Source organism: Reella acinonychis, assembly GCF_052384575.1.
Lineage (GTDB): Bacteria > Pseudomonadota > Gammaproteobacteria > Enterobacterales > Pasteurellaceae > JBQSUQ01.
Genome location: NZ_JBQSUQ010000002.1, coordinates 1 through 54,379, shown reverse-complemented (window position 1 = coordinate 54,379; position 54,379 = coordinate 1). Strand labels below are relative to the sequence as shown.

52 protein-coding genes are annotated in these 54,379 nt (G+C 38.8%); 22 read left to right on the top strand and 30 right to left on the bottom strand.

The features are described 5' to 3' along the window. The 3 genes from ACT2CV_RS00840 to miaB form a co-directional block, all read right to left on the bottom strand. Positions 1-4,064 (bottom strand): beta strand repeat-containing protein (locus tag ACT2CV_RS00840; RefSeq protein ID WP_464974039.1); only part of this gene is annotated, 4,064 nt, incomplete at its 3' end. Continuing rightward, entirely contained in the window at positions 4,046-4,582 is a 537-nt protein-coding gene (locus tag ACT2CV_RS00835; RefSeq protein WP_464973726.1) for an ESPR domain-containing protein, read from the bottom strand. The genes ACT2CV_RS00840 and ACT2CV_RS00835, both read right to left, overlap by 19 nt. 293 nt (positions 4,583-4,875) lie before the next feature. Further along, positions 4,876-6,300 carry a tRNA (N6-isopentenyl adenosine(37)-C2)-methylthiotransferase MiaB gene (gene miaB, locus ACT2CV_RS00830; RefSeq protein ID WP_464973725.1) on the bottom strand — a complete coding sequence of 475 codons (1,425 nt, stop codon included), beginning with the start codon at positions 6,298-6,300 and terminating at the stop codon, positions 4,876-4,878. A 233-nt stretch (positions 6,301-6,533) separates the two neighbouring features. Here miaB and infA point away from each other — a divergent pair, with 233 nt between their 5' ends. From infA to lnt, 3 genes are all read left to right on the top strand, one after another. Then, complete coding sequence (gene infA, locus ACT2CV_RS00825; RefSeq protein ID WP_464973724.1) at positions 6,534-6,752, top strand: translation initiation factor IF-1; 219 nt, start codon at positions 6,534-6,536, stop codon at positions 6,750-6,752. Positions 6,753-6,906: 154 nt separating this feature from the next. Then, entirely contained in the window at positions 6,907-7,815 is a 909-nt protein-coding gene (corC, locus tag ACT2CV_RS00820) for a CNNM family magnesium/cobalt transport protein CorC (protein WP_464973723.1), read from the top strand. 34 nt (positions 7,816-7,849) lie between these two features. Continuing rightward, positions 7,850-9,373, top strand: coding sequence for an apolipoprotein N-acyltransferase (lnt, locus tag ACT2CV_RS00815; RefSeq protein WP_464973722.1), 1,524 nt, complete (start codon positions 7,850-7,852; stop codon positions 9,371-9,373). A gap of 91 nt (positions 9,374-9,464) precedes the next feature. Here the strand turns inward: lnt and ACT2CV_RS00810 are convergent, their stop codons facing one another. Then, a complete protein-coding gene (locus ACT2CV_RS00810; protein ID WP_464973721.1) occupies positions 9,465-10,283 on the bottom strand; it encodes an outer membrane protein assembly factor BamD in 819 nt (272 codons plus the stop codon). 100 nt (positions 10,284-10,383) lie between these two features. Between ACT2CV_RS00810 and rluD the strand changes: the two genes are divergently transcribed. The 4 genes from rluD to dusC all read left to right on the top strand — a co-directional run bounded on the left by rluD (position 10,384) and on the right by dusC (position 13,983). After that, the gene (gene rluD / locus ACT2CV_RS00805) at positions 10,384-11,358 is read left to right on the top strand and encodes a 23S rRNA pseudouridine(1911/1915/1917) synthase RluD (protein WP_464973720.1); all 975 of its coding nucleotides are present in this window, start codon (positions 10,384-10,386) and stop codon (positions 11,356-11,358) included. A 13-nt stretch (positions 11,359-11,371) separates the two neighbouring features. Then, positions 11,372-12,106: a peptidoglycan editing factor PgeF gene (gene pgeF / locus ACT2CV_RS00800; protein ID WP_464973719.1), complete on the top strand. Its 735-nt coding sequence runs from the start codon at positions 11,372-11,374 to the stop codon at positions 12,104-12,106. Between the two features lie 80 nt (positions 12,107-12,186). Beyond that, the gene (gene djlA / locus ACT2CV_RS00795; protein ID WP_464973718.1) at positions 12,187-13,056 is read left to right on the top strand and encodes a co-chaperone DjlA; all 870 of its coding nucleotides are present in this window, start codon (positions 12,187-12,189) and stop codon (positions 13,054-13,056) included. Beyond that, entirely contained in the window at positions 13,057-13,983 is a 927-nt protein-coding gene (dusC, locus tag ACT2CV_RS00790; protein WP_464973717.1) for a tRNA dihydrouridine(16) synthase DusC, read from the top strand. On the opposite strand, the gene ACT2CV_RS00785 is transcribed toward dusC, so the two are convergent. The 4 genes from ACT2CV_RS00785 to ACT2CV_RS00770 all read right to left on the bottom strand — a co-directional run bounded on the left by ACT2CV_RS00785 (position 13,980) and on the right by ACT2CV_RS00770 (position 16,407). Beyond that, positions 13,980-14,768, bottom strand: coding sequence for a TatD family hydrolase (locus ACT2CV_RS00785; RefSeq protein ID WP_464973716.1), 789 nt, complete (start codon positions 14,766-14,768; stop codon positions 13,980-13,982). The genes dusC and ACT2CV_RS00785 overlap by 4 nt on opposite strands. Then, on the bottom strand, positions 14,768-15,325 hold the full coding sequence (locus ACT2CV_RS00780; RefSeq protein WP_464973715.1) for a peptidylprolyl isomerase: 558 nt from the start codon (positions 15,323-15,325) through the stop codon (positions 14,768-14,770). The genes ACT2CV_RS00785 and ACT2CV_RS00780 overlap by 1 nt, the downstream gene beginning before the upstream one ends. A gap of 106 nt (positions 15,326-15,431) precedes the next feature. Beyond that, on the bottom strand, positions 15,432-15,764 hold the full coding sequence (locus tag ACT2CV_RS00775; protein ID WP_464973714.1) for a hypothetical protein: 333 nt from the start codon (positions 15,762-15,764) through the stop codon (positions 15,432-15,434). 133 nt (positions 15,765-15,897) lie between these two features. Then, positions 15,898-16,407: a peptidylprolyl isomerase gene (locus ACT2CV_RS00770; protein ID WP_464973713.1), complete on the bottom strand. Its 510-nt coding sequence runs from the start codon at positions 16,405-16,407 to the stop codon at positions 15,898-15,900. 158 nt (positions 16,408-16,565) lie between these two features. Here ACT2CV_RS00770 and cysS point away from each other — a divergent pair, with 158 nt between their 5' ends. The 4 genes from cysS to ACT2CV_RS00750 all read left to right on the top strand — a co-directional run bounded on the left by cysS (position 16,566) and on the right by ACT2CV_RS00750 (position 21,890). Beyond that, positions 16,566-17,945, top strand: a complete 1,380-nt coding sequence (gene cysS / locus ACT2CV_RS00765) for a cysteine--tRNA ligase (protein ID WP_464973712.1) — start codon at positions 16,566-16,568, stop codon at positions 17,943-17,945. Between the two features lie 168 nt (positions 17,946-18,113). Continuing rightward, on the top strand, positions 18,114-19,292 hold the full coding sequence (gene nhaA, locus ACT2CV_RS00760; RefSeq protein ID WP_464973711.1) for a Na+/H+ antiporter NhaA: 1,179 nt from the start codon (positions 18,114-18,116) through the stop codon (positions 19,290-19,292). Positions 19,293-19,407: 115 nt separating this feature from the next. Continuing rightward, positions 19,408-21,063: a phospho-sugar mutase gene (locus ACT2CV_RS00755; protein WP_464973710.1), complete on the top strand. Its 1,656-nt coding sequence runs from the start codon at positions 19,408-19,410 to the stop codon at positions 21,061-21,063. Positions 21,064-21,128: 65 nt separating this feature from the next. Then, positions 21,129-21,890 carry a phosphodiester glycosidase family protein gene (locus tag ACT2CV_RS00750; RefSeq protein WP_464973709.1) on the top strand — a complete coding sequence of 254 codons (762 nt, stop codon included), beginning with the start codon at positions 21,129-21,131 and terminating at the stop codon, positions 21,888-21,890. A gap of 75 nt (positions 21,891-21,965) precedes the next feature. Here the strand turns inward: ACT2CV_RS00750 and galM are convergent, their stop codons facing one another. From galM to galT, 3 genes are read right to left on the bottom strand one after another with little or no spacing between them, the layout of a single operon-like run. Next, positions 21,966-23,045, bottom strand: a complete 1,080-nt coding sequence (gene galM, locus ACT2CV_RS00745; protein ID WP_464973708.1) for a galactose-1-epimerase — start codon at positions 23,043-23,045, stop codon at positions 21,966-21,968. Continuing rightward, on the bottom strand, positions 23,039-24,196 hold the full coding sequence (gene galK / locus ACT2CV_RS00740; protein WP_464973707.1) for a galactokinase: 1,158 nt from the start codon (positions 24,194-24,196) through the stop codon (positions 23,039-23,041). Before galK ends, galM begins: the two co-directional genes overlap by 7 nt. Before the next feature lie 26 nt (positions 24,197-24,222). Further along, positions 24,223-25,266, bottom strand: a complete 1,044-nt coding sequence (galT, locus tag ACT2CV_RS00735; RefSeq protein ID WP_464973706.1) for a galactose-1-phosphate uridylyltransferase — start codon at positions 25,264-25,266, stop codon at positions 24,223-24,225. Between the two features lie 218 nt (positions 25,267-25,484). Here galT and ACT2CV_RS00730 point away from each other — a divergent pair, with 218 nt between their 5' ends. The 4 genes from ACT2CV_RS00730 to mglC all read left to right on the top strand — a co-directional run bounded on the left by ACT2CV_RS00730 (position 25,485) and on the right by mglC (position 30,247). Then, positions 25,485-26,498 (top strand): substrate-binding domain-containing protein, encoded by a 1,014-nt coding sequence (locus ACT2CV_RS00730; RefSeq protein ID WP_464973705.1) that lies wholly within the window; start codon positions 25,485-25,487, stop codon positions 26,496-26,498. Between the two features lie 156 nt (positions 26,499-26,654). After that, entirely contained in the window at positions 26,655-27,647 is a 993-nt protein-coding gene (gene mglB / locus ACT2CV_RS00725; protein ID WP_464973704.1) for a galactose/glucose ABC transporter substrate-binding protein MglB, read from the top strand. A gap of 53 nt (positions 27,648-27,700) precedes the next feature. Next, complete coding sequence (mglA, locus tag ACT2CV_RS00720; protein WP_464973703.1) at positions 27,701-29,218, top strand: galactose/methyl galactoside ABC transporter ATP-binding protein MglA; 1,518 nt, start codon at positions 27,701-27,703, stop codon at positions 29,216-29,218. 18 nt (positions 29,219-29,236) lie between these two features. Continuing rightward, positions 29,237-30,247 carry a galactose/methyl galactoside ABC transporter permease MglC gene (gene mglC, locus ACT2CV_RS00715; RefSeq protein WP_464973702.1) on the top strand — a complete coding sequence of 337 codons (1,011 nt, stop codon included), beginning with the start codon at positions 29,237-29,239 and terminating at the stop codon, positions 30,245-30,247. A 249-nt stretch (positions 30,248-30,496) separates the two neighbouring features. Here the strand turns inward: mglC and ACT2CV_RS00710 are convergent, their stop codons facing one another. The 3 genes from ACT2CV_RS00710 to rsuA are packed head-to-tail and all read right to left on the bottom strand — an operon-like array spanning position 30,497 to position 32,615. After that, positions 30,497-30,733 (bottom strand): zinc ribbon domain-containing protein, encoded by a 237-nt coding sequence (locus ACT2CV_RS00710; RefSeq protein ID WP_464973701.1) that lies wholly within the window; start codon positions 30,731-30,733, stop codon positions 30,497-30,499. Continuing rightward, positions 30,733-31,923 carry a Bcr/CflA family multidrug efflux MFS transporter gene (locus ACT2CV_RS00705; RefSeq protein ID WP_464973700.1) on the bottom strand — a complete coding sequence of 397 codons (1,191 nt, stop codon included), beginning with the start codon at positions 31,921-31,923 and terminating at the stop codon, positions 30,733-30,735. Before ACT2CV_RS00705 ends, ACT2CV_RS00710 begins: the two co-directional genes overlap by 1 nt. Beyond that, positions 31,920-32,615, bottom strand: coding sequence for a 16S rRNA pseudouridine(516) synthase RsuA (gene rsuA / locus ACT2CV_RS00700; RefSeq protein WP_464973986.1), 696 nt, complete (start codon positions 32,613-32,615; stop codon positions 31,920-31,922). Before rsuA ends, ACT2CV_RS00705 begins: the two co-directional genes overlap by 4 nt. 261 nt (positions 32,616-32,876) lie before the next feature. Between rsuA and sodA the strand changes: the two genes are divergently transcribed. Beyond that, entirely contained in the window at positions 32,877-33,542 is a 666-nt protein-coding gene (sodA, locus tag ACT2CV_RS00695; RefSeq protein WP_464973699.1) for a superoxide dismutase [Mn], read from the top strand. 43 nt (positions 33,543-33,585) lie between these two features. Here sodA and ACT2CV_RS00690 read toward each other — a convergent pair whose 3' ends face one another. From ACT2CV_RS00690 to epmA, 6 genes are all read right to left on the bottom strand, one after another. Continuing rightward, a complete protein-coding gene (locus tag ACT2CV_RS00690; protein ID WP_464973698.1) occupies positions 33,586-35,028 on the bottom strand; it encodes an NAD-dependent succinate-semialdehyde dehydrogenase in 1,443 nt (480 codons plus the stop codon). A 54-nt stretch (positions 35,029-35,082) separates the two neighbouring features. After that, complete coding sequence (locus tag ACT2CV_RS00685; RefSeq protein ID WP_464973697.1) at positions 35,083-35,694, bottom strand: YfgM family protein; 612 nt, start codon at positions 35,692-35,694, stop codon at positions 35,083-35,085. Between the two features lie 12 nt (positions 35,695-35,706). Beyond that, positions 35,707-36,978, bottom strand: coding sequence for a histidine--tRNA ligase (hisS, locus tag ACT2CV_RS00680; RefSeq protein ID WP_464973696.1), 1,272 nt, complete (start codon positions 36,976-36,978; stop codon positions 35,707-35,709). Positions 36,979-37,003: 25 nt separating this feature from the next. Beyond that, positions 37,004-38,110 carry a flavodoxin-dependent (E)-4-hydroxy-3-methylbut-2-enyl-diphosphate synthase gene (gene ispG / locus ACT2CV_RS00675; protein ID WP_464973695.1) on the bottom strand — a complete coding sequence of 369 codons (1,107 nt, stop codon included), beginning with the start codon at positions 38,108-38,110 and terminating at the stop codon, positions 37,004-37,006. A 5-nt stretch (positions 38,111-38,115) separates the two neighbouring features. After that, the gene (locus tag ACT2CV_RS00670; RefSeq protein ID WP_464973694.1) at positions 38,116-39,084 is read right to left on the bottom strand and encodes a RodZ domain-containing protein; all 969 of its coding nucleotides are present in this window, start codon (positions 39,082-39,084) and stop codon (positions 38,116-38,118) included. A 113-nt stretch (positions 39,085-39,197) separates the two neighbouring features. Further along, entirely contained in the window at positions 39,198-40,169 is a 972-nt protein-coding gene (gene epmA, locus ACT2CV_RS00665) for an elongation factor P--(R)-beta-lysine ligase (RefSeq protein ID WP_464973693.1), read from the bottom strand. Between the two features lie 214 nt (positions 40,170-40,383). Here epmA and frdA point away from each other — a divergent pair, with 214 nt between their 5' ends. The 5 genes from frdA (at position 40,384) to manA (ending at position 45,015) form a co-directional block, all read left to right on the top strand. Beyond that, positions 40,384-42,180 carry a fumarate reductase (quinol) flavoprotein subunit gene (gene frdA, locus ACT2CV_RS00660; protein ID WP_464973692.1) on the top strand — a complete coding sequence of 599 codons (1,797 nt, stop codon included), beginning with the start codon at positions 40,384-40,386 and terminating at the stop codon, positions 42,178-42,180. After that, positions 42,173-42,943 (top strand): succinate dehydrogenase/fumarate reductase iron-sulfur subunit, encoded by a 771-nt coding sequence (locus ACT2CV_RS00655; protein ID WP_464973691.1) that lies wholly within the window; start codon positions 42,173-42,175, stop codon positions 42,941-42,943. The genes frdA and ACT2CV_RS00655 overlap by 8 nt, the downstream gene beginning before the upstream one ends. A gap of 10 nt (positions 42,944-42,953) precedes the next feature. Continuing rightward, on the top strand, positions 42,954-43,346 hold the full coding sequence (gene frdC, locus ACT2CV_RS00650) for a fumarate reductase subunit FrdC (protein WP_464973690.1): 393 nt from the start codon (positions 42,954-42,956) through the stop codon (positions 43,344-43,346). Between the two features lie 9 nt (positions 43,347-43,355). Then, positions 43,356-43,700: a fumarate reductase subunit FrdD gene (frdD, locus tag ACT2CV_RS00645; protein ID WP_464973689.1), complete on the top strand. Its 345-nt coding sequence runs from the start codon at positions 43,356-43,358 to the stop codon at positions 43,698-43,700. 121 nt (positions 43,701-43,821) lie between these two features. Further along, a complete protein-coding gene (gene manA, locus ACT2CV_RS00640) occupies positions 43,822-45,015 on the top strand; it encodes a mannose-6-phosphate isomerase, class I (protein ID WP_464973688.1) in 1,194 nt (397 codons plus the stop codon). Between the two features lie 62 nt (positions 45,016-45,077). On the opposite strand, the gene iscX is transcribed toward manA, so the two are convergent. The 9 genes from iscX to trmJ all read right to left on the bottom strand — a co-directional run bounded on the left by iscX (position 45,078) and on the right by trmJ (position 51,535). After that, positions 45,078-45,272, bottom strand: coding sequence for a Fe-S cluster assembly protein IscX (iscX, locus tag ACT2CV_RS00635; RefSeq protein WP_464973687.1), 195 nt, complete (start codon positions 45,270-45,272; stop codon positions 45,078-45,080). Further along, entirely contained in the window at positions 45,272-45,613 is a 342-nt protein-coding gene (fdx, locus tag ACT2CV_RS00630) for an ISC system 2Fe-2S type ferredoxin (protein ID WP_464973686.1), read from the bottom strand. Before fdx ends, iscX begins: the two co-directional genes overlap by 1 nt. A 17-nt stretch (positions 45,614-45,630) precedes the next feature. Beyond that, positions 45,631-47,478, bottom strand: a complete 1,848-nt coding sequence (gene hscA / locus ACT2CV_RS00625) for a Fe-S protein assembly chaperone HscA (protein ID WP_464973685.1) — start codon at positions 47,476-47,478, stop codon at positions 45,631-45,633. A gap of 20 nt (positions 47,479-47,498) precedes the next feature. Beyond that, positions 47,499-48,020, bottom strand: coding sequence for a Fe-S protein assembly co-chaperone HscB (gene hscB / locus ACT2CV_RS00620; RefSeq protein ID WP_464973684.1), 522 nt, complete (start codon positions 48,018-48,020; stop codon positions 47,499-47,501). Between the two features lie 3 nt (positions 48,021-48,023). Beyond that, entirely contained in the window at positions 48,024-48,347 is a 324-nt protein-coding gene (gene iscA, locus ACT2CV_RS00615) for an iron-sulfur cluster assembly protein IscA (protein ID WP_464973683.1), read from the bottom strand. Positions 48,348-48,520: 173 nt separating this feature from the next. Then, positions 48,521-48,904, bottom strand: coding sequence for a Fe-S cluster assembly scaffold IscU (gene iscU, locus ACT2CV_RS00610; RefSeq protein ID WP_464973682.1), 384 nt, complete (start codon positions 48,902-48,904; stop codon positions 48,521-48,523). Between the two features lie 120 nt (positions 48,905-49,024). Continuing rightward, on the bottom strand, positions 49,025-50,239 hold the full coding sequence (locus ACT2CV_RS00605) for an IscS subfamily cysteine desulfurase (RefSeq protein ID WP_464973681.1): 1,215 nt from the start codon (positions 50,237-50,239) through the stop codon (positions 49,025-49,027). A gap of 41 nt (positions 50,240-50,280) precedes the next feature. Continuing rightward, positions 50,281-50,739, bottom strand: a complete 459-nt coding sequence (iscR, locus tag ACT2CV_RS00600; RefSeq protein WP_464973680.1) for a Fe-S cluster assembly transcriptional regulator IscR — start codon at positions 50,737-50,739, stop codon at positions 50,281-50,283. Positions 50,740-50,812: 73 nt separating this feature from the next. Beyond that, positions 50,813-51,535 carry a tRNA (cytosine(32)/uridine(32)-2'-O)-methyltransferase TrmJ gene (gene trmJ / locus ACT2CV_RS00595; RefSeq protein WP_464973679.1) on the bottom strand — a complete coding sequence of 241 codons (723 nt, stop codon included), beginning with the start codon at positions 51,533-51,535 and terminating at the stop codon, positions 50,813-50,815. 180 nt (positions 51,536-51,715) lie between these two features. Between trmJ and suhB the strand changes: the two genes are divergently transcribed. Next, entirely contained in the window at positions 51,716-52,516 is an 801-nt protein-coding gene (gene suhB, locus ACT2CV_RS00590; protein WP_464973678.1) for an inositol-1-monophosphatase, read from the top strand. 26 nt (positions 52,517-52,542) lie between these two features. Here the strand turns inward: suhB and ACT2CV_RS00585 are convergent, their stop codons facing one another. After that, positions 52,543-54,324, bottom strand: coding sequence for an ATP-binding protein (locus tag ACT2CV_RS00585; protein WP_464973677.1), 1,782 nt, complete (start codon positions 54,322-54,324; stop codon positions 52,543-52,545). Between the last annotated feature and the right edge of the window lie 55 nt (positions 54,325-54,379).

The following is a 54,379-nucleotide window of genomic DNA, read 5'->3' as shown; positions in this document are numbered from 1 at the left end:
TTAGTTGTTCCATTAACCGTTAAATCTTTCTCAACGGTTTGATTTCCACCAATATAGCTATTGCCCACCACAGTTTGGTTACCTACGGTCGTACTGTCTCCCATAACTGTCTGATTGCCATCTACAGCCTGGTCACCGTTAATAATGCTGTTACCTGCAACTGTTTGGTTGCCACCGATGTGCGTATCACCATTTAAATTAGTTGTTCCATTAACCGTTAAATCTTTCTCAACTGTTTGATTTCCGCTAATGGTGCTATTACCTGCAACTGTTTGGTTACCACCAACAGTTACATTTCCTGTGGTAGTTAAATCTGTGAAAGTCGGTTTATCCGAAATTTCAATCGTAACCTTATCTGTTGTAGCATTAGTTCTGACATTCTTTGTACTGAATGGACCTGTTCCATTACCACCAACTATATTCAAAGTTGTGCCTAATTTCTGTTTGGTTGAGCCTGTATCACCGTTAAAGGTTAAGCCCCCATCCGTCAATTCTTTTGTTGCTGTAGAAATCCATTTTTCAACCTGTCCTTTATTGACTGCATCTGTGTCATTTTTAGCATCACCAATATTAGTGATAGTGTTTCCACCCATATTTACAGTCGTATTTCCAGCAATATTAAAAGTTTTACCTTCACCACCAATGGTTGTATTACCATTAAGGTTAGTGTCACCATTAACTGTTAAGTTCTTAGCAATTGTTTGATTTCCAGCAATAGTGCTATTACCCGCAACGGTTTGGTTGCCACCAATATGCGTGTCGCCATTTAAATTAGTTGTTCCATTAACAGTTAAATCTTTCTCAACAGTTTGGTTTCCTGCAATGGTGCTATTACCCGCAACTGTTTGGTTTCCACCAATATGCGTATCGCCATTTAAATTCGTTGTTCCATTAACAGTTAAATCTTTCTCAACTGTTTGATTTCCGCTAATGGTGCTATTACCCGCAACAGTTTGGTTGCCACCGATGTGCGTATCACCATTTAAATTAGTTGTTCCATTAACCGTTAAATCTTTCTCAACTGTTTGATTTCCGCTAATGGTGCTGTTACCAGCAACCGTTTGGTTACCATTAACAGTTACATTTCCTGTGGTAGTTAAATCAGTAAAGGTCGGTTTATCCGAAATTTCAATCGTAACCGTATTTTCTGTCGCTTTAGTTCTTACATTATTAGTACTGAATGAACCTGCTCCATTACCACCAACTATATTCAAAGTTGTGCCTAATTTTTGTGTGGTTGACCCTGTATTACCGTTAAAGGTTAAGCCCCCATCCGTCAATTCTTTTGTTGCTGTAGAAATCCACTTTTCAACCTGTCCTTTATTGACTGCATCTGTGTCATTTTTAGCATCACCAACATTAGTGATAGTGTTTCCACCCATATTTACAGTCGTATTTCCAGCAACATTAAAAGTTTTACCTTCACCACCAATGGTTGTATTACCATTAAGGTTAGTGTCGCCATTAACTGTTAAGTTCTTAGCAATTGTTTGATTTCCAGCAATGGTGCTATTACCTGCAACGGTTTGGTTTCCACCAATATGCGTGTCGCCATTTAAATTCGTTGTTCCATTAACAGTTAAATCTTTCTCAACAGTTTGGTTTCCGCTAATGGTGCTATTACCTGCAACACTTAAATTACCTGTTGTAGTTAAGTTAGCAAAAGTTGGGTTTTTATCTATACGAATCTCAATGCCACCATCTTGAGTTGCAACTGTTTTCACATTTGACGCATCATATTGTTCGTCTGCTTGTTTACCTGTACCCACGATTTGCATTGTTGAACCTAACGTACGATTAACTTCAACACCACTATTGCCAGAGAATTTCAAGCCTTTGTTTATTAACGTATCAGTTAAATCTGTTTTCGCATCATTAACGGCTTTATAAACTTCAGCACCATTTACTGCATTTGTACTTGTCGCATTCACACCACCATTAGAGACATTGGTGATTTGTTTGCTATTTGCGTCAATGCCATTTTTTGCGGTTAATTTACCTCCAACAGTGGCATCACCAGTAGTATTTAAAGTTGTAAATGTTGGATTTTGTGAAACAGCAACAGTGATGTTATTCGCTTCTTTAGTTACTACAACATTATCGCCTTGTTTAATTCGCACAATATTCGCTGTACTATTCACGTTAGTTGCTTCAGCATCGGTTTGATTATTGATACCCAATAACCAGTTACCTGAAGCGCTTTTCACTGCATCTTTCACTGCTTTATCAACAGCCGCATCTAATTGACCTTTGTTAACAGCGTCTGAATTGTCTGTTGCATCGCCTAACCCTGTAATTTTGTTGTTAGACATATTCACTATTGTACCACCAGCCACAGTGAAGTTTTTGCCATTACCGCCAATTGTGGTGTTCCCAGTTGCAGTTAAGTCACCCGTATTTACGCTTGTGAAAGTTGGAGTATCATTTACTGCGATACTGATTTTATTTTCAGATTGGGTAATATTCACATTTTTACCAGCGTCAATCGTAACAGTTTCACCCATATTGATTTTATCGGTACGAACTCCTGCCAAATTACCACCAGTTGATTTACTTGCTGTTAAACTCCAACCTTTGTTCACTTCGTTTTGTACAGCCTGCGCTTTATTATCTGCAGCAACAGCTTTTGCGTCTGCGTTTGCAGCAGCTGTTTTTGCTGCATCAGCTTTAGCGTCCGCAGCAACAGCTTTTGCATCTGCAGTTGCCGCTGCTTCTTTAACAGTGTTTAACTGAGCACCATTTACTGCATCTTTACTAGTTGCAGAAACATCACCTGCACCCACATTAGTAATTTTATTACCACCCGCGTCTAAGCCGCCTTGTGCAGTCACTTTACCTGCAAAGGTTGGAGCATCGACCGTTTTCACCGTAATGTTGTTGCCCGAACGGCTTACATCGATATTTGTGCCTTTAATCACACGCACAACATTGTTGGTTTTGTTTACAGTGGCTAAGTTAGTTTCTGAATTTGCTCCTAACTGCCAGCTGCCACCAGCATTTGCAACTGCGTCATCTAATTGTTTTCTGTTTACTGCGTCAGTAGGCTGTTCTCCTGCTTTAACCCCAGAGATTATGTTTCCCCCCATATTGATGGTTGTACCAGCACCTGCAGTAAAACCTCCATTGGCGTTAATCGCATTATTAAATGTTGCCGCCCCAGTAAATGTTGTTGCTCCGCCAAATGTTGCTGGACCACTCACGTTTAATTTTGTTGAGGTCACATTGGTGAATGTCACATCATCTTCTGTTTTAATGGTAATTTGGTTATTCTTTTTAGCCACAACAATGTTTTTGCCTTGGGCAATATCAACTGTTCCGTTGTTGGCAATAAATGAATCGCTCTCCCCATTGGCTGTCAAATGGAAACCTGAGTTGTTGATTGCTGTCACTACTTCGCTGGATTTGGCTAAACCAGTACCAGTCGCAATAGCTTCTCCTTGTTTTGTTGAAGTAATTGCTTTCGTTTTTACTTTGAAACGAACAATTGCATTGTCACCATCATCTTTTACATCGGATTGAATCAGCTCATCGTCACCTTCACTGTGCATAAATTTCACAATGCCGTTGTTATTGATACGAGACTTAGCTTTTCCATCATTTCCAGCTACGTTAAATCCAGTATTTTTTACTACATCATAAAGTTGGCTACCGTTTACCGCATCAGTTGACTCTGCAGTTACTCGGCCTTGTGCTACGTTCACAATTTGACGTTTGTGGCTTGCATTACCCACAGAAAGCACAGAACCTTGATTATTTTGATCTTTTGGATTAACCGTAGTGCCACTATCGTTTGCAAATGCATAGCTTAAATTTTTGCTCTTATCTTCTGTTGCAGAGCCAGCACCTAATGCAAGAGCATTTTCGTGAGTTGCACGTGCTTTTCGACCTAATGCAATACTGTCTGTAGCTGTTGCTTGGGTGTTTTCTCCATCGCCATAGTAATCTGAATTACCCGTTGTTTTGTCCGAACCAATCGCAATAGAACCAGTACCAGAACTTAATACAGATTTACCTATACCGATTGCTCGATCACCACTTACAGCGGCTACCGTACCAATAGCCATTGAGTAATCACCTTTTGCCCCTGCTTGACGCATAATCGCAAGAGAGTTCGCCCCATTGCAGATGCAGCTGCACCAACAGCAACAGCACCTGAAGACGCATCACCTGTATTAGCGTGCCCGCCAAGAGCGACGGACAAGGCTCCATGAGCTTTTGCATTATCACCATAAGCAACCCCACCATTCTTGGCATAAGAATTTGCACCTAACGCTCTAGGCAGATCAGCTCCACCACCATAGTTACCAACACCCGTAGCTCCAAACGGATGTTGATTCACAGGGTTATTATAGTTTTCTACCGCAGCACCGCCCGGATCCTTTGGATTTTGATATGTACCACCGTCAGGGACCGCAAATGCATTCACTGATAACAATGCTAATGAAAGAATAGTTAATTTAAAGAAAACACCTTTCTCACAATTTGACTGGCTAGATGCCTTAACACGACCTTTTGCTAACTCCGACACAGCAGTCCAAGTTTGTGTTGAATGATTCCAAATGATTCGGAAAATTTTGTTCATATAAATGACCTTTTTCTTGTAAATTTTAGAAAAAAACAGGGTATTTTGAGTTCACAAAAACACCCTGTTTTGATAATTAGTAAAAAACGAGGCTACAATACACCAAAATCGCTCAAAAAACTAGCGAAAAATGATGGAAAAATGTAAATATTTAGTAAATTAATTCGGTTAATCTGACTATTTATCACATTACATTTAAAACAAAGAACGCTACAATAGCCACTGATTAAAAATTAAAAAGAGATACATTGGTATCTCTTTTATATAAAGTGCGGTGTAAATTGAAGCTGTTTTTACCCAGTAAAACGCCCGACGCCTAATTCATCTTCTTTGCGGGTGCGATTGATGACCGATTGTGGCGATTGCACAACGCGTAGCCCCATTTGATCTTCAGTACGCACCACGTCACCACGCAATGAGTTAGTGAATACATCCGTAATTTTAATATCAACGAATTTACCAATCATATCTGGTGTCCCTTTGAAGTTCACAATACGATTGGTTTCCGTACGACCTGTTAACTCCATAATGTCTTTTTTAGAAGGGCCTTCCACCAACACGCGTTGTTCCGTCCCCAGCATTGCGCGGCTAAATTGTGCCGCTTGATTATTAATTCGTTGTTGCAACAAGTACAAGCGTTGTTTTTTCTCATCTTCTGTTACATCATCGGGCATATCCGCTGCTGGCGTGCCTGGGCGTGCAGAATAGATAAAACTAAAACTCATATCAAAATTGACTTGTGCGATTAAATTCATGGTGTCTTCAAAATCTTGATCAGTTTCCCCTGGGAAGCCCACGATAAAATCAGAACTGATTTGAATATTTGGACGCACTTTGCGTAATTTACGGATAATGGCTTTGTATTCTAGCGCGGTATGATTACGTTTCATCATAGTTAATACGCGATCTGAACCACTTTGTACCGGCAAATGCAAGAAACTCACTAATTCTGGCGTGTCGCTATACACATCAATAATGTCATCTGTAAATTCAATTGGATGGCTTGTGGTAAAACGTAAGCGGTCGATACCGTCAATTGCTGCCACTAAACGCAACAATTCCGCAAAAGTGCAAATATCGCCATCATGAGTTGCGCCACGATAAGCGTTCACATTTTGCCCTAATAAATTTACTTCACGTACGCCTTGCTCAGCTAACTGTGCAATTTCAAATAAAATATCGTCCACAGGTCTGCTGACTTCTTCACCTCGTGTATAAGGCACCACGCAGAATGAACAATATTTATTACAACCTTCCATAATGGAAACAAACGCCGTTGGACCTTCTGCTTTCGGCTCAGGCAAGCAGTCGAATTTCTCAATTTCAGGGAAACTCACATCGACGACGGAACTTTTACCACCACGAATTTGGTTAATCATTTCAGGCAAACGGTGCAAAGTTTGTGGTCCAAAAATAATATCCACAAAAGGCGCACGCTCACGAATATGGGCGCCTTCTTGTGACGCCACACAACCACCTACACCAATCACTAAATTCGGATTATGTTTTTTTAATTGTTTCCAACGTCCTAATTGATGAAACACTTTTTCTTGTGCTTTTTCACGAATAGAACAAGTATTGAGCAGCAACACATCCGCTTCTTCCGCTTCTTCTGTTAATTCCAAGCCATGTGTGCTTAAAAGCAAATCTGCCATTTTTGAGCTGTCGTACTCATTCATTTGACAGCCCCAAGTTTTAATATGTAATTTCTGTGCCATATTTATATGATGTATTTTAATGGTTTATAAAATTGGTTGGCTATTGTACAGTTTTGTGCTTTTGATGACTAGTAATAATTTTGGGTAAGCATGGCGCAAAGTGCGGTGAAATTTTGCTATGTTTTTGCTATTTCTCTTATTTGAACAAAATTAATACTTTCAGAATAAGCCACAAAAGAGTATAATTCGCCCGTTTTATTTTTACCTCATCATACTAAGGATTATTTTTATCTATGGCTAAAGAAGATAGCATTGAAATGCAAGGCACTATTTTGGAAACCCTGCCAAACACAATGTTCCGCGTGGAACTCGAAAATGGTCATGTGGTTATCGCTCATATTTCAGGCAAAATGCGTAAAAACTATATTCGCATTTTAACTGGCGACAAAGTAACTGTGGAAATGACCCCATACGATTTAAGCAAAGGTCGTATCGTTTTCAGAGCGAGATAATCATTGACAAGGCTCGATTTTTCGAGCTTTTCTTTTCTAAAACATCCCGTTTTTTCACCGCACTTTTCTAGCCCCAATAAAAAGGAATAGAAAACCCCGCTAAAATATGCTAATTTCACTCAAGTCAAATACTGACGAAACTATTAGCATAATTATGACTGACGAATTTTCAAACAATACCACTCATACTGACATTCTACAAAAGAAATCCTTTTTCCAGTCTTTATTTGGTCGTTTTTTCCAAGGCGAGCTTAAAAATCGTGATGAATTAGTCGAAGTGATTCGAGATTCTGAGCAAAATGAATTAATCGATCAAGACACTCGCGAAATGATCGAAGGTGTGATGGAAATTGCAGAATTGCGTGTGCGTGACATTATGATTCCACGCGCACAAATCGTATTTATTGAAAACACACAAGATTTAGAAAGTTGCTTAGACACCATTATTGATACCGCGCACTCTCGTTTTCCTGTGATTACAGACGAACGCGACAATGTGCAAGGCATTTTGCATGCGAAAGATTTACTCAAGTTTTTACGCGAGCAACCCGAAGAATTTAATATGCAAAGCCTGTTACGCCCTGCAGTGATAGTGCCAGAAAGCAAGCGCGTGGATCGAATGTTAAAAGAATTCCGTTCACAACGTTTTCATATGGCGATTGTGGTGGATGAATTCGGTGCAATTTCAGGCTTGGTAACCATTGAAGATATTTTGGAACAAATAGTGGGTGATATTGAAGATGAATTTGATGAAGAAGAAACCATCGCGAATATCCGTCAACTTTCGCGCCATACTTATGCAGTGCGTGCATTAACAGATATTGACGATTTCAATCAACAATTCAATACCCATTTTGAAGATGAAGAAGTGGATACCATTGGCGGTGTGGTGATGCAAGCCTTTGGTTATTTACCAAATCGAGGCGAAGAAATTACCCTTGAAAATATCCATTTCAAAGTGACTTCAGCAGATAGTCGTCGATTAATTCAACTTCGCGTGACTGTCAGCGATGAGCATTTAGCTGAAATGGTCGCCTCAACTAACGAACAAACAGAAGAATAATTTAATGGAGGAATTTTTCTTCCTTTTTTAACCTATGAAAACATATTTCCCTTATCTTATCGCCCTCATTTCAGGCTCCATTGGTATTTTCGCATTTTCGCCTTACGATTATTGGTGGGTCGCTTATATTTCCGCTTTGGGCTTAATTTATATTGCCAAAACACCTTCAAAAAAGACCGCACTTTTCGCTACATTTTTATGGGGTATTTGCTTTTTTAGCATTGGTACCAGCTGGCTTCATGTTAGTATTCACCAATTCGGTGGTGCGCCCATTTGGCTAAGCTATATGCTGGTGGTGCTGCTAGCTGCCTATTTGTCCCTTTATCCTGTATTGTTCACATATCTCGTGCAAAAATTCCAAGTCAAAAGTGCGGTGATTTTTGCGGCAATTTGGACAATCACCGAGTTTCTACGTGGATGGGTATTTACTGGTTTCCCTTGGTTACAATTTGGTTATAGTCAAATTGATACTGTGTTCTCTGGTATCGCTCCTATCTTCGGTGTAACTGGATTAACCTTCTTTGTGATTTGGTTAAGTGCGGTCATTTTTAGTACGATTTCGGCGCTTTTTCAAGGTAAAAACGCCTATGCGATTGTTATTGCCAATGTCATTTTGGCGGGACTAGTCATCGCTGCCACCACTTTTGCACCTAAGAACTATGCAAAACCCGTTGAGAGCAAAGCGATGACGATTACCTTAGCCCAAGGCAATATTGAACAATCATTAAAATGGGACCCAGAATATTTATCATCCACTCTGCAAATTTACAGTGAGTTGATCAAACAACATTTAGGCAAATCCGACTTAATTATTTTGCCTGAAAGTGCGTTACCCGTATTGGAAAATCATATCCCGACATTCTTTGAAGGATTAAAAGTCGCGGCAAAACATACCAATACAGATGTGATGATTGGCACCGTTTATCGAGATGAGCACATTGGTAAATTATTTAATTCCATTGTGTTAGTGAATGAAAATTATCAGCTTGATCAAGCGAGCAGATACAATAAACATCATTTGGTGCCTTTTGGTGAGTACGTTCCTTTAGAAAATCTTTTACGTCCTCTGGGCTCGGTGTTTAATCTGCCAATGTCTGCATTCCAAAGTGGAGCACCAATCCAAGCACCACTACTGAGCAAAAACCGAGCATTTACCGCTGCTATTTGCTATGAAATTATTGAAGGCGCACAGTTACAACGCAATTTACAAGAAAATACCGATTTTATTCTTACAGTTTCTAATGATGCTTGGTTTGGCGACAGTCAAGGTCCTTGGCAACATTTTCAAATGGCAAGAATGCGCGCGTTGGAATTGGGTAAACCTGTCATTAGAGCAACTAATACAGGTGTGAGTGCCTTTATCAATGCACAGGGTGAAATTATTGCTCAAGCACCACAATTTGAGCAAACCACGCTAACACAAAAAATTGCCCCAACGGAAGGTAAAACACCTTATGCCGTTTTAGGCGATAAACCTTTATATTTACTTATTGTGATTTTCTTATTGCTCAGAACTATTCATTTCTTGATACAAAGAAGACTGTTTAAGCAAAAATAAGTAATAATGAATAAAAAAAGTACGGTGTATTTTTATTTCGTTTTAAAACGTCGTAAAAATACACCGCACTTTATGTTTTTAAGAAAACGAATTATTCTGCTTTCTTGTCGTCGCTACCAAATGTTAACCAAGAAGGTAAGCTTAAGAATGGTTTTTCTGGCTCTGCAATTTCTTCTAAATGTTTGCCTTCATTTGCTTTTACCAACGCAGCTGCTTGTTGTTCAAGCTGAGTTAAGCCCATTTTTTGATAAGCTTCTTGCATTAATGGTAATGCTTTGATGGTTGATACGGTATCTGGGTAGGTTCTTAACATGCTAGTCACGCGATTTGCTACAGCAACCCAAGCATTACGTTTAGCATAAAATCTTGCGATTTCTAATTCATGGCGAGCAAGGCTGTCTTTAATATAAGCCATACGCGCTAACGCATCTGGTGTATAAGGACTATTTGGGAAATTCGTCACTAAGGTTTGGAAATTAGAAAACGCGGTTTTCATTGTGGTATTTTCACGTGTTGCGCGATCAATACCAAAGAAATCTTGCATATAATTGTCGCCCATAGACGCATTGGTTAATGCTGCCATGTATAACACATAATCACGATGTGGACTTTGTGGGAACATACGTAAGAAATTATCCGCAGTCACTAAAGCTTTGGTGTAATCATCGGTTTTATAGGCTGCATAAATTAAATTTAATTTTGCTTGTTCGCTATATGTGCTGCCTGGGAAACGCGTTTCTACGGCATCAAAATAACGAATCGCTTGGCTATAATCCGCATCTTGAATATAAGTTTGAGCCGTATTGAAAAGCTCCTGTTCACTTGCTCGTTCTACTTCTTTTTTGCCAGAACAAGCCGAAATAGCCAATGAGGCTAACACAACTAAAGTAAGCGATTTGAATTTACGCATAACCGGATAATCCTTTTCTATGTAAAAATAATGTATTGAGTTACAATATCTGTCATATTCTATATGACATTATAAAATAATTCACGGATTTTTATTCTTTATGGCACAAATTACTCTTTCAGCTGAAGTACAACCAGAGCAAATGGGACAACGTTTAGACCAAACTTTAGCCGAATTGTTCCCCGATTATTCGCGTTCACGTTTGAAAACTTGGATTGAAAACGACTTGGTTTTCGTTAATGGCAAAATTTTAAATGTGCCTCGCACAAAAATGTTAGGTGGAGAACAAATTGAAATTAATGTGGAAGTAGAAGACGAAATCCATTATCTACCTGAAAATATCCCTTTAAATATTGTTTACGAAGACGAACATATTCTCGTTATTAATAAACCAAAAGATTTTGTCGTTCACCCTGGGGCTGGCAATTACAACGGCACTGTGCTCAATGCTCTACTTTACCATTATCCTAGCTTGTCGGAGGTACCTCGCGCGGGTATCGTGCACCGTTTAGATAAAGATACAACAGGTTTAATGGTTGTTGCGAAAACCATCCCCGCACAAACTCAATTAGTACGTGATTTACAACAACGCAAAATTACGCGTGAATATGAAGCAGTTGCTTTTGGTGTGATGACAAAAGGCGGTAAGGTAGATCAACCTATGGCGCGTCATCCAACAAAACGCACCGCAATGGCAGTGCATCCAATGGGCAAACCTGCAGTCACACATTATCGTATTATGGAACATTTCCGTAATTACACACGCTTACGCCTTCGCTTAGAAACGGGTCGTACACACCAAATTCGTGTTCACATGGCTCATATCGCTCATCCTTTACTTGGTGATCAAACCTATGGTGGCCGTCCTCGCCCACCAAAGAATGCTAGCGAACAATTTAGCGAAACCTTACGTAATTTCCAACGCCAGGCATTGCATGCAGTGATGTTACGTTTAGAACATCCTATCACTCGCGAATTAATGGAATGGTATGCGCCATTGCCTGAAGACTATGTGGAATTGATTAATGCTTTAAAAGAAGATTATCAATTACACAAAGACGAACTTGATTATTAAAACGAGGCGAAAAATGACCGCACTTTTTCCTCAATGGCAAGCACCACCACAGGTTCATGCCTTCACGACTTTTCGTCAAGGTGGTGTGAGCCAAGCGCCTTATGATAGTTTTAATCTTGGCGATCATGTGGGCGATGATAAAAACTCAGTAAAAATAAACCGCACTTTATTGACTGAGAAATTTGCTTTGCCGCATATGCCTTTGTTTTTAAATCAAACCCATAGCACAAAAGTCATCCAACTGCCTTACTATGAAACAGATTTAAATGCAGACGCAGTTTATAGCAACCAACCTAATCAAGTGTGTTTGGTGATGACTGCAGATTGTTTACCCGTCTTGTTCTGTAATAAAACAGGCAATGAAGTAGCGGCAGCTCACGCTGGTTGGAGAGGCTTATGTGATGGCATTTTGGAACAAACGGTCGCACAATTTCAATCTCCAACAAATGAAATTATTGCTTGGTTTGGACCAGCCATTGGGCCGACAGCATTTCAAGTCGGGCAAGATGTAGTGGATCAATTTGTCGCACAGGATCCACAAGCTATTTCAGCTTTTACTAAAGATGAAAACAATGCTGGGAAATACTTTGGGAATCTCTATCAGCTTGCTACACAACGCTTGCATAAATTAGGGATTACAGAAATTAGCGGCGGCGAACATTGTACGTATTTAGATAAAGAACGCTTTTTCTCTTATCGCCGAGACAATAAAACAGGTCGCATGGCAAGCTTAATTTGGTTTGAATAATTTTATATTGCAGTTGAATTTTCAGCATAAATCACAATCTAAACAAAAAAATAACCGCACTTCATTCATAAGGAAGCACGATGAACTTTATTGGTAAACTTTTAGGTTTTTTTATTGGCTATAAAATCGGTGGGGGTTTTATTGGCGCAATGGCTGGCGTTATGCTTGGACATTGGGTGGATAAAAAATTATATGAATTGGGCAGCGTCAATTCGTCCTTTTTCCATCATAAACTCACTCGCCAATCCTTGTTTATGCAAACGACTTTTTCTGTGTTAGGGCATTTGAACAAATCAAAAGGCAGAGTAACAGAAGGAGATATTCAGCTCGCCAATAATTTGATGGCACAATTGCAATTAGATGCAGCTAATCGTCGTTTGGCCCAAGAAGCTTTCAATCGAGGAAAAGAAGCTAGTTTTCCATTGCGTGAAGTCATAAGAGAATTTCGCATTGGATGTGGCCAGCGCGCTGATTTGTTGCGTATGTTCCTCAGCGTACAAGTGCAAGCAGCATTTGCTGATGATAATTTACATGGTAACGAAAAAGAAATTTTGCGTATTGTTGCGGAAGAATTAGGTTTATCTCAGCTCCAATTTGAACAAATGATCATGATGGAAATGGCGCGCCGTCAATTCTCTAACGGTGGTTTCTATCAACAATATCAGCAAGGCAATTATCAACAGCGTAGCTACCAACAAAATGGTGGTTATCAACAAAGCGGTTATCATTCAGGTCCAACAGTTGAAGATGCTTATAAAGTACTGGGCGTTAATGCTAATGATGATCAACAAACCGTTAAACGCGCTTACCGCCGATTAATGAATGAAAACCATCCCGATAAGCTCGTATCAAAAGGCTTACCAAAAGAAATGCTTGAAATGGCAAAAGAAAAAGCACAACAAATTCAAGCCGCTTATGATCTTATTTGTAAGAATAAAGGTTGGAAATAATTGCGAGTCATTCTTGCACCTATGCAAGGCGTATTAGATCCGCTAGTACGCCAATTACTCACATCTGTAAATGATTATGATCTCTGCATTTCCGAGTTTGTTCGGGTAGTTGATCAACTCTTACCTAAAAAAGTGTTCTATCGTTTAGCGCCCGAATTGCAGAATGACGGAAAAACGCCTTCTGGCACGCCTGTGCGAGTGCAATTGCTCGGTCAATTTCCTGAATGGCTTGCCGAAAATGCACAACGCGCCATTGAATTAGGTTCTCATGGTGTGGATTTAAACTGTGGTTGCCCTTCTAAAACCGTCAATGGTAGCAATGGTGGTGCCAGTTTATTAAAAAATCCAGAATTAATTTATCAAGCCACAAAAGCAATTCGTCAAGCAGTACACACTCACTTGCCTGTGAGCGTTAAAGTGCGGTTAGGGTGGGACGACATTTCCCAAGCTTTTGAAATCGCAGATGCGGTGCAACAAGGTGGTGCAACAGAAATTACGATCCATGGCAGAACAAAAATGGATGGTTACAAAGCAGATCGTATAAATTGGCAACAAATTGCGAAAGTACGTCAAACCTTATCCATTCCAGTGATCGCCAATGGCGAAATTTGGGATTGGCAAGATGGGCAAACTTGCTTACAAGTGACAGGCTGTCAAGATTTAATGATAGGACGAGGGGCATTAAACACGCCAAATTTGAGTTTGGTGGTGAAGCATAATCATCCCATCATGCCTTGGTTACGAGTTTACGAGTTGCTGCAACAATATGCGCAAATGGAAAATATTCATGATAGTGGTTTTTACCATATCGCGCGAATCAAACAATGGCTGCAATATTTGAAAAAGGTCTATCCTGAAGCAACAATCACTTTTGAACAAATTAAAACCTGTCAAAGTGCGGATGATTTACGCCAAAAATTAGGTTAATCAAATAGATGAAGTGAAGTTTGCCAAATCTGCTGAGCGATAAATTCAGGATCTTCTTTTCTCAATTGGCAAAGATGTTGAAAAATATGAGCAATACGTTCAGGGCGATTGACTTGCCCTTGAAAACCAAAGACAGGCATATCAGGGCTATCCGTTTCTAACAATAAACAATCCAATGGCAATTTAGCAATGGTTTCACGAGTTTTATTGGCTCGTTGATAACTAATAGTACCTCCAACACCAATTTTATAACCTAAATCTACCAAGCGTTTGGCTTGTTCATAGCTGCCCGCAAAACCATGAATAACGCCTGTTTTCGACAACGCAATTCGTTTAAGGAAAGTAAAAACTTGATCATGCGCCTTACGACTATGCACATTAATAGGTAACTGATATTGCTTTGCTAATTGCAACTGTGCATCAAAGAAATCACATTGCTTCCGCCAAAGATCTGGCGACAACAATTCAGGTACAGCACGTTCTAAACCAATTTCTGCTACAGCAGTACAATGCTCGGCTTGTTGGGCAAGTTGCTGTGCAAGGATATCCAAATCTTCTGTTTGATGTTGTTGGATATAAAGTGGATGCAATCCCAAACCATAACGCAACTGTGCGGGATAAAGTGCGGTCATTTTTTGGATCTTTTTGAAATCGCGCGCCAATACTGCAACGATCAATATTCGTTCCACATCGGCAGCCATTGCTGATTGCAATAGCTGCTCAAGAGACTCACCTGTTTCTTGTTGCAAATAATCAAGATGTGTGTGAGTATCAAAAAAAGGCATTATTCCACCGTCACCGACTGAATCACAATGGCTTCTTTTGGCACATCGCGGTGCATACCTGCATAACCCGTTTTGACTTTCGTAATTTTATCCACAACATCCATGCCGGCAATTACGTTACCAAAAACAGCATATCCCCAACCTTGATTGGTTTCACTGGTAAAATTCAGAAAGTCGTTATCTTTCAAATTAATAAAGAATTGCGAGGTTGCTGAATGAGGATCCGAAGTGCGCGCCATCGCAATGGTTCCTCGGGCATTTTTCAATCCATTATTGGCTTCATTTTTGATTGTTGCTGTAGCTCTTTTCTGATTCATTTGCGCATCAAAACCACCACCTTGAATCATAAAATCATCAATAACACGATGAAAAATTAATCCATCATAAAAACCACTTTGTGCATAATGAATAAAGTTTTGGGTGGAAATTGGTGCATTTTTTTCATCTAACGACAATTTAATATCGCCTAAATTCGTATGCAAAGTAACCTCTTTCGCATACACTGAAAATGCCAATAACAAACTTGAAAGTGCGGTCAAAATTTTAAAGGTTTTCATCTTATTGTTCTTCACATCAAATAAAAAAGGCGTATTTGCTACGCCCTATGTAATATACTATTTAAGGCTCTTTTTTATTCACAAGAAAGAGTTTTAGTCTGCTAAACTAAATTTTCTTTTTATACACTTTTCCGTTTTTAGATAAAGTGAATTGATCTTTATCTATCGTACCCACTAAGCTATCATCACTTAAATCGTATAATGAATTTTCTTTCTTATAAACAACGACTTTATAGGGAGCCAGCTGTTCTTTTCCACTAATTATTGCCTTGATAGTAATTCTTGTACTTAAAACAAATTTTTTACCATCTTCACTTTTATTGATAGTCAAATTTTGTTTTTCATCATTTGAATATGTTCCACTAATATCTGCTGAGTCGTTACAAGCAGTTAATCCTAAAGCAAATAAAGTTGAAATTATTATTGTTTTAAGCTTCATCTGTTTTTTCCTCACGTTTTAAAGGATTTTCTACCGAATTATGTTTAGCTAGCTCTTCTATTGTTTCAAAATTAGAATATTGCTCTATAAAGTGAACAATATCGCTTACTCTTAAAAGAGCTAGCCTCTAAGGCTATTCCACTGTCACGCTAGTGATGACCACATCTTCTTTTGGTACATCTTGGTGGAAACCTGCATTGCCGGTTTTAACTGATTTGATTTTATCAACCACATCCATACCTTCAACGACTTCGCCGAAGACTGCATAACCCCATTCTTGCACTACTTCGCGACCAAACATTTCTTTTGAACGATAATCTAAGAATGTATTGTCAGCTACATTGATAAAGAATTGTGCTGTTGCAGAATGTGGATCGCTGGTACGTGCCATTGCGATAGTACCACGTTTATTGCTCAAACGATTGTTTGCTTCGTTTTGGATTGGCGTATTGGTATTTTTTTCCTTTAATCCAGCTTCCATACCACCACCTTGGATCATAAATCCATCAATAACTCGATGGAAAATTGTGTTATTATAGAAACCCGATTTGCAATAATTCAAAAAGTTTTCCGCTGTAATCGGTGCTTTTTCGTGGTTTAATGCAATTTTAATATCGCCAAAATTAGTATGTAATGTAACCATTCTATTTTCCTTTGTTGTTACCCATAATTATTTTACAAAATATCGGCAAGCATTATTCCATAAATTGCAAATGAGTGCTATAAAGTGCGGTGCAAAATTAACGAATTTTCTATTTCATCTTTTAAATCGAATAACAACCCCATAAACGAGAATATACAATGTTAAAAATTTTCAATACCCTTACTCGCGAAAAACAAGAATTCAAGCCAATCAATCCTCAACAAGTCGGTATGTATGTTTGTGGGGTAACGGTTTATGATTTATGCCATTTTGGTCATGGTAGAACATTTGTTTCTTTTGATGTGATTGCACGCTATCTACGTTATTTAGGTTACAACCTACGTTATGTGCGCAATATTACCGATGTGGACGATAAAATTATTAAACGTGCGTTAGAAAACAATGAAAGCTGCGATCAACTTGTGGATCGTATGATTGCGGAAATGCACAAAGATTTTGATGCGTTAAATATTTTGCGTCCAGATGTCGAACCACGAGCAACGCAGCATATTGCCGAAATTATCGCGATGGTCGAAGCATTAATCAAACGAGGGCACGCCTATGTTGCAAAAGATGGCGATGTTATGTTTGACGTGGAAAGCTATCAACAATATGGCAGATTATCACGTCAAAATTTGGAACAATTGCAAGCTGGCGCAAGAGTTGAAATTAAATCAGTGAAGAAAAATCCAATGGATTTCGTGTTATGGAAAATGTCCAAACCAAATGAACCAAGTTGGGACAGCCCATGGGGAAAAGGTCGTCCAGGTTGGCACATTGAATGTTCCGCAATGAACAGTAAAGAATTAGGCAATCATTTTGATATTCATGGTGGTGGCTCGGACCTAATGTTCCCACATCATGAAAATGAAATCGCACAATCTTGCTGTGCCCATGATGGCGACTATGTCAATTATTGGCTACACACAGGTATGTTGACCATTAATGAAGAAAAAATGTCAAAATCGCTCAATAACTTCTTCACTATCCGCGATATTTTGAGCAAATACGATTGCGAAAGCGTGCGCTATTTCTTCTTAACAGCGCAATACCGCAGCTTATTAGATTATAGTGAAGAAAATATTGGGTTAGCCCGTAAAGCATTGGAACGCCTTTATACCGCATTAAGAGGTTGCAATACAGCAGCTGAAATTGAAAAAGAAGATCAATATGTTGTCGCGTTCAAAGAAGCGATGGATGACGATTTCAACACCCCGGGCGCTTTAGCCGTATTATTTGAATTAGCACGTGAAATCAATAAGTTAAAAACTGAAAATGCACAACAAGCCGATAAATTAGCCACACGTTTGAAAGAGCTCGCAGGTGTATTAGGTTTACTTGAACAAGATCCTGAAACCTTCTTACAAGGTGAAGCCGCAGATGATGAAGTAGCAAAAATTGAAGCATTAATCAAGCAACGTAACGATGCGCGCGCCGCAAAAGATTGGGCAACCGCCGACGCAGCACGCAATCAGTTGACTGAAATGGGCATTGTATTAGAAGATGGTCCAAACGGAACCACTTGGCGCCGTCAATAAAGAAAAATGAGTAAAAAAGTGCGGTTAAAACAACATAAGTTTTGACTGCACTTTTTATTTAGCTCAATAAAGTCGTTCAAATAATGAGCATGCAGTAACGAAATTTTTACAAAATTCACCACACTTATGGTAGGATTTTTGTTTATTTTAATTTTTGAAAGGTATTTTATGCTCGCTCATTTACAACGATTTTTTAAAATGGAATCAGCAAGTGGTATCTTATTATTCACTTTTGCCCTACTTGCTATGCTATTTGCTAACAGTGGTTTACAACCTTTCTATTTTGATTTTTTAGACATTCCCGTCGTAGTGCAAATCGGTAGCTTTGCTATCAATAAAACCCTTATTCATTGGATAAATGATGGGTTTATGGCGGTATTTTTCGTCTTAGTGGGAATGGAAGTTAAACGTGAAATGCTAGAAGGCTCGCTTTCAAGCTATCAACAAGCTATTTTCCCTGCTTTTGCGGCCATCGGCGGAATGATTATTCCTGCGGCAATCTATTGGCTTCTTACTCATAATCAACCTGAACTTGCAGATGGTTGGGCAATACCGATGGCAACAGATATCGCTTTTGCATTAGGAATTGTTGCTTTATTAAGTAAGCAGGTGCCACCCGCATTAAAAGTATTCTTGCTTGCCTTAGCCATTATTGACGACCTAGGCGCCATTGTGGTTATCGCCCTCTTTTTCTCATCTGATTTAAGTAGCACCGCGCTCATTATTTCTGCTGCCGCCATTGTTGGTTTAATTATCCTAAATCGCCTCAAAGTAGGTCATCTTTGTGCTTATTTATTTGTGGGCTTAATTCTTTGGACTGCTGTATTAAAATCAGGTGTTCACGCCACTCTTGCTGGTGTCATTATTGGCTTTAGCATTCCACTCAAAGATAAAGAAGGCAACAGCCCACTTCACAGCTTCGAACATATTTTGGCGCCTTGGTGTTCCTTCTTTGTGTTACCACTTTTTGCCTTTGCCAATGCGGGCGTCTATTTAGGTAATGTGGATTTAAATACCATTTTCTCTGCCTTGCCACTAGGTATTAGCCTAGGTCTATTAGTGGGCAAACCGCTAGGGGTTTTTGGTTTTAGCTACCTTTCCGTTAAATTAGGGCTAGCGAAATTACCAGAACAGATTAATTTTAAACAGATTTTCGCGATCGCAGTGTTATGTGGTATCGGTTTCACCATGTCGATGTTCTTAGCAAGTCTTGCCTTTATTGGCGACACTGACGATACCATTAATACACTTTCTCGTCTCGGTATTTTATTAGGTTCTTGCTTATCTGCAATCATTGGTTTCTTATTATTAAAAGCCAGTACTAAAAACAGATTGCAATCTGCCTAAACAAAAAATTGTTAAAAATAGACCGCACTTTGCGGCTATTTTTTTATGTATAAGGTGTTTTCTCCACGTTGTTCAGTTACAATGTCGTTGTCTGTCATGATTATAGGAGGCATTTATGGACATCCTTACCCTCGCGCAAACTTGGTTAGCACAAGATCCCGATGTAGAAACCCGAACAGAACTCGAACAATTAATCTCAGAAGTGAAAGCGGGCAATGAAAAAGCCAAAACAGAATTAAACAACCGCTTTGATGGGCGTTTACAATTTGGCACTGCAGGCTTACGTGGGCCTTTACAAGCGGGATCTATGGGAATGAACCGCGTATTAGTTGCCCAAGCCGCTGGCGGATTAGCGGAATACTTAAAAGGCTACGACAACGAGCCTTCTATTGTGATTGGTTATGATGGACGTAAAAACTCCGATGTTTTCGCACGTGATACCGCTGAAATTATGGCTGGTGCAGGTATCAAAACCTATTTATTACCGCGTAAATTGCCAACTCCAGTGCTTGCTTATGCGATCAACTATTTGGACACCACTGCTGGTGTTATGGTGACAGCAAGCCATAACCCACCAGAAGATAACGGTTATAAAGTGTACTTGGGCAAAGCCAATGGTGGTGGTCAAATCGTTTCGCCTGCGGACAAGGATATTGCTCAATTAATCGATAAAGTGGCAATGGGTTCAATCAACGATTTACCTCGCAGTGATGATTACAGCGTACTATGCGACAAAGTGGTTGACTCTTATATTGAAAAAACAGCGGCTATTGCCAAAGAACCAAAAACAGATATTAACTATATTTATACCGCCATGCATGGTGTCGGCTATGAAGTATTTAGTAAAACCTTGGCTAAAGCAGGTTTACCACAACCCACTATTGTTGCAGAGCAAGTATGGCCTGACGGCACTTTCCCAACAGTTGCATTCCCTAACCCTGAAGAAAAAGGCGCATTAGATTTAGCCATTGAATTAGCTAAAGCGAAAAATGCGGAATTGATTATTGCAAACGACCCTGATGCAGACCGTTTAGCTGTGGCGGTGCCTGATTCACAAGGCAATTGGAAAGCCTTACATGGCAATATGATTGGTTGTTTCTTAGGCTGGTATTTAGCCAAACAATATCAAGCACAGGGCAAAAAAGGCATTTTAGCCTGTTCTCTCGTTTCTTCACCTGCATTAGCTGAAATCGCCAAAAAATACGACCTACAATCTGAAGAAACTCTGACTGGTTTTAAATATATCGGCAAAGTAAATGGCTTATTATTTGGTTTTGAAGAAGCATTAGGCTATTTAGTAGATCCTGACAAAGTACGTGATAAAGACGGTATTTCCGCTGCCATTATGTTCTTAGATTTATTGTGTTATTTGAAAAAACAAAGCAAAACCTTAGCAGACTACGCAGCAGAATTTATGCAAACCTTTGGTGCTTTCATCAGCGGACAAATTTCAATTCGTGTGGATGATGTGAGTAAAATTGCGAAATTAATGACCGCACTTCGCGACAATCCACCAATGCAAATTGGCGAAGTTAAAGTCAGTCAATTCTTAGACCATAAAAAAACCGATCGTCAAAGTAATATTTTAGTCTTTATGCTCGAAAATGGTTGTCGTCTAATTGCTCGCCCATCAGGTACTGAGCCAAAAATCAAATTCTATTTGGACGCCAAAGGAAAAGATCCAGAAGATGCCGAACAAGTGCTCGCTCAATTTGAGGAAAATGTACGTCAAATTCTGCGTAAAGAGGAATTTGGCAGACAGGATTGTTAATTGTCTAACAGCAAGGATTGATAACTTTATAGCACTCAGTTAATGAGTGCTATCTTATTTGCACTATGAAACGACAATATTTTCTTTTTTCTTGTTTAGCGTTATTCCTCTTGTTCAGTAATAGCGCTAAAGCAGATTGCATCCACACCTATTCACAAAACGACTATATTCATATCAGTCGCATTGATTTGAACTGTAAAAATATTGAATTAGTAACCAGTCAGCAAACAGATCAAGGACTTAGCGTATCCAAATTTGCCGAAAAGTATCAAACTGCGGTGGCAATTAATGGCAGTTTTTTCCGCAAAGACGGTTCACCAATTGGGTTGAATATCAGCAACTATAAAAAATGGGGAAAATACCAAGACACTCGCTCACGTTCTTTTTTGGCTTGCAACGCCAATAATCAATGTATTATCGACCCGAAAAACAGCCTAGCCAAAATCAATCCAAAATGGAAAACCGCTATTGCAGGCTGGCACTATTACCATCAAAGATCGGGAAAATTTGAATGCAGTAAAAATGACAAAATCGGTTGCCAACAATCGATTTTTACCGATAAACACCCTCGTACAATGATCGGCTTAGATAAACAACACAACTGGCTCTATTTTGTCGTCGTGGAAGGAAGACAGCTCACATACAGCGGAATGACAATGGATGAATTAAGCGAACTCGCCAACAAATTACAGCTAACCGAAGCGGTAAATTTAGACGGCGGTGGTAGCTCGACTATGGTCATCGGCACAAAACGAGTTTCTGATTTGCCTTTGTGGCAAGGAAGCGAACGAAAAGTGGGGAATGTGATTGGTGTGAAGCTGAAATAAATAAAAGCCAACACATAAAAATGTTGGCTATTGACCTAAGAGTTATAAGGAATATATTAAAATCCTTTCTCTTCTTTAACGAAAGGAGAATTTTGTCCAGTGACAATAGTCTTCTCCAGCCTTGCTAATTCCGCCATATTGCCACCATTCAGGATGGTTTGGGGTGTCAGGCAAGGCTTGAGTTTCTAAAGCAATGCCGCTGTAGTCTTGATATTCTGTACCAATACGCGTTGGGTTACCTTGCAAATAATTGCCCGTATAAATTTGCAATGCTGATTGCGAAGTACTGATTTCTAGACGTAAAGAACGATCAAGTGCGGTTAAAATCGCACAAGTTTTAGCGGGTTGATTTAATAAGAAAGAATGATCATAGCCTTTGGTTAACTTCTGCTCTTCTTGTAAGAAGTCAGTGCCAATCATTTTTTCCTGACGGAAATCAAAACTGGTATTTTCCACTGATTTTAACGGTGAATTTGGAATACCCTCAGCGTCCACTGGTAAAAATGCATCGGCATTTAACTGCAAGAAGTGAGTACGAACATCACAGCCATCAATGGCATTATTCAAATTAAAATAAGCGTGATTGGTAAGGTTAAGCGGTGTGTCTTCGCCATTTATCGCTTCAAAACTAACGATCACTTCATTTTGTTCAGTCAACTGATAAGTCACAAAAGCAGCAACATTGCCAGGGAATCCTTGATCTTGATTCGGCGAGAAATGGTAGAAACAAACAAAATCTTCGCCAAAATCATCAATTTTCCACCGCACTTTATCAAACCCCTGCGGTCCACCATGCAATTGGTGCTCGCCCTGATTCGCGGCAAGAATAATTTTGCCATCATCAGATACGGTTTTAGGGTCCAAACGTCCGGAAGACAATCCTTCAAAATTATCCACATAGCGAGCATGTGCAATGCGATTAGCATAACGCCCAATACTTGCCCCCATAAAAGCTTGCTGAACTGGATAATCCTCAGGCTTGCAACCTAATAGCACTTCCCTTAATTCATCTTTTACAGGGACTTGGCAAGAAATCCAACTCGCCCCCCAATCCATAAACTGCACGCGCATGCCTTGATTATTTCGCAATGTAATCAATTTATAAGGTGCGTTATCAGGCGCAAGCGCGGTGGTTTCTTCCCATAAATTTAGCATACTTGAACCCCTTGTGATGCGGTACAAACATAGAAATCTTCTTTAATGCCTGTTTGTTTTTCATAGTTATCGGCGATGATTTTACGCACAGCTTCGACTTTTTCGGTTGGCGCCACAACCACAATGCAGCCGCCAAAGCCACCACCTGTCATACGCGCACCGCCACTATTACCAATTGCCACTTGCGCTAATTCTACTAAATAATCAATTTCAGGCGTGGTAATTTCAAAATCATCTCGCATGGAATCATGGGATTCCCCCATTAATTCGCCTAATTTCTTGATATCGCCTTGTTTTAATGCTTCAACGGCGTCCAACACGCGTTGATTTTCCGTTATCACATGGCGTGCGCGTCGAGCCATTTCTTCATTAAGTGCGGTTAATTCGGCCTCTCTTTTCTTAAATTGTTCAATAGACACATCACGCAATGCTTTTACACCAAAGAATTCAGCTGCTGTTTCACATTGTTGGCGGCGAATATTGTACTCTCCTGTGACTAAATCATGCTTAACATGAGAGTTCACAATCATAACCGCGATATTTTCGGGGACAGGCGTTGGCTGAGTGTCTAATGAACGGCAATCAATCATAAGCAGATGATCTTGTTGCCCTAAAGCAGAAATCAGTTGATCCATATTGCCACAATTTGCGCCAACGAATTGGTTTTCCGCTTTTTGACCAATTAAAGCTATCTCAGTATTATTCAATTCAAGATCCGCAAGCTGTTGACAGAATTTACCAATTGCTACTTCTAAAGACGCGGAAGAACTCAATCCCGAAGAATGAGGTACATTACCACTAATCACTAAATCGGCACCTTGCTTAAAATGAGGACAGCGCTGTTGAATAAACTTCACCACGCCTCTGACATAGCCAGTCCATTTTGCTTGTGGATTTGGTACAATTTCCTGTGCTAAATCAAATTCATCATACTCATTAAGATCGGCAGCATAAACGCGGAAAATACTGTCATCTCGTTTTGCTCCAGCTACCGCTGTACCATAATTAATAGCACAAGGCATCACAAAACCATCGTTGTAATCGGTATGTTCTCCAATAATGTTTACACGACCTGGTGCATAAACGCAGATGTCAAAAGTGCGGTTAAATTTTTGATTAAATAATTGTTGAGCGGTTTGTATCGGTGACATAACTTATTCCTTTCACATTCAATTCATTATTTGCTCAGTTTATAATGGACTTCACTCAAATTGCTTAAGCGTTCTGCAGCTTGCTCTGCGGTCAAATCACGTTGACTTTCAGCTAGCATTTCATACCCCACCATAAATTTTCTCACTGTTGCAGAACGTAATAACGGTGGATAGAAATGAGCATGTAGCTGCCAATGAGAATTATCTTGCCCATTAAAAGGCGCTGCATGGAATCCCATAGAATATGGGAACGAAGTTTCAAACAAGTTATCGTATTTAGTGGTTAACCGTTTTAATGCTAATGCCAAATCTTTGGATTGCTCTTCATCTAAATCAGTTAAACGCTTAATGTGCGCTTTTTTCGGCATTAATAGAGTTTCAAATGGCCAAGTTGCCCAATAAGGCACTACTGCAAGCCAATGCTCCGTTTCCACTACAATACGTTCTTTCAGTGCTAATTCTTTTTGTGCGTAATCTAATAACATCACTGAATTATATTGGGAAAAATAATCACGCTGCGTGCGATCTTCTGTTGCAACTTCATTTGGTAAGAAACTATTTGCCCAAATTTGTCCATGAGGATGCGGATTTGAGCAGCCCATTGCGGCACCTTTATTCTCAAAAATTTGTACCCATTGGTATTTTTGCCCTAATTCTTGTAACTGTTGTTGCCATAAATCAATCACTTGTTTGATCTCGTCAACAGATAACAGAGGCAAGGTTTTACTATGATCAGGAGAGAAACAAATCACGCGACTTTCGCCTCGTGCTTGTGCCATTTGGAATAAAGGAGAATCTGATTTTTCTGGACTCGGCGTATCCTCTAATAACGCAGAAAAATCATTTTTAAAAACATAGGGGCTTTTATAATCAGGATTTGGTTCCCCTGTAATGCGTTTATTGCGTGGACATAAATAACAAGTAGGATCATGAGAAGGCTTTTGCTCTTCTGCTGTTTTTTCCTGTTGCCCTTGCCATGGACGCTTCGCTCGATGAGGTGACACTAAAACCCATTGATCAATGAGTGGGTTATAGCGACGATGTGGGTGTTCGGTCGGTTCAAATCGCATATGACACTCCAAAATATGAAAACGATTACAAAAAGGTTTTGCCATAAGATAGCATAATCTTATAAATAAACTGTGATTAAGATCACAAATTCAGCAATAACCCCCTATTGAATATCCCTTTTTTGTGACATAGGTAACACTTTTACAACGTAACCGTTTTCAACTTCTTTTTGTTTTCTTATGATGAACAAAATATTTTCTGAATAAGGAGAAATACGATGATTACCATTCGTGATGTTGCAAAACAAGCTGGCGTATCAGTTGCAACAGTTTCTCGTGTTCTTAATAATGCCTCTTGCAGTGAAAAAGCACGCTTAGCAGTAGAAAGTGCGGTGCAAAAATTAGGTTATTCTCCCAACGCCAATGCACAAGCATTAGCACTACAAACGACAGATACTATCGGTGTTGTAGTAACGGATGTATCAGACCCGTTCTTTGCAATTCTCGTTAAAACAGTGGATCAAGTTGCTTCAGAATATAATAAAACAATTTTAGTGGGTATGGGTTATCACCATGCAGAGAAAGAACGCAGCACCATTGAAACATTACTACGCAAGCGTTGCAGCTGCTTGGTAGTCCATTCTAAAGCGCTTTCTGATGAAGAACTAAAGAATTACTTAGACTATGTACCCGGCATGGTCATTATCAACCGTAATATCAAAGGATATGAAAATCGCTGTGTTAGCCTTGATAACCAAAGAGGTACTTTTTTAGCCACTGAAATGCTGATTAAATTAGGGCATAAACGCATTGGTTATATTGGTTCTAATCATCAAATTAATGATGAACGCGATAGAAAGTTGGGATATTTAACCGCACTTCAGCAATATAAATTACCCATTATTGAAAATAGTGCGGTGCAAAGTACACCTGATTTTGAGGGTGGCGAAGCGGCAATGATTGATTTATTAAGCTATCACTCTGATTTAACTGCGGTTGTTGCTTACAATGACAGCATGGCAGCAGGCGCATTATCTGTCTTACACGAAAACAATATCAATGTACCACACCAATTCTCAATCATTGGTTTTGATGATATGCCAATTTCTCGCCAGCTGGTACCAAAACTAACAACCATTCGTTATCCTATTGATTTAATGGCAAATTATGCCACAAGACTGGCATTAAGTTTGGTGAATAAGGATATTGAAACACCTATTCATACGCAATTTAATCCAACTGTGGTGCGACGTTTTTCTACATCAAGCCATCAATCACAAGATATTTTGTAAACGTTTTCATGTTTTTTCTGATATTGTGAAATAGATCACAGTATTCAAGTAAAAAAAAAGGTATGGTAATACATATTACTCAATGCAGTAACTTGAGTTGTAAAAAAATCTATTGAGTAATCTTACATTTATTCACTTAAAAAGAGGAATATCACTATGAAAAAATCAGTATTAAGTGCAGTAGCGTTAGCTGTAGGTTTAGGTGCATTAACAACATCAGCTCAAGCAGCGGATCGTGTTGGTGTAACTATTTACAAATACGATGATAACTTTATGTCATTAATGCGTAAAGAAATCGAAAAAGAAGCAACGCAATATAAAGGTATTGAATTATTAATGAACGACTCGCAAAATGCACAGTCTGTTCAAAATGACCAAGTTGACGTGTTAATTTCTAAAGGCGTAAAAAGCTTAGCAATCAACTTAGTTGATCCTTCAGCTGCAAAAACCATCATTGGTAAAGCAAAACCTGACAATATTCCAGTGATTTTCTTCAATAAAGACCCTGGCGATAAAGCCATTATGAGCTATGAAAACGCTTATTATGTAGGTACTAACCCACAAGAGTCAGGCGTTATTCAAGGTGACTTAATTGCTAAATACTGGAAAGCGCATACAGAAGCTGACTTAAATAAAGATGGTAAAATCCAGTTCGTATTATTAAAAGGTGAACCGGGTCACCCTGACGCAGAAGCTCGTACTAAATATGTTGTTGAACAATTAAATGCTGTTGGCATCCAAACTGAGCAATTGTTCCAAGATACAGGCATGTGGGATGCAGCGTTAGCAAAAGACAAAATGGATGCATGGTTATCTAGCTCAAAAGCGAAAGACATCGAAGTTATCATTGCAAACAATGATGGTATGGCGATGGGTGCATTAGAAGCAACTAAAGCACATGGTAAAAAATTACCAATCTTTGGTGTGGACGCATTACCTGAAGTATTACAATTAATCCAAAAAGGTGAAATTGCAGGTACCGTATTAAATGATGGCGTGACCCAAGGTAAAGCTATTGTTCAATTATCAAACAACTTAGCCGCAGGCAAACCAATTGCTGAAGGCACAAAATGGGAATTAAAAGATAAAATCTTACGTATCCCATATGTTGGTGTTGATAAAGACAATCTTTCTGAATTCTTAAAATAATCATCCACTTATAGGGGAGAACTGTCTCCCCTTTTGTTTTTATGAGGTTGGATATGACAGCACAAAGGATACAACAAGGTGAAGTGCTACTGACAATGAAAAATGTCAGTAAATCCTTTCCTGGCGTAAAAGCGCTTGATAACGCAAATCTCACTGTAAAATCGCACTCTGTTCATGCCCTAATGGGTGAAAATGGCGCAGGAAAATCGACGCTACTTAAATGTTTATTTGGTATTTATGCCAAAGATGAAGGCGAAATTCTTTTTTTAGGTAACCCCGTCAATTTTAAAACATCAAAAGAAGCCCTTGAAAATGGGATTTCCATGGTTCACCAAGAATTGAACCTCGTTCGCCAACGTAATGTAATGGATAATCTATGGCTTGGTCGCTACCCATTGAAAGGGGTATTTGTTGATCATGCCAAAATGTATCGAGATACAAAAGCCATTTTTGATGAATTAGACATCAATATTGATCCAAAAGAGAAAGTAGCAAATCTTTCTGTTTCACAAATGCAGATGATCGAGATTGCAAAGGCCTTCTCTTATAATGCCAAAATCGTGATTATGGATGAACCGACGTCTTCTCTATCCGAAAAAGAAGTGGAACATCTGTTTAAAATCATTGAGAAATTAAAAGAACGTGGTTGTGGCATTATCTATATTTCGCACAAAATGGACGAAATATTTAAAATTTGTGATGAAATCACGATTTTACGAGATGGTAAATGGATCAACACTGTTGCAGTAAAAGATTCCACCATGGATAGTATTGTATCAATGATGGTAGGACGTGAATTAACCCAACGTTTCCCGCCAAAAACCAATACGCCACAAGAAGTGATTTTGCAAGTTGAAAACCTAACGGCTAAAAATCAACCTTCTATTCAAAATGTCAGCTTTGAACTGCGTAAAGGCGAGATTTTGGGCATTGCAGGACTTGTAGGTGCAAAACGAACCGATATTGTGGAAACCATATTTGGTGTACGCGAACGCGCAAGTGGCGAAATCAAGTTGCATGGCAAAACAATGAAAAATTCCACCGCACTTGAGGCCATTAACAATGGATTTGCACTTGTGACGGAAGAACGTCGCTCTACAGGGATTTATGCCAACCTAAGCATTGAATTTAACTCATTGATTTCCAATATGAAATCCTATATCGCTTCTCTTGGTTTACTCAGCAGTAAAAAAATGAAAAGCGATACACAATGGGTAATTGATTCAATGAATGTAAAAACCCCGTCTCACAAAACAAACATTGGTTCACTTTCTGGTGGTAATCAACAAAAAGTCGTTATTGGCCGTTGGTTATTAACCCAACCCGAAATACTCATGTTAGATGAACCAACTCGAGGCATTGATATCGGGGCAAAATATGAGATTTATCAGTTAATTATGCAACTGGCACAAAAAGAGAAAGGGATTATCATGATTTCATCTGAAATGCCTGAATTATTGGGTGTGACCGACAGAATTCTGGTGATGAGTAATGGTAAAGTCGCTGGCATTGTGGAAACAGCCAACACATCCCAAGAAGAAATCTTGCAATTAGCTGCAAAATATTTATAAAAATAGAAGGAAAGTATTATGTCCGCACTCAATAAAAATAAATCCTTAGATTTTCTGAAACAGAATGCGATTTACTTCGTATTATTGGTGCTTTTGGCAATTATTATTGCACAAGACCCAAGTTTCTTAAGTTTACGCAATTTTAGTAATATTCTGACACAATCATCTGTTCGCTTAATCATCGCACTCGGTGTAGCTGGGTTGCTTGTTACACAAGGGACTGACTTATCCGCTGGTCGTCAAGTGGGTTTAGCAGCGGTGATTTCCGCAACCCTATTACAAGCTATGGACAATATGAATAAGGTATTCCCAAATTTAGGGGAAATACCAATTCCTGTCGTTATCCTCGCAGTTTGTGCAGCGGGTGCAGTAATTGGATTAATCAATGGTTTAGTTATTGCTTATCTGAATGTAACGCCATTTATTGCCACAATGGGGACCATGATTATCGTCTATGGTATTAACTCTCTCTACTACGATGCCGTAGGTTCATCACCAATTGCTGGCTTTAATGACAGTTTTGCAGATTTCACTCAAGGTTTCTTCCGCGTTGGATCATTTAACCTTTCCTACATCACGATTTATGCAGCCATTGCATCTATCATTGTGTGGATTATGTGGAATAAAACACGCTTCGGTAAAAATATCTTCGCTATCGGCGGAAACCCTGAAGCTGCGCGCGTGTCTGGGGTAAACGTAGCACGTAACCTCGTGGTTATTTATATGATCGCTGGGATGTTCTACGGTTTCGGTGGTATGTTAGAAGCAGGTCGTATCGGTTCTGCAACCAACAACTTAGGTTTTATGTATGAATTAGATGCTATCGCCGCTTGTGTGGTAGGTGGTGTATCATTCGCTGGTGGTGTGGGTACCGTTATCGGTGTAGTAACTGGGGTATTAATTTTCACTGTTATCAACTACGGCTTAACCTACATCGGCGTTAACCCATATTGGCAATACATCATCAAAGGTAGCATTATCATCTTCGCAGTAGCAATTGACTCACTCAAATATGCGAAGAAAAAATAATTTCTTTCTATCTAAACCAAAGGACGCTCATCGCGTCCTTTATTTATTTTGGCGCTACGCTGCCACTGCACACAACCCAATAGATGCAATGGATTGTAGGGACATCATTGCGGATATCCATCAATAAAATAAATTAAGATCACTTGACAGCAACATGGCGTCCCTAGATGTTAATTTAAAATTCATGGTGTATGCGCTAGTGATATAATCTATATTCACTTAAAAAGTTGGCAAAAATCCACCGCACTTTTAAGCAAATTGATTCCACAACATGACACCAATGATAATGGCGAGGAATAGAATTAACCAAAACAACTGGACTTTTTGGTTTTGCTTATTTAACTGTTCATTATGCAAACGACGTTGTTCTAACTTCTGACGATACAATGCTAAATCACTTTCTAAAAAAGAGAAACCACAATGAGGGCAGGATTTCGCACTATCGCTGATTTTATGCCGACATTCAGGACATTTTTGTAACGCCATTATGCCTCCTTAATTTGCTTAAATGTAAGGAAATAGTAACAACATACCGCTAAAATCACACAACCACCCATGGTATAAAGCATCGGCGCTGCACTGTCCATTTTCATTAGCGCTACCAGTGAACCAACAGAAGCGCCAATACCAAAACGTACAGTTCCTGCTAAAGAATTTGCAGTGCCTGCCATATTAGGAAATTTTTCCAAAATAGATGCCATTGCATTTGATGAAATTAAGGAATTTTGCCCGACAAATAAGGCGATACCTAGTGCCATTGGCCAAAAACCTAAATCAAACAAAGCCACTAAAATCAACCATAATCCTGCAGCCAATTGAATAGCCAATCCAATTTGTAACATACGTTCAGCGCCCATCTTAAATACCAAACGACCATTTAAAAACGAACCTAACGCTAACACGCTGATATTAAGCATAAAGAAATAACCGAAATTTTCGGGAGCAATACCGTATAAACCGATATACACAATAGAACCGGAAGTAATAAAAGCAAACATACCACCAAATCCTAAACCTGAGGAAAACATATAGCCAAGTACTTCCTTTTGTTTCCATAAGCTCACAAAGTTTTTTGCAATAATATTTAAACGCAATGGAATACGATTTTCTTTTTTATGGGTTTCAGGAATGATCAATGCGACTAAAAGGGTTGCCAAAATACCAATCGCCATAATCACATGAAAAATACTGTGCCAATGCCAGAATTTAATGATATAGCCACCCACAATAGGTGCTAGTAAAGGAGCAACCATAAACACAAGGGTAATAGTGGACATCATTTTTGATAATTCATTTTTGTTAAACAAATCACGTAATAATGCCCCGACTAACACTACTGGCGCCGAACTGAAAAAACCTTGTGCAAAGCGAAGTGCGGTGAAATTTTCAATAGAATTGATACTGGTTAGCACAAAGGAAACGCCAGCACTGATACTCACGCCTAGCAACATAATGGGTTTTCGCCCAAAACTATCCCCCACAGGTCCCCAAAAAAGTTGCCCTGCTGCCATACCAAAGGTAAAAAAAGTGAGCGTATATTGCACTTGTTCTGGACTCACTTCCAAGTCTTTCGCCATTTGTAAAAACGAAGGCAAGTACATATCAATGCCCAAAGGTGGAAGCATTGATAACATGGCTAACGTTAAAATAAATAATGCTCGATTTTTCAATATCATAAAAAATGTTCTACTTCTTCTTGTGTTAAGGCGCGAAAATCACCTTCATCTAATTGTTCATCTAATTGAATATCACCGATTCGCCAACGGTGCAAAGCCACCACTTTATTGCCCAATGCGGCAAACATACGTTTAACTTGATGATAGCGCCCCTCACTAATGGTTAAATTCACATTATAGTCATCAATAATTTCTAACTTCGCTGGCTTTGTAGGATCTTTTTCGCCTCGTAATAAAATGCCTTGCTCACAAGCTTGTTGATAATGGCTTTCAACAGGATCAGCCAAGGTAACCAAATAGGTTTTCTCACAATGGAACTTTGGCGAAGTAATACGATGCGACCATTGTCCATCGTCAGTGAGTAAAACTAATCCTGTGGTATCTACATCTAAACGCCCTGCACTATGCAATTTTCCTGCGAGAGGATAATCAAAAAATTGATAAATGGTCGGATAATCGCCATCATCATTAGAACAAACATAGCCTTGTGGTTTATGTAGCATAAAATATTGAGGGCCATCCAACCATTCCAAAGGCTCGCCTTCAAAAAGAATTTCATCTTCTGCACTCACTTTCCTTGCGCCATTTTTTTCAATTTCTCCGTTAATTTGCACCGCACTTTGACGTAATACTTTGTTGGCTTGTGAGCGCGTTAATCCCGTTTGTTCTGCTAGAAATTTATCTAATCTCATCATGTTATATTGTTCTCCATTATTTATCCGCTATTCTACGCTTCTCATCTAAAAAATTCATCCCACTTTCTCAGTATATAAATCAGAATTCTTTTAACAGAAAATAGGCATTTTTAATGATCTAAATCAAGAATTCTGCTAATATAAGCCCATCTTTATAGACATTTGTCTAAAAAGTAAATAGCACAACTAACGATTAACCTTAGCCCTTGTCGGCTACATCGTCCCTAACAAATTAGCTCTACGATTAAGGAGAATTTTATGGCTTATACTTTACCTGAATTAGGCTACGCCTATGATGCATTAGAACCTCATTTTGATGCACAAACAATGGAAATTCATCACAGTAAACATCATCAGGCTTATGTCAATAATGCAAATGCAGCATTAGAAAGCATCCCAGAGTTTGCTGAATTAGCAGCACAAGGTTGCCCAGGCTCATTCTTGAAAAAACATTTAAGCAATGTACCAGCAGACAAATTTACTGCATTACGTAACAATATCGGTGGTCATGCGAACCACAGATTATTCTGGAAATCATTAAGAAAAGGAACAACCTTACAAGGTTCATTAAAAGCAGCTATCGAACGCGATTTCGGTTCTGTAGACGCATTCAAAGCTGAATTCGAAAAAGCGGCAACAACGCGTTTCGGTTCGGGTTGGGCATGGTTAGTGGTTTCAGATGAAGGTAAATTATCTGTTGTTTCAACTGCAAACCAAGATAACCCATTAATGGGTAAAGAAATTGCAGGTTGTGAAGGCTACCCATTATTTGGTTTAGACGTTTGGGAACACGCTTATTACTTAAAATTCCAAAACCGTCGTCCAGACTACATCAAAGAATTCTGGAATGTAGTTGACTGGGAATTCGCAAATACACGCTTTGACAAAAAAGTGTCTTCTGGTTGCGGTTGCCAAGGTAAATAATTTATTTTATCAATGAAAAATCGGCTCTCAATGAGCCGATTTTTTATACATTCATACACAGATATTTTATTTCAAGAAATTCCTCTAAGCCATAACGAGAGCCTTCCCTTCCCAGACCAGACTGCTTCACGCCTCCAAACGGCGCCATTTCATTAGAAATCACTCCTTCGTTAATTCCAACAAGCCCTACTTCTAAAGCTTCGCTCACTCGCCATACTCGACTTAAATCCTTAGTGTAAAGATAAGCAGCCAAACCAAATTCACTATTATTTGCAAAATCAATCACTTGCTGTTCCGTATCAAACTCGATTAATGGCGCCAAAGGTGCAAAGGTTTCCTCATGGCAAACTTGCATATTCTGAGTAACATTTTCCAAAATAGTTGGCTCAAAGAAAGTACCACCTAATTGATGGCGTTGTCCCCCAAGCCTAATAGTCGCACCTTGTTTTACGGCATCCGCAATATGAGCTTCAATTTTTTGCACCGCACTTTGATTAATTAAAGGACCAATATCCGTTTTAGGATCAGTAAAAATCCCTACTGAAAAAGACCGCACTTTTTGCGCTAATTTGTCGGCAAAAGCACGATAAACACCTGATTGCACATAAATTCGATTAGTACAAACACATGTCTGCCCTGCATTACGGAATTTAGACGCAATCACCGCGTCCACCGCCTGATCTAAATCAGCGTCATCAAATACAATAGAAGGTGCATTGCCTCCTAATTCTAAGCTGAGTTTTTTTACTGTATTGGCGCATTTTGCCATTAAACTTTTGCCCACTTTAGTGGAACCTGTAAAAGTCAATTTACGCACATCTTCACTTTGTGTTAAAACATCACCCACTTCTTCTGCTTTATCCGTTGGTAACACATTGAACACGCCTTGAGGAATACCCGCTTGATGAGCAAGCTCTGCCAATGCCAAAGCAGATAATGGTGTTTCAGGTGATGGTTTAATAATAATGCTACAACCTGCAGCAAGTGCTGGAGCGGCTTTACGCGTAATCATTGCATTAGGAAAATTCCAAGGCGTAATTGCGGCTACAACTCCAACAGGTTGCTTAATCACTAATAAGCGGCGATTTTCTTTATCTTGCGGAATAATGTCACCATAGGCGCGTTTGCCTTCTTCCGCAAACCATTCAATAAAACTCGCACCATAAGCGATCTCGCCACGACTTTCTGCTAAAGGTTTCCCTTGTTCCAAGCTTAGCAAATACGCAAGTTGCTCCTGGTGTTGCATCACTAACTCATACCATTTCATCAGCATTTTTGAACGCGACTTCGCCGTTAATTTCTTCCAGCTTTGCTGTGCAATTTTTGCTGCTTGAATCGCTTGCTCCGTTTGTGTTTGACCAATATTGGCGACCTTCGCAATGAGTTGTCTATCAGCAGGATTGTATACATCAAAGGTTTGCTGATCTTCCGCCTCAACAAATCGCCCATTAATATATGCTTGCGTCCGCAATAAACTTAATTCCATTTTTCACTCCTTTAAAAACAACAAAGCTCGGGCATTACCCAAGCTTTGCAAAAATTATAAATTATTTAACCGCACTTGTGCTTCTTGTCGTTCAAGATCAGATCCTGATTTTATTGCAGTTTCAAAACTCTGTTTAGCAGCTGCTTTATCGCCTTTTGCTAATTGAATTTCACCAGTGATTAACGCTTTACGTCCATCCCAACTTGTATCTTTAACAGAAGTTAATGTTTGCAATGCTTTATCCCATTGTTGCTGCTGCAATTGCACTTCGGCTAAACGGATCGCCGCAATTGAAGCTAAAATGCTATCTGGCGATTGGGCGACAGCTTGGCTTAAAGCTTGTTCTGCAGCTACGTAATCTTGCTTAGTCACTGCCACTTTCGCTTGTTCTAATAATGCAAACGTTGCATAAGCAGTTTTACTATTCTCTTTCACAAAAGCATCAATTTGTGCTTTTTGTGTTGCTTCATCTGCATTTGAATAAATGATTTGATCATATTGCGCCGCAGTTTCTTGGATTTTATTCGCTTGATAACTTTGCCAATAGTTCCAACCTGTTACACCACCAAAACCTAAAACAGCCGCCGCAATAAGCGTTTTGTAGTTTTCTTTCCACCAAGATTTAATTTCATTTAATTCTTGTTCTTCTAAACTGGTATAAGCCATTTTACTTTCCTTTTAAATATGTTGTTCAATATAGGCAACAACTTCATCTAATGCCACAGTTTGCTGCTCGGCACCGCTCAACAAATGTTTGATAACAACTTGTTTATTCTGCACTTCTGTTTCGCCAATCACTATCGCTAAGGTTGCCCCGACTTTATCCGCACGTTTAAATTGCTTTTTAAAGTTACCGCCACTGCAATGCAACATGGTGCGTAAGTGCGGTAAATTTGAGCGAAGTTTTTCAGCCAATTGGAATGCTGCAAGTGTAGTGCCTTCGCCTTGGAAAACCACATAAATATCCACCGCACTTGGTAATGGAATGGCTTTATTCACTTCTTGAACTAATAGCACCAAACGCTCTAATCCCATGGCGAAACCAACGCCTGTCGTCGCATGGCCACCCAATTGTTCCACTAAGCCATCATAACGTCCACCACCGCACACAGTACCTTGCGCACCTAATGCTGTCGTTACCCACTCAAAAACGGTTTTATTATAATAATCTAAACCGCGCACCAGTTTTGGATTGACTTCATATTTAATACCGACTGCATCCAATAATGCACAAAGTTGTGCAAAATGCTCGCGACTATCATCATCCAAATAATCCAACAATTTTGGCGCATCATTAAGCACTTCTTGCAAAGCTTGGTTTTTAGTATCCAAAATACGCAGTGGATTTTTCACTAAGCGTTCTTTTTCTTCATCACTTAACAAATCAATATGTTGTTGCAAGAACGCGACTAAAGCAGAACGATAATTTTGACGTGCTTCTAATGAACCAATAGAATTTAGTTGCAAACTCACGTGCTGATCAATACCTAACTCTTTCCATAAACGCGCCGTTAAAATAATGAGTTCAGCATCAATTTCTGGATTAGGAATACCGAATACTTCCACGCCAGCTTGGTGGAATTGACGGTAGCGCCCTTTTTGTGGACGCTCGTGACGGAACATAGGTCCCATATACCATAAACGTTGTTCTTGGTTATAAATCCAACCATGTTCTATCGCCGCGCGCACGCAGCCCGCTGTACCTTCTGGACGTAAAGTGAGTTGTTCATCATTATCCCAAAAGGTGTACATTTCTTTAGAAACAACATCCGTTACTTCACCAATTGCACGCGCAAAAAGCGGTGTGCTCTCAACAATTGGCATACGTACTTCTGCATAACCATAATTCTGTAAAACTGAGCGCACTTTTCCTTCAATCCATTGCCATAATGGACTTTCAGTTGGGGAACAGTCATTCATTCCGCGAATAGCTTGAATTGTTTTCGCCACGTTATTTTCCTACTTGTAATTCTGTTTAAATAATTCGATTTTTAGGGTCTTGCGCTGCCACTCTGGCGCGAATTTTTGCTTCCAATTGATTAATGAGATCATCATTATCAAAGCGTTCTTTTTGGCGCTCACCATCTAAATAGAAGCCACTTTTTTTGTTGCCACCCGTTACGCCTAAATCAGAAACTAATGCTTCACCTGGACCATTTACCACGCAACCAATAATGGAAACATCCATTGGTGTGATGATATCCTCTAAACGTTGTTCAAGGGCATTCACTGTACCAATTACATCAAATTCTTGGCGCGAACAAGTTGGGCAAGCAATAAAATTAATGCCACGTGAACGAATACGTAATGATTTAAGAATATCAAAACCCACTTTGATTTCTTCCACTGGATCAGCTGCTAATGAAATACGCAAAGTATCACCAATGCCTTCAGCTAAAAGCATGCCTAAACCCACCGCACTTTTTACGGCGCCAGCACGAAAACCGCCCGCTTCAGTAATGCCTAAATGCAAAGGTTGCTTAATAGCTTTGGCTAATAAACGATAACTTTCCACCGCTAAAAACACATCCGAGGCTTTCACGCTCACTTTAAATTGATCAAAGTTAAGGCGATCTAAAATTTCCACATGACGTAACGCCGATTCCAATAAGGCTTCCGGTGTTGGTTCGCCATATTTTTCCTGTAAATCTTTTTCTAAAGAACCTGCGTTCACACCAATACGGATAGGGATATTTTTATCTCTAGCGCAATCTACTACTGCACGAATACGATCTTCACGTCCAATATTACCTGGATTAATACGTAAACAATCCACACCATATTCCGCGACTTTTAAGGCAATGCGATAGTCAAAATGAATATCTGCAACTAGTGGCACATTCACTTGTTGCTTAATTAATTTGAAAGCTTCCGCTGCATCCATTGTTGGCACCGAAACACGCACAATATCCGCGCCAACACGTTCTAAAGATTTAATTTGTGCAACAGTGGCTTCCACATCAGTGGTACGCGTATTAGTCATTGATTGCACTGCAATAGGCGCATCTCCACCGACCGGCACATTTCCCACATAAATTTTTGTCGATTCACGACGTTTAATTGAAGGTTTAAATGATGACATAATTTTTATTGTAATTTGATTCGAGCAACACGACCGTCAATTTTTAACGGATAAGCTTCGCCCTTATAAGTAATTTTCACATTTGCTGGCGCACCAATGGTTAAAGCATAAGGTCCTTTACCATCAAAGGTTAATACTTCACCTTGCTTGTATTCTTTTTGTGCTAAATTTTTACGATTCGCATCTTTTACCGTAATCCAGCTGGTTGCGGCGGTAATTTCGATTTGTAAATCGCCACTTACCACTTTATTTTCTTCTGCGTTGCTTTCAACCGCATTATTTTCCACGTTGGTTGCCTGATTTAAATGCTGACTCAACATGTTTTCAGCGGTAGCAGGGGCAGAATTTTCCATTGCTGGAGCCACTTCTGTGGTTGCAACAGCAGGCACTGTTGTTAGGTCTGGTGCAGCTTCTGTTGTCACAGGTGCTGATGCTACATTTGTATTTTCTACAGCTGGTGTTGTAGGTGGCAATAAGGCTGCATTGGTCTTTTCTGTATTTGTGGTTTGCTCTTCACTTGCTACATAGTTTTGAACCATATTATCTCGTTCAGAGTTAGATTGTTGGTAATTTTCCCACCACCAAAGAGCAGTCATACTTGCAACAACTAAAAGCACTAAACCAGTTAAAATACCTAACCAACGACTATATGAAGCATGAGGCGTCGTCGCACGTCTCACTCGTGCATTACGATTTAAATCATTTTTCGGATCTTCACCAAAGATCGCGTCATTATCCCATAGACTTTCTGGTAATTTTAGAAACTTCGCATAATTACGCACATAACCTTTCATAAAGGTCGCAGGAATATTTTTCTGAATAAATTCATTATTTTCCAAATATTGTAAAATCACTGGGCGTAAATTAATTTTTTCTGCGGCTTCTTCAAGGGTTAAATTTAACCCTTGGCGCGCTTGACGAAACTGCTCACCAAGTGAAAGTACTTGTTCTGCTTGATTTTTTGGTGTATCCATAAGCGAAATTTTTCCAAATTGAAAAGAAATAAAATTCAAGTGAGTAAGTTTAAAGTTGTATCCCCTGTTTTGCAACTTTTATTCACAAAACTCGGGCAAAATACACCGCACTTTTAGGCATTAGAAATACCAAATGACATCACTTCTTCAATGTTTTCCACACCTAAAGCGATCATCAATAAACGATCTACGCCAAGCGCAACCCCGGAGGTATTAGGTAAACCTGATTGCAATGCGGCTAATAATCGATGATCAATATCTCTTACAGGCAATCCCAATTTTTCTCTTAAACGGTTATCCTGTTCAAAACGATGTTGTTGCTCGCTTGCATCCGTTAATTCATGAAAACCATTAGCAAGCTCTAAGCCTTTGTAATAAAACTCAAAACGTTCTGCCACGCGATGATCTTCTGAACTAATTTGCGCTAACGCTGCTTGAGTGGCAGGAAAATGATAAATAGCAACAGGTCTTTTCTGCCCTATTTGAGGTTCAACGACAGTACTAAATAAAAATTGCAACAACACATCTCTGGATTCGTCTTCGTCACAAATAAAATGATACTCTTTAGCTTTAGCAATCAGTTCGGTTTTACTCGCTGAAAGGGGATCTAAACCCACATATTCTTGGAAAGCAAATTGATAACTTAAACTTTCCGCTGGCTCACAATCTAAAATTTGTTGCAATAAATCATCGACTTCATTGATTAAGCGATACATATCAAAGAATGGGCGATACCATTCCAACATCGTAAATTCAGGATTATGTTTTCTGCCGGCTTCTTCATTGCGAAAGACATGACAAATTTGGAAAATGGCACCTGAACCGGCCGCGAGCAAACGCTTCATATGATATTCAGGGCTGGTATTTAGCCATAAGGTTTTCGATTGTTCCGCAAAAGGCGAGCTAAATTCTGTGCTAAAAGTAGCTAAATTCACATCCGTTACACCAAATTCACTGAGAATTGGGGTATCGACTTCAAGTACGCCGCGTTCCGTAAAGAAATGACGGATTTCTGCGATAATTTTTGCTCGTGCGATTAAATTTTTAATTGACGCCGTTGGCTGCCATACAATTTGTTCAGACATATGTTATTCCACTCAAAAATTTCGGCTATTTTACCCGTAATTCAGACAAACAACAAATTGCGACTTATTCTTATTTTTCTTTAAGTGCGGTGAGATTTTGACAGTTTTTGAGATAGATCACATTTCTTTACATTATAGTAAAAAATAGGTAGTAATTTGTTTAAATTTAAGTAACATATCTTTCGATCTTTTCTATTTTTTGGGGGATATTATTGTGCAAATCGTTAATGTAGATATTGCAATTGTTGGTGCTGGTGGTGGCGGTTTACGTTCCGCAATCGCAGCAGCAGAAGCAAATCCAAATTTAAAAATTGCTTTAGTTTCTAAAGTTTATCCAATGCGTAGCCACACAGTTGCCGCCGAAGGTGGTGCAGCTGCGGTAATAAAAGAAGAAGACAGCTACGATAAACATTTCCAAGATACAGTCGCTGGTGGTGACTGGCTATGTGAACAAGATGTAGTTGAATATTTTGTTGAACATTCACCAGTTGAAATGACACAGTTAGAACGTTGGGGTTGCCCTTGGTCTCGTAAAGAAGATGGGGATGTCAACGTGCGTCGTTTCGGTGGAATGAAAATCGAACGTACTTGGTTTGCTGCCGATAAAACCGGTTTCCACTTATTACACACCTTATTCCAAACCTCTATCCAATATCCACAAATTCAACGTTTTGATGAATACTTTGTGTTAGATATTCTGACAGATGATGGTCATGCTTGTGGTTTAGTTGCCATGAATATGATGGAGGGCACATTAGTTCAAATTAACGCGAAAGCCGTTATCATCGCAACAGGCGGTGGTTGTCGTGCGTTCAAATTCAATACCAATGGTGGTATTGTAACTGGTGATGGTTTATCTATGGCATATCGTCATGGCGTACCATTACGTGATATGGAATTCGTTCAGTATCACCCAACAGGTTTACCAAATACGGGTATTCTAATGACCGAAGGTTGTCGTGGTGAAGGTGGTATCTTATTAAATAAAGATGGTTATCGTTATTTACAAGATTATGGTCTAGGACCTGAAACACCAATTGGTAAACCACAAAATAAATATATGGAACTTGGTCCTCGCGATAAAGTTTCACAAGCATTCTGGCAAGAATGGAAAAAAGGTAACACATTGAAAACTGCAAAAGGTGTTGATGTTGTTAACTTAGATTTACGTCATTTAGGCGAAAAATACTTACACGAACGCTTACCATTTATTTGTGAATTAGCACAAGCTTATGAAGGTGTAAACCCTGTTCATGACCCAATTCCAGTTCGTCCAGTCGTACACTACACCATGGGTGGTATTGAAGTCGATTTCAATAGTGAAACACGTATCAAAGGCTTATTTGCAGTAGGTGAATGTGCATCTTCAGGATTACATGGTGCAAACCGTTTAGGTTCTAACTCATTAGCTGAGTTAGTGGTATTAGGTCGCGTCGCAGGTGAATATGCTGCAAGACGTGCACTTGAAAATCATCCTGTCAATCAAACTGCGGTTGATGCACAAGCGCGTGATGTAATTCGTCGTTTAGAAGATTTATACAACCAAGAAGGCACTGAAAACTGGGCAGACATCCGCGAAGAAATGGGTACTGCAATGGAAGAAGGCTGTGGTATTTATCGTGACCAAGCAAGCATGCAAAGTGCGGTGGATAAAATTGCAGAATTAAAAGAACGTTACAAACGTATTCGTATTCAAGATCGCTCAAGCGTGTTCAATACCAATGTGCTTTATACCGTTGAATTAGGTTACATCTTAGATGTTGCACAATCGATTGCAAATTCAGCAATTGAACGTAAAGAATCACGTGGTGCTCACCAACGTTTAGACTATGTTGAACGTGATGATGTGAACTATTTGAAACATACACTTGCGTTCTACAATGAAAACGGTGCGCCTCGTATTGAATACAGCCCGGTGAAAATTACAAAATCACAACCAGCGAAACGTGTGTATGGTGCTGAAGCTGATGCAGCAGAAGCAGAAAAAGCGAAGGAGAATGCAAATGGCTAACCAATCTATTATGAATGTAGAAGTGCTACGCTATAATCCTGAAGTGGACAAAGAACCGTATTTACGCACTTATCAAGTTCCTTATGATAACCAAACTTCTTTATTGGATGCACTCGGTTATATTAAAGATAAACTTGATCCTGAATTGGCTTACCGCTGGTCTTGTCGTATGGCGATCTGTGGTTCTTGCGGTATGATGGTAAATAACAAACCGAAATTAGCTTGTAAAACGTTCTTACGTGATTACAGCGGTCATATGCGCATTGAAGCATTAGCAAACTTCCCTATTGAACGTGACTTAATTGTTGATTTAAGCCATTTCATTGAAAGTTTAGAAGCAATTAAACCTTATATCATTGGCAATAAAATGCCTGAATTAGATGGCAAACCACATCCATCTTCAGAATTAGCGAAAAGCCGTACTAAACAAACACCGAAACAATTGGAAAAATATCGCCAATTCTCTATGTGTATTAACTGTGGTTTATGTTATGCAGCTTGCCCTCAATTTGGTTTAAATCCTGAGTTCGTTGGCCCTGCCGCATTAACACTTGCACATCGTTATAACTTAGACAACCGCGATAGCGGTAAAGATCAACGTATGCCAATCATCAATGGCGACAATGGTGTTTGGTCTTGTACGTTCGTAGGTGCTTGCTCTGATGTATGTCCAAAACATGTTAATCCAGCAGCAGCAATTAACCAAGGCAAATTAGAAAGTGCGAAAGACTATCTAATTTCAATGCTTAAACCAAAAGCATAGGGAGAATGTTATGACTGAATTAGCAAGCAAACGTAAAAAATATGTACGAGAAATGACACCAACTTGGTGGAAAAAAGTCGATTTTTATCGCTTTTATATGCTACGCGAAGCAACAGCTATCCCTACCGTTTGGTTCTGTTTAGTGTTGTTGTATGGCATTGTCTGCCTAGGTAAAGAAAATGGTATGGTAGAAAGTTTCATTCCATTCTTACAAAATCCATTGGTCATTATTTTAAATATTATTTCTTTGGGTGGGTTAATCCTACATGCGATTACGCTATTTGATATGACAGGCGAAGTGATGTCTGGCACAACAGGACTAAAAGCAAGCCTTATCCGTAATGCATTACGCGTTGCTTTTGGTGTAATCAGTGTTCTCACCTTAATTTTATTGTTTATTTAAGGAGGAAATATGGTTAATCAAAATCCAAAGCGTTCAAATGAACCACCTGTATGGTTAATGTTTAGTGCTGGCGGAATGATTAGCGGGTTAGTATTTCCCGTATTAATCCTTGCCATTGGTTTATTACTTCCTTTTGGCATTATTTCGGTAGATAACATCGTTGCATTTGCACACAATTGGTTTGGTAAATTAGTGCTATTAGCCATTACCATTTTCCCAATGTGGGCAGGCTTACACCGACTTCATCATGGTATGCATGATCTGAAAGTACAGGTGCCAGCAGGACATTTCATTTTTTATGGATTAGCGGCGCTTTATTCGATTATCGTGTTCTTAGCAGTCATTGCAATCTAATCCACGACAATTCAAAATAGGCATCAAATGATGCCTATTTTTATTTCATAAACATTATAAAATTCCACCGCACTTTTGTGCTAGAATCAGCTGAATTCTATTATCAAGTTAAGGATAAAATATGACTGGCATTTACAAACTCACAGGCACATTACAGCAATATGCTTGGGGTGGCGAAAATTATATTCCGACATTAATTCAATTCGATAAACAACCTCAACAAACTTATGCAGAATGGTGGCTTGGTGCTCATAATTCCTCACCATCGCAAATTGACATTGACGGAGAAACACAAAGCCTACTTACTTTTTTACGACAAAATCCTTCTGCTCTTGGCACACAAAGTAGAAACACTTTTGGCGATGAACTGCCTTATTTACTCAAAATTCTTGATGTGAAATTACCGCTATCAATTCAGCTACATCCAACGAAAAAGCAAGCTGAAATCGGTTTTGCACAAGAAAATCAACGTGGCATTGACTTAAAAGATCCTAAGCGGACTTATAAAGATAATAATCACAAACCTGAAATGATGATCGCATTATCTGATTTCTGGTTATTACATGGCTTTAAACCAAAAGCAAAAATTATTGAAACCCTACGTCAATATCCGCATTTTGCTCAACTAGCAGATAAATTAGAAACTCAAGACTTACACAGTTTCTATGCTGAGATTATGCAAGCAAACCAATCACAGTTAGAAGGTTGGTTAAATCCAATATTCAGCAGCAATAAATTAGAAAACCTCACGCCAGAAAATCCGGATTATTGGGTGCTTTATAGTTGCGAGGCAATGGAAATCCCTGCCGACAAATTAGATCCTGGTTTAATGTGTTTTTATCTATTCAATATTGTACATGTTAAAAAAGGCGAAGGTATTTTCCAAGATGCGGGAATTCCTCATGCTTATTTGCGTGGACAAAATATCGAATTAATGGCTTGTTCTGATAATGTTATTCGTGGCGGTTTAACACCAAAACACGTGGATATTGACGAATTATTAAAAGTCATTGATTGCAGCGAAGTTATCCCCAAACTAATCCCTCCTGCACCTCAAACCCAAGGCAGTTTTACTTACCAAACTCCCGCAAAAGATTTTGCCTTAGAGAATCTAAATTATCATGCTGAAACCCTAATTAAAGGAACCGCAGATAATACCTCTATCTTATTTGTGATGGAAGGAAAAGTACAGTTACAAGCCAACGGCAAATCCCTAGAGCTCAATCAAGGCGAATCAGCATTTATATGTGCAGAAACGCAATATGAAATACAAGGAATGAAACAAGGATATGCAGTGATTGCAAAACTACCGTAAAATACACCGCACTTTATGGAGTTATAAGGACAAAAAATCCGCTGGCATCAGCGGATTTTATTTTATTCATATTCTTCTAACCAAATGGTTAAAATCGCTTCGAGGATATGCTCGTTGGACGCTTCGGGATCATCATCAAAATCCTCCATTTCAACAATCCATTTATGCATATCAGTAAAACGAACGGTTGTTGGATCTAAATCGGGATTCATATCATACAGATTTTCCGCGATCATGCGTGTATCAGTCCATTTCATTAATGTGCCGCCTCATTTGCATGGTTTAAGTTATATTTTGGAATTTCAACAACTAAATCTTCTTCACCCACAACACATTGACAAGACAAGCGGCTATCCATTTCTAAACCCCAAGCCTTATCTAACATATCTTCTTCTTGATCTGTTGTTTCATTTAGGCTATCGAAGCCCTCTCTAATTACCACATGGCAAGTTGTACAAGCGCAAGAACCATCGCAAGCATGATGAATTTCAACACCGGCATTATGTGCAACATCTAATAAATTCTCACCTGTCGCAGCATCAACGACCATGCCTTCAGGGCAGAATTCTTCATGAGGTAAAAAAACAATTTTTGGCATAATACTTTCCTATAAAATTATAAATTTTCGACTGATTGTCCCGTTAATGCTTTACGAATTGACTTATCCATTCTTCGTGCAGCAAATTCTTGAGTCGCTTGGTCTAAGGCTTTAATTCCTTGTTTGATCGCTAGGGTGTCTGTGCCCTGTTGCAATTCATCCAGAGAAACTAATGCATTTTTGACCGCACTTAATTCTTCTTCATTTAACAATTCTTGATCATCATTCAATGCTGCCAAGACAGCTTCAATAACACGTTTTGCTTCAACTCGTTGTTCCGCTAATAAACGTGCATCAATATCTTGTTTCGCATTTTCCATTGATGATTTTAACATTTGTGTAATTTCATCATCGGTTAAACCATAAGAAGGCTTAACTTGAATTGAGGACTGAATCCCCGTTGATTTTTCCATCGCTGTGACGCTTAATAATCCGTCTGCATCTACTTGATAGGTGACACGAATATGTGCCGCGCCCGCCGCCATAGCAGGAATGCCACGCAAGGTAAAACGCGCTAAAGAACGGCAATCATCTACCATTTCTCGTTCGCCTTGTACAATATGTACTGACATCGCGGTTTGCCCATCTTTAAATGTGGTAAACTCCTGTGCTCTAGCCACAGGGATTGTGGTATTGCGCGGAATGATTTTTTCCACTAATCCACCCATAGTCTCAATACCCAATGAAAGCGGTATCACATCAAGCAGTAACATTTCCGCATCAGGCTTATTACCCACCAAAATATCCGCTTGAATTGCTGCTCCAAGAGCCACAACTCGATCAGGATCAATGGAAGTTAAAGGCTGTTTACCAAATAATTCAGCGACTTTTTCTCTCACAATAGGCACTCGCGTGGAACCTCCCACCATGACAACTTCACGTACTTCATCTAAACTTACATTTGCGTCTTTTAATGCTCGACGGCAAGCAAACAATGAACGTTTCACTAAAAGCGCAACCAATTGATTAAACTGTTCGCGCTGAATTGTGCCTTTCCAATCTTGATAAACAATTTCCGCTTGCAAATTATCTGTTAAAGCAATTTTCGTTTGAGTTGCTAATTCGATTAGCTGACGTTGTTGCTGCGCTGTTTTAGGCTCAATACCAGATTGTTCAATAATCCAATTCATCAGCAATTGGTCAAAATCATCACCACCAAGAGCTGTATCGCCCCCAGTTGACAACACTTCAAACACACCTTTTGATAAACGAAGAATTGAAATATCAAAGGTGCCTCCACCTAAATCATAGACGGCAATTACCCCTTCTTGACCACTATCTAAACCATAGGCAATAGCTGCAGCGGTGGGTTCATTTAATAAACGTAAAACATTGATTCCTGCTAATTTTGCAGCTTCTTTTGTACTTTGACGTTGCGCATCATCAAAATAAGCAGGAACAGTAATCACAGCACCCGATAAGTCGCCAGCCAAGCGTTTTTCTGCAAGTGCGGTTAATTTTTTCAAAATTTCAGCCGACACTTCAATTGGACTGCGTAAACCTTGGCGTGTTTTTAATAAAGGTAAGCCATTCTCACTTGCTTCAAAATCATAAGGTAAATCTGGGCTTTGTTGCTTCACATCCTCAAGGCTACGACCAATTAACCGTTTCACTGAAATAATCGTGTTTAGTGGATCTTTGCTAGCTAACAGAGCAGCTTCATAGCCAACAATTACTTGATCATCTTGAAAATTAACAATGGATGGCGTTAATGGGCGTTCTTGTTCATCAAGTAAAATATCCGCTTGACCATTACGTACCGTTGCGACTAACGAATTTGTTGTACCTAAATCAATCCCTACTGCTAATTTATGCTGATGAGGAGCTGCACTCTGACCGGGTTCTGCAATTTGAAGTAATGCCATTATCGTTCTCTCATTTAGGGTTAAAAATCAAACAATTGTTCTTCAATTCGTTCAATTTCTTGTAATAATTTTTTGATAAAACGAAGTTTATCATTAATTGCTTTCGCTTGCTGCCATTGTTGGCTTAAAAGTGCGGTGGATAATTCGGATAAAATATCCTGTTGTTCTTGTTCTATTTCCGCTAAAAATACCGTTAATTGTTCGCTATTCTGATTTTGCTCAATTTGTTCTAAATGCTCGCGCCATTCCATTTGTTGCATTAAAAATGCCATATCTTTGGTGCTTTTTTCTTCTAAATTTTGTTGTTCACCGGTATGAATGGCAATAATCGCATCTGCACGTAAAATAGGATCTTTCAATATTTGCAATGCATCGTTTATTTCTGCTGACTTTTGCATGGCTAAACGCTGCTCTTGCGGCGAACAATGTGCAAAATTATCAGGGTGCAACGATTTTTGTAAAGCAAGATAGCGTTCCGATAGGATCGCTTGTTCAATATGGAAATTTACAGGTAAATCAAATAAAGCAAAGGGATTTTTCATAATTTATACGTTAAAACTTTCACCACAACCGCATTGATCTTTGACATTTGGGTTACTAAATTTGAAACCTTCATTCAAGCCTTCTTTGACAAAATCAAGCTCGGTGCCATCAAGATAAACAAGACTTTTTGTATCCACAATGACTTTGACACCATCTTGTTCATATACATTGTCATCTTCATTGAGTTCATCTACAAATTCAAGCACATAAGCTAAACCTGAACAACCAGAGGTTTTAATGCCTAAACGTAATCCAATACCTTTACCGCGATTTTGTAAAAATGTTCTTACTCGATTTGCCGCACTTTCCGTTAATGTGATTGCCATACTTAACCTCAAAACAAAGAATACTTATTACATCAATATATTAGAACAAAGGCAAACGAATGCTCACCTTTATTGTTCAAATAGCTACTAAAACATAAAAAAGAAGGGGAAAGACGTTAGTTTCTTTCACCTAGTAATTAATAAAGTGCGGTGAAAAATACCGCACTTTTTTATTATTTACCTTGTTTTGATTTGTAGTCAGCAATCGCTGCTTTGATAGCATCTTCAGCAAGAATTGAACAGTGAACTTTTACTGGTGGTAATTCTAATTCTTCTGCAATTTGGCTGTTTTTAATCGCACCAGCTTCATCCAATGATTTGCCTTTTACCCATTCAGTGATTAATGAGCTTGATGCAATCGCAGAGCCACAACCGTAAGTTTTGAATTTTGCATCTTCAATAATGCCACTTTCATTCACTTTAATTTGTAATTGCATTACGTCACCGCAAGCTGGTGCACCCACCATACCTGTACCTACATCAGCCGCTTTTTTATCCATTGCACCAACGTTACGCGGGTTTTCATAATGATCTAATAATTTTTCACTATATGCCATTTTATTGTTCCTTTTATTTATCTTGTGATGGGCAATTAAAGCCCATCTACATTTATTGATTATGCGAAATTTGTTTAATTTCTTGCAGTAAAAGTAAAAATGCAAGTAAATAAACGCAAATTAGTGAGCGGTCCACTCAATCGTATCTAAATCAATACCTTCTTTGAATAAATCCCACAATGGAGATAAATCTCTTAATTTTTGCACCGCACCTTGCATAAGGCTAACGGTGTAATCAATTTCTTCTTCTGTTGTATAACGACCTAAAGAGAAACGAATAGAACTATGTGCTAATTCATCATTTAAACCTAAGGCACGTAATACGTAAGAAGGTTCTAAACTTGCTGAAGTACAAGCAGAGCCAGATGATACCGCAATATCACGCAATGCCATCATTAAGCTTTCACCTTCAACATAGTTGAAACTGATATTTAGGTTGTTATCTAAACGATGTTCCATTGAACCATTTACATAGGTTTCTTCAATATCTTTTAAGCCATTGTATAAGCGGTCACGTAATGCTTTTAAGCGTGGCATTTCAGTTGCCATTTCTTCTTTTGCAATACGATATGCTTCACCCATACCCACAATTTGATGTACCGGCAATGTACCTGAACGCATACCACGTTCATGACCACCGCCATGGATAATTGCTTCTAAACGAATACGTGGTTTACGACGAACATATAATGCCCCAATACCTTTTGGTCCATATAATTTATGGCTTGACATTGAAAGTAAATCAACAGGTAATTCTGCTAAATTAATGTCAACTTTACCCACACTTTGGGTTGCATCAGTATGGAAAATCACTTTATTGGCACGACAAAGTTCACCAATTGCTTTAATATCTTGAATCACGCCAATTTCGTTATTCGCATGCATAATTGATACTAAAATCGTATCCGGACGAATAGTTGCTTTTAACACATCTAAATCAATTAAACCATCTGATTTAGGCTCTAAATAAGTGACTTCAAAACCTTCACGCTCTAACTGACGGCAAGTATCTAATACGGCTTTATGCTCAGTTTTGCATGTAATAATGTGTTTACCTTTTGTTTGATAGAAATGTGCAGCACCTTTGATAGCTAAGTTATCTGCTTCTGTTGCACCTGAAGTGAAGACAATTTCACGTGAATCCGCACCAATTAAATCTGCGATTTGGTTACGTGCAATATCAACAGCTTCTTCTGCTTGCCAACCAAATTTATGCGAACGAGAGGCCGGGTTACCAAAGTTGCCTTCGATGGTTAAAAATTCCATCATTTTTTTAGCAACTCGCTCATCAACTGGGCAAGTTGCTGCATAATCCAAATAAATAGGTAATTTCATTATTCACTCCTAATAAATATCTTTCTCAATAATTAATGCCATTAATTATCTACTACCAATAAGTTTTCAAAATCTGGATGTTTTTGAAGCACTTTATTATTTTGCTTATTTACCAATTCTGCTAGCGTAATCTGATCTAAAAAACTCTCAATGCGATGACTTAATTCTTCCCACAAAGAATGAGTTAAACATTCATGACCTGCTTGGCAATTTCCTTTACCTAAACATTTTGTCACTGAAATATTTTCATTCACTGCCGCAATAATCATGCCAATTGAGATTTCTTCGGATGGCAAGCCTAATTGATAGCCACCGCCAGGACCACGTACACTTTTCACAATTCCGCCTCGACGCAATTTTGCAAAAAGTTGTTCTAAATAAGAAAGGGAAATATGTTGACGTTCAGAAATATCAGATAACGTAACGGGACCCTCTTGTGCATTTAATGCAATATCAAGAATAGCAGTCACCGCATAACGCCCTTTAGATGTTAATTTCATCCTTCTCTTTCCTTCAAAAAACGGATGCGCCTAGTTTACTTAACCCTGAATAATAGTCAACTATTATTCCGACTTAAACTTTTTGTTTTTCCACCGCACTTAACATTCCTCGCAGAATATTAAGTTCATTTTTTTCCAAACCAGCACGTTGATATAAACGTCGCAATTTTGGCATAACCCCTTGATTTTGAATAAAACCAAGAGATTTGAATACGCGCTCAGTATGTTCAAAAAAATATTCCAATTCCTGCGCATTAGCTAATGCTGAAATGCTTTGATTGGTATTATCTATTAATTCAACAGGAGATGTTTGCAAGAAAGCCATTCGCAATTCATAACATACCAGCTGCACAGCCATCGCTAAATTTAACGAACTATATTCAGGGTTGGCAGGAATGGTTAAATGGTATCGACACTTCAACAATTCTTCATTGGTTAACCCAATACGCTCACGCCCAAAAACGATCGCAATTTCACCGCACTTTGCGGCATTAATCGCTATTTCACCACATTGTCTCGGCTCAATTAAACTATTTTGTAAATGACGCAAACGTGCACTTGTGCCAATTACTAAATGACAATCCGTTATCGCATCCTCTAACTGATTGACCATTATCGCATTTTTCACTACATCTTCAGCACCGGCTGACAAAGCAATAGCTTGTTCATCAACTGGCTGCTTAGGAGACACCAAATACAGCTTGGTTAGCCCCATGGTTTTCATTGCACGTGCGGCAGAGCCAATATTGCCACTATGAGAGGTTTCAACTAATACAATGCGAATACGATCTAACATCTTCTTTTATTATTCTCAATATCGATGGTGTATTTTAGCATAATATCCCTAAAATTTACTGGGTTTCTATAAAAAATTTTAACTCTGGCAAATTGGAGAAAAAATGACTATAATGCACCGCACTTTAAGGCAATAACGATTGCCCTTGTTCTTTCCACAATTTCTCTAATGGACAATACTATGAACCCAATGTTAAATATCGCAATTCGTGCAGCACGAAAAGCAGGTAATATTATCGCAAAAAGCTATGAACGTCGTGATGATATTGAAACCAATGTAAAAGGCAGTAACGACTTTGTTACCAATATTGATAAAGCGGCTGAAAATGCAGTGATTGAAACAATCCGAGCCTCTTACCCAGAACACAGCATCATTTCGGAAGAAATCGGTAGCTTAGAGGGTAATGAACAAGACGTTCAATGGATAATTGATCCATTAGATGGCACCACTAATTTTATCAAAGGTTTCCCTCATTTCGCTGTTTCTATTGCTATTCGCGTTAAAGGTCGCACTGAAGTCGGCGTAGTTTATGATCCAATTAAAAATGAATTATTTACTGCAGTTCGTGGTAAAGGTGCTAAATTAAACGAAATTCGTTTACGCATTGCTGATCGCCGCGATATGAAAGGCGCTGTATTAGCAACCGGTTTTCCATTCAAAAATACGAAATTAATGCCAACTCAAATGGCAATTATGAATTCATTAATTGCAGATACAGCAGATTTCCGTCGCACTGGATCAGCAGCATTAGATTTATGCTATGTGGCAGCAGACCGAATTGACGGTTATTTTGAAATGGGATTTAAACCTTGGGATTGTGCAGCAGGTGACTTAATCGCACGTGAAGCTGGTGCATTAGTGTGTGACTTTGTTGCAGGCCATAATTATTTAACCTCAGGTCATTTAATTGCCGCTCATCCTCGTGTTGTAAAAGATATTTTAAATAAAATCCAACCTTGCTTAGCGCAAGACTTCAAATAATAAGTAAAAAGGGCAATATGCCCTTTTTATTTTTCACCATTTAACCAATGCTTTAATACAGATAAACTCTTATCTATATCCATTTCTAATTGTTCTACCCAAGGACCGATATTAACAATCCACTGTGGCGACTCAAATTGTTGCGCTAAATTCGCCGTTTGCTGGACAGATTGCATAGCCAGACTAGAAGCTGCGCCTTTTAACTTATGCATAATTTCTGCTAATTGCTGCGCTGAAATCTTCCCTTGTAAAAATAACTGATATGACATAACAAAATTCAATTCAGATTGAATGGCTTGTTCAAATAACAGCACATTATGTTTGTATGTTTCAATTCCAATGAAATCAAGTAATTCTTGTAATACTGTCAAATCAAACCAAGGCAATAAACGTTCTCCTACAACGCTATTTGGTTTTTGAGGTTTATTCGCTGAGCTAACGACAAAATCCGCTTCAAAATAACGATTTAAACAAGCATTTAATTGGTTAACTGACAACGGTTTCTTTAACACATCATCAATACCACAGGCTTGATATTCCGCCTTGTTATGCACTACATTCGCTGTCAAGGCAATTAAAAGCGGTAAACAATCCAATTCATCATTTTCATAAGCAGCTTTTAAATGCTTAGCAACATCTAATCCTGTCATATCAGGAAGTTGAATATCCAATAAAACTAAGTCGTACGTTGCTTTATTAAAAGCATTAATAGCATCCTTACCTGACATCGCAACATCAACTTGGTGCCCTAGTTTTTCCAATAATGCAATGGCAACAAGAATGTTCAATTGAATATCTTCAACAAGTAAAATTCGTAAATTTTTAACCGCACTTTGAGATACTGTTTCTTGTTGTTCAGCTGTTTTCGCTTCAATTTCTAAAGTAAAAGTTGAACCTATCCCTAATTGGCTTTTAACCGTCAAATCGCCCCCCATTAAGCGAGCGATATTACGGGAAACAGAAAGACCGATACCACTACCGACAGATTTTTTCGATGAAAATTCCGATTGATAATAAAGCTCAAAAATTTTATCTAATTCATGAGGATCGATACCTATTCCTGTATCTTGGATTGAAAACTCATAACGATTATTTTCTTTGCGCTTTACTGAGAGTACCACTTTGCCTGATTCAGTAAATTTCACTGCGTTATGCAACAGATTCCATAATATTTGACTTAAACGCGTACGGTCTAACAAAAGGAAACTCGGCAAATCATCCGTATATTTCAGCTCAAATACCAGATCTTTTTGCGTGGTCATTAAATTCGCAACATTTTGAATGTCCATAAGAAAACGATGAACATCCGTTTCAGATAAATAAAGTTCAATATTTTCCGTATCAATTTTTTCTAAATCAATAATATCGTTGAAAATATGCCCTAAAGAAACCGCACTTAGATTAATCGTCTGTAAATAATTACGCTGAGACTTAGTCAGATTCGTATCTAGTAACATATTACTTAAACCCAATATGCCATTTAGAGGAGTTCGCAATTCATGACTAATAGTGGCTAATAAAGTACTTTTATCTTGAATAGTTTTTGCTAATTCCTGACGGGAAAGTTCTAATTTCTCTACTAAAACGGTAAAAAAATAAATAACTGAAGGGGCTGAAATTAAACCAAAAATCACTGAGTAAATAAGATTATGCCAATTAATATTATCTAAAAAAATAATACTTAGGATAATCTGCGTGCATAAAGCAAAAATTGAAAGAATAAGAAAGCCAAGTAAAGAAAACTTAACCTTTCCTAGTTTGATAACCCAATCAATGTATCTTTGAGTAAAATGCTTAACGTTCTTCATAATTTAATCAAATATCAATTTTTGCTTCATTCTAACAAAATAAAAGAGAAGAAGA

Excerpts from the sequence above, each read along its gene's own strand:
- ACT2CV_RS00835 (WP_464973726.1), bottom strand. The coding sequence starts at position 4,582 with ATGAACAAAATTTTCCGAATCATTTGGAATCATTCAACACAAACTTGG.
- miaB (WP_464973725.1), bottom strand. The coding sequence starts at position 6,300 with ATGGCACAGAAATTACATATTAAAACTTGGGGCTGTCAAATGAATGAG.
- infA (WP_464973724.1), top strand. The coding sequence starts at position 6,534 with ATGGCTAAAGAAGATAGCATTGAAATGCAAGGCACTATTTTGGAAACC.
- corC (WP_464973723.1), top strand. The coding sequence starts at position 6,907 with ATGACTGACGAATTTTCAAACAATACCACTCATACTGACATTCTACAA.
- lnt (WP_464973722.1), top strand. The coding sequence starts at position 7,850 with ATGAAAACATATTTCCCTTATCTTATCGCCCTCATTTCAGGCTCCATT.
- ACT2CV_RS00810 (WP_464973721.1), bottom strand. The coding sequence starts at position 10,283 with ATGCGTAAATTCAAATCGCTTACTTTAGTTGTGTTAGCCTCATTGGCT.
- rluD (WP_464973720.1), top strand. The coding sequence starts at position 10,384 with ATGGCACAAATTACTCTTTCAGCTGAAGTACAACCAGAGCAAATGGGA.
- pgeF (WP_464973719.1), top strand. The coding sequence starts at position 11,372 with ATGACCGCACTTTTTCCTCAATGGCAAGCACCACCACAGGTTCATGCC.
- djlA (WP_464973718.1), top strand. The coding sequence starts at position 12,187 with ATGAACTTTATTGGTAAACTTTTAGGTTTTTTTATTGGCTATAAAATC.
- ACT2CV_RS00785 (WP_464973716.1), bottom strand. The coding sequence starts at position 14,768 with ATGCCTTTTTTTGATACTCACACACATCTTGATTATTTGCAACAAGAA.
- ACT2CV_RS00780 (WP_464973715.1), bottom strand. The coding sequence starts at position 15,325 with ATGAAAACCTTTAAAATTTTGACCGCACTTTCAAGTTTGTTATTGGCA.
- ACT2CV_RS00775 (WP_464973714.1), bottom strand. The coding sequence starts at position 15,764 with ATGAAGCTTAAAACAATAATAATTTCAACTTTATTTGCTTTAGGATTA.
- ACT2CV_RS00770 (WP_464973713.1), bottom strand. The coding sequence starts at position 16,407 with ATGGTTACATTACATACTAATTTTGGCGATATTAAAATTGCATTAAAC.
- cysS (WP_464973712.1), top strand. The coding sequence starts at position 16,566 with ATGTTAAAAATTTTCAATACCCTTACTCGCGAAAAACAAGAATTCAAG.
- nhaA (WP_464973711.1), top strand. The coding sequence starts at position 18,114 with ATGCTCGCTCATTTACAACGATTTTTTAAAATGGAATCAGCAAGTGGT.
- ACT2CV_RS00755 (WP_464973710.1), top strand. The coding sequence starts at position 19,408 with ATGGACATCCTTACCCTCGCGCAAACTTGGTTAGCACAAGATCCCGAT.
- ACT2CV_RS00750 (WP_464973709.1), top strand. The coding sequence starts at position 21,129 with ATGAAACGACAATATTTTCTTTTTTCTTGTTTAGCGTTATTCCTCTTG.
- galM (WP_464973708.1), bottom strand. The coding sequence starts at position 23,045 with ATGCTAAATTTATGGGAAGAAACCACCGCGCTTGCGCCTGATAACGCA.
- galK (WP_464973707.1), bottom strand. The coding sequence starts at position 24,196 with ATGTCACCGATACAAACCGCTCAACAATTATTTAATCAAAAATTTAAC.
- galT (WP_464973706.1), bottom strand. The coding sequence starts at position 25,266 with ATGCGATTTGAACCGACCGAACACCCACATCGTCGCTATAACCCACTC.
- ACT2CV_RS00730 (WP_464973705.1), top strand. The coding sequence starts at position 25,485 with ATGATTACCATTCGTGATGTTGCAAAACAAGCTGGCGTATCAGTTGCA.
- mglB (WP_464973704.1), top strand. The coding sequence starts at position 26,655 with ATGAAAAAATCAGTATTAAGTGCAGTAGCGTTAGCTGTAGGTTTAGGT.
- mglA (WP_464973703.1), top strand. The coding sequence starts at position 27,701 with ATGACAGCACAAAGGATACAACAAGGTGAAGTGCTACTGACAATGAAA.
- mglC (WP_464973702.1), top strand. The coding sequence starts at position 29,237 with ATGTCCGCACTCAATAAAAATAAATCCTTAGATTTTCTGAAACAGAAT.
- ACT2CV_RS00710 (WP_464973701.1), bottom strand. The coding sequence starts at position 30,733 with ATGGCGTTACAAAAATGTCCTGAATGTCGGCATAAAATCAGCGATAGT.
- ACT2CV_RS00705 (WP_464973700.1), bottom strand. The coding sequence starts at position 31,923 with ATGATATTGAAAAATCGAGCATTATTTATTTTAACGTTAGCCATGTTA.
- rsuA (WP_464973986.1), bottom strand. The coding sequence starts at position 32,615 with ATGAGATTAGATAAATTTCTAGCAGAACAAACGGGATTAACGCGCTCA.
- sodA (WP_464973699.1), top strand. The coding sequence starts at position 32,877 with ATGGCTTATACTTTACCTGAATTAGGCTACGCCTATGATGCATTAGAA.
- ACT2CV_RS00690 (WP_464973698.1), bottom strand. The coding sequence starts at position 35,028 with ATGGAATTAAGTTTATTGCGGACGCAAGCATATATTAATGGGCGATTT.
- ACT2CV_RS00685 (WP_464973697.1), bottom strand. The coding sequence starts at position 35,694 with ATGGCTTATACCAGTTTAGAAGAACAAGAATTAAATGAAATTAAATCT.
- ispG (WP_464973695.1), bottom strand. The coding sequence starts at position 38,110 with ATGTCATCATTTAAACCTTCAATTAAACGTCGTGAATCGACAAAAATT.
- ACT2CV_RS00670 (WP_464973694.1), bottom strand. The coding sequence starts at position 39,084 with ATGGATACACCAAAAAATCAAGCAGAACAAGTACTTTCACTTGGTGAG.
- epmA (WP_464973693.1), bottom strand. The coding sequence starts at position 40,169 with ATGTCTGAACAAATTGTATGGCAGCCAACGGCGTCAATTAAAAATTTA.
- ACT2CV_RS00655 (WP_464973691.1), top strand. The coding sequence starts at position 42,173 with ATGGCTAACCAATCTATTATGAATGTAGAAGTGCTACGCTATAATCCT.
- frdC (WP_464973690.1), top strand. The coding sequence starts at position 42,954 with ATGACTGAATTAGCAAGCAAACGTAAAAAATATGTACGAGAAATGACA.
- frdD (WP_464973689.1), top strand. The coding sequence starts at position 43,356 with ATGGTTAATCAAAATCCAAAGCGTTCAAATGAACCACCTGTATGGTTA.
- manA (WP_464973688.1), top strand. The coding sequence starts at position 43,822 with ATGACTGGCATTTACAAACTCACAGGCACATTACAGCAATATGCTTGG.
- iscX (WP_464973687.1), bottom strand. The coding sequence starts at position 45,272 with ATGAAATGGACTGATACACGCATGATCGCGGAAAATCTGTATGATATG.
- fdx (WP_464973686.1), bottom strand. The coding sequence starts at position 45,613 with ATGCCAAAAATTGTTTTTTTACCTCATGAAGAATTCTGCCCTGAAGGC.
- hscA (WP_464973685.1), bottom strand. The coding sequence starts at position 47,478 with ATGGCATTACTTCAAATTGCAGAACCCGGTCAGAGTGCAGCTCCTCAT.
- hscB (WP_464973684.1), bottom strand. The coding sequence starts at position 48,020 with ATGAAAAATCCCTTTGCTTTATTTGATTTACCTGTAAATTTCCATATT.
- iscA (WP_464973683.1), bottom strand. The coding sequence starts at position 48,347 with ATGGCAATCACATTAACGGAAAGTGCGGCAAATCGAGTAAGAACATTT.
- iscU (WP_464973682.1), bottom strand. The coding sequence starts at position 48,904 with ATGGCATATAGTGAAAAATTATTAGATCATTATGAAAACCCGCGTAAC.
- ACT2CV_RS00605 (WP_464973681.1), bottom strand. The coding sequence starts at position 50,239 with ATGAAATTACCTATTTATTTGGATTATGCAGCAACTTGCCCAGTTGAT.
- iscR (WP_464973680.1), bottom strand. The coding sequence starts at position 50,739 with ATGAAATTAACATCTAAAGGGCGTTATGCGGTGACTGCTATTCTTGAT.
- trmJ (WP_464973679.1), bottom strand. The coding sequence starts at position 51,535 with ATGTTAGATCGTATTCGCATTGTATTAGTTGAAACCTCTCATAGTGGC.
- suhB (WP_464973678.1), top strand. The coding sequence starts at position 51,716 with ATGAACCCAATGTTAAATATCGCAATTCGTGCAGCACGAAAAGCAGGT.
- ACT2CV_RS00585 (WP_464973677.1), bottom strand. The coding sequence starts at position 54,324 with ATGAAGAACGTTAAGCATTTTACTCAAAGATACATTGATTGGGTTATC.